This is a genomic window from Ruegeria sp. AF5, assembly GCF_056541905.1.
Genome location: NZ_JBQFYZ010000010.1, coordinates 54,270 through 109,689 on the forward strand (window position 1 = coordinate 54,270; position 55,420 = coordinate 109,689).

The 55,420-nt window shown below is 58.6% G+C and carries 60 protein-coding genes (2 of these 60 only partly in view); 37 read left to right on the plus strand and 23 right to left on the minus strand.

All coding sequences use genetic code 11. The features are described from left to right. Positions 1–156: the 3' end of a DsbA family protein gene (locus ACR0DS_RS14455; RefSeq protein ID WP_480560001.1), read on the plus strand. The gene continues 507 nt to the left of window position 1, outside the view; 156 of the gene's 663 nt are visible here — the last part of the coding sequence; its start codon lies off the left edge, out of view; it ends in the stop codon at positions 154–156. A 36-nt stretch (positions 157–192) separates the two neighbouring features. Here the strand turns inward: ACR0DS_RS14455 and lpxK are convergent, their stop codons facing one another. From lpxK to ACR0DS_RS14480, 5 genes are all read right to left on the minus strand, one after another. Next, positions 193–1,194: a tetraacyldisaccharide 4'-kinase gene (lpxK, locus tag ACR0DS_RS14460; protein WP_480560003.1), complete on the minus strand. Its 1,002-nt coding sequence runs from the start codon at positions 1,192–1,194 to the stop codon at positions 193–195. Continuing rightward, a complete protein-coding gene (locus ACR0DS_RS14465) occupies positions 1,181–2,419 on the minus strand; it encodes a 3-deoxy-D-manno-octulosonic acid transferase (protein WP_480484123.1) in 1,239 nt (412 codons plus the stop codon). Before ACR0DS_RS14465 ends, lpxK begins: the two co-directional genes overlap by 14 nt. Further along, positions 2,416–3,216 carry an inositol monophosphatase family protein gene (locus ACR0DS_RS14470; RefSeq protein WP_480560005.1) on the minus strand — a complete coding sequence of 267 codons (801 nt, stop codon included), beginning with the start codon at positions 3,214–3,216 and terminating at the stop codon, positions 2,416–2,418. Before ACR0DS_RS14470 ends, ACR0DS_RS14465 begins: the two co-directional genes overlap by 4 nt. Continuing rightward, positions 3,203–4,549: a TldD/PmbA family protein gene (locus ACR0DS_RS14475; protein WP_480560007.1), complete on the minus strand. Its 1,347-nt coding sequence runs from the start codon at positions 4,547–4,549 to the stop codon at positions 3,203–3,205. The genes ACR0DS_RS14470 and ACR0DS_RS14475 overlap by 14 nt, the downstream gene beginning before the upstream one ends. Positions 4,550–4,717: 168 nt before the next feature. Further along, positions 4,718–6,232, minus strand: a complete 1,515-nt coding sequence (locus ACR0DS_RS14480) for a DUF2125 domain-containing protein (protein WP_480616771.1) — start codon at positions 6,230–6,232, stop codon at positions 4,718–4,720. 140 nt (positions 6,233–6,372) lie between these two features. Between ACR0DS_RS14480 and ACR0DS_RS14485 the strand changes: the two genes are divergently transcribed. Genes ACR0DS_RS14485 through ACR0DS_RS14495 form a run of 3 tightly spaced genes read left to right on the plus strand, consistent with a single transcriptional unit; the run spans position 6,373 to position 8,455 of the window. Beyond that, entirely contained in the window at positions 6,373–7,116 is a 744-nt protein-coding gene (locus ACR0DS_RS14485; protein ID WP_480560011.1) for an SDR family oxidoreductase, read from the plus strand. After that, positions 7,113–7,721 carry an enoyl-CoA hydratase/isomerase family protein gene (locus ACR0DS_RS14490; RefSeq protein WP_480560013.1) on the plus strand — a complete coding sequence of 203 codons (609 nt, stop codon included), beginning with the start codon at positions 7,113–7,115 and terminating at the stop codon, positions 7,719–7,721. The genes ACR0DS_RS14485 and ACR0DS_RS14490 overlap by 4 nt, the downstream gene beginning before the upstream one ends. Then, entirely contained in the window at positions 7,718–8,455 is a 738-nt protein-coding gene (locus ACR0DS_RS14495; RefSeq protein ID WP_480560015.1) for a VOC family protein, read from the plus strand. Before ACR0DS_RS14490 ends, ACR0DS_RS14495 begins: the two co-directional genes overlap by 4 nt. Here the strand turns inward: ACR0DS_RS14495 and ACR0DS_RS14500 are convergent, their stop codons facing one another. Beyond that, positions 8,456–8,752 carry an HNH endonuclease gene (locus ACR0DS_RS14500; protein ID WP_480560016.1) on the minus strand — a complete coding sequence of 99 codons (297 nt, stop codon included), beginning with the start codon at positions 8,750–8,752 and terminating at the stop codon, positions 8,456–8,458. It abuts the gene before it with no gap. Between the two features lie 48 nt (positions 8,753–8,800). Here ACR0DS_RS14500 and ACR0DS_RS14505 point away from each other — a divergent pair, with 48 nt between their 5' ends. After that, a complete protein-coding gene (locus ACR0DS_RS14505) occupies positions 8,801–9,985 on the plus strand; it encodes a TIGR03862 family flavoprotein (protein WP_480560018.1) in 1,185 nt (394 codons plus the stop codon). A 1-nt stretch (position 9,986) separates the two neighbouring features. On the opposite strand, the gene holA is transcribed toward ACR0DS_RS14505, so the two are convergent. From holA to ACR0DS_RS14525, 4 genes are all read right to left on the minus strand, one after another. Further along, positions 9,987–11,015, minus strand: coding sequence for a DNA polymerase III subunit delta (gene holA / locus ACR0DS_RS14510; protein ID WP_480560020.1), 1,029 nt, complete (start codon positions 11,013–11,015; stop codon positions 9,987–9,989). Beyond that, the gene (lptE, locus tag ACR0DS_RS14515) at positions 11,012–11,503 is read right to left on the minus strand and encodes an LPS assembly lipoprotein LptE (RefSeq protein WP_267364334.1); all 492 of its coding nucleotides are present in this window, start codon (positions 11,501–11,503) and stop codon (positions 11,012–11,014) included. The genes holA and lptE overlap by 4 nt, the downstream gene beginning before the upstream one ends. Continuing rightward, a complete protein-coding gene (gene leuS, locus ACR0DS_RS14520) occupies positions 11,490–14,027 on the minus strand; it encodes a leucine--tRNA ligase (RefSeq protein ID WP_480539621.1) in 2,538 nt (845 codons plus the stop codon). Before leuS ends, lptE begins: the two co-directional genes overlap by 14 nt. Before the next feature lie 72 nt (positions 14,028–14,099). Continuing rightward, on the minus strand, positions 14,100–14,585 hold the full coding sequence (locus tag ACR0DS_RS14525) for a DUF3576 domain-containing protein (protein ID WP_480484184.1): 486 nt from the start codon (positions 14,583–14,585) through the stop codon (positions 14,100–14,102). A 281-nt stretch (positions 14,586–14,866) separates the two neighbouring features. On the opposite strand from ACR0DS_RS14525, the gene ACR0DS_RS14530 reads away from it, so the two are divergent. Together ACR0DS_RS14530 and ACR0DS_RS14535 are read left to right on the plus strand one after the other, a co-directional pair. Next, positions 14,867–15,886 (plus strand): porin, encoded by a 1,020-nt coding sequence (locus tag ACR0DS_RS14530; protein WP_480484112.1) that lies wholly within the window; start codon positions 14,867–14,869, stop codon positions 15,884–15,886. A 99-nt stretch (positions 15,887–15,985) separates the two neighbouring features. Continuing rightward, positions 15,986–16,645: a YggS family pyridoxal phosphate-dependent enzyme gene (locus ACR0DS_RS14535; protein WP_480488603.1), complete on the plus strand. Its 660-nt coding sequence runs from the start codon at positions 15,986–15,988 to the stop codon at positions 16,643–16,645. Here ACR0DS_RS14535 and ACR0DS_RS14540 read toward each other — a convergent pair. Both ACR0DS_RS14540 and ribA read right to left on the minus strand, forming a co-directional pair. After that, the gene (locus ACR0DS_RS14540; protein WP_480488605.1) at positions 16,629–17,129 is read right to left on the minus strand and encodes a L,D-transpeptidase family protein; all 501 of its coding nucleotides are present in this window, start codon (positions 17,127–17,129) and stop codon (positions 16,629–16,631) included. The genes ACR0DS_RS14535 and ACR0DS_RS14540 overlap by 17 nt on opposite strands. After that, positions 17,126–18,217: a GTP cyclohydrolase II gene (ribA, locus tag ACR0DS_RS14545; protein ID WP_480539617.1), complete on the minus strand. Its 1,092-nt coding sequence runs from the start codon at positions 18,215–18,217 to the stop codon at positions 17,126–17,128. Before ribA ends, ACR0DS_RS14540 begins: the two co-directional genes overlap by 4 nt. Before the next feature lie 162 nt (positions 18,218–18,379). Between ribA and ACR0DS_RS14550 the strand changes: the two genes are divergently transcribed. From ACR0DS_RS14550 to ACR0DS_RS14575, 6 genes are all read left to right on the plus strand, one after another. Beyond that, complete coding sequence (locus ACR0DS_RS14550) at positions 18,380–19,066, plus strand: response regulator transcription factor (protein WP_171724917.1); 687 nt, start codon at positions 18,380–18,382, stop codon at positions 19,064–19,066. Positions 19,067–19,304: 238 nt separating this feature from the next. Then, positions 19,305–19,697 (plus strand): GFA family protein, encoded by a 393-nt coding sequence (locus ACR0DS_RS14555; RefSeq protein ID WP_267364337.1) that lies wholly within the window; start codon positions 19,305–19,307, stop codon positions 19,695–19,697. Between the two features lie 74 nt (positions 19,698–19,771). Beyond that, a complete protein-coding gene (locus tag ACR0DS_RS14560; RefSeq protein WP_480546589.1) occupies positions 19,772–20,560 on the plus strand; it encodes an exodeoxyribonuclease III in 789 nt (262 codons plus the stop codon). 75 nt (positions 20,561–20,635) lie between these two features. Next, on the plus strand, positions 20,636–21,550 hold the full coding sequence (gene trxA / locus ACR0DS_RS14565) for a thioredoxin (RefSeq protein ID WP_480539615.1): 915 nt from the start codon (positions 20,636–20,638) through the stop codon (positions 21,548–21,550). 26 nt (positions 21,551–21,576) lie between these two features. Beyond that, positions 21,577–22,218 carry an LON peptidase substrate-binding domain-containing protein gene (locus ACR0DS_RS14570; protein WP_480506416.1) on the plus strand — a complete coding sequence of 214 codons (642 nt, stop codon included), beginning with the start codon at positions 21,577–21,579 and terminating at the stop codon, positions 22,216–22,218. Further along, the gene (locus tag ACR0DS_RS14575; RefSeq protein WP_209504973.1) at positions 22,215–22,400 is read left to right on the plus strand and encodes a Trm112 family protein; all 186 of its coding nucleotides are present in this window, start codon (positions 22,215–22,217) and stop codon (positions 22,398–22,400) included. Before ACR0DS_RS14570 ends, ACR0DS_RS14575 begins: the two co-directional genes overlap by 4 nt. Here the strand turns inward: ACR0DS_RS14575 and ACR0DS_RS14580 are convergent. Further along, a complete protein-coding gene (locus ACR0DS_RS14580; protein ID WP_480616773.1) occupies positions 22,397–23,659 on the minus strand; it encodes an FAD-dependent monooxygenase in 1,263 nt (420 codons plus the stop codon). The two genes, ACR0DS_RS14575 and ACR0DS_RS14580, sit on opposite strands and share 4 nt — an antisense overlap. A gap of 52 nt (positions 23,660–23,711) precedes the next feature. Here ACR0DS_RS14580 and ACR0DS_RS14585 point away from each other — a divergent pair, with 52 nt between their 5' ends. From ACR0DS_RS14585 to ACR0DS_RS14600, 4 genes are all read left to right on the plus strand, one after another. Then, entirely contained in the window at positions 23,712–25,040 is a 1,329-nt protein-coding gene (locus tag ACR0DS_RS14585) for an amidase (RefSeq protein ID WP_480560024.1), read from the plus strand. A 108-nt stretch (positions 25,041–25,148) separates the two neighbouring features. Next, positions 25,149–26,330 carry an aminotransferase class I/II-fold pyridoxal phosphate-dependent enzyme gene (locus ACR0DS_RS14590; protein WP_480560026.1) on the plus strand — a complete coding sequence of 394 codons (1,182 nt, stop codon included), beginning with the start codon at positions 25,149–25,151 and terminating at the stop codon, positions 26,328–26,330. A 14-nt stretch (positions 26,331–26,344) separates the two neighbouring features. Continuing rightward, positions 26,345–29,269 (plus strand): DNA translocase FtsK, encoded by a 2,925-nt coding sequence (locus tag ACR0DS_RS14595; RefSeq protein WP_480560028.1) that lies wholly within the window; start codon positions 26,345–26,347, stop codon positions 29,267–29,269. Between the two features lie 39 nt (positions 29,270–29,308). Continuing rightward, on the plus strand, positions 29,309–29,905 hold the full coding sequence (locus ACR0DS_RS14600) for a LolA family protein (protein ID WP_209504969.1): 597 nt from the start codon (positions 29,309–29,311) through the stop codon (positions 29,903–29,905). A gap of 15 nt (positions 29,906–29,920) precedes the next feature. Here the strand turns inward: ACR0DS_RS14600 and ACR0DS_RS14605 are convergent, their stop codons facing one another. Both ACR0DS_RS14605 and ACR0DS_RS14610 read right to left on the minus strand, forming a co-directional pair. Further along, a complete protein-coding gene (locus ACR0DS_RS14605) occupies positions 29,921–30,502 on the minus strand; it encodes a transglycosylase SLT domain-containing protein (RefSeq protein WP_209504968.1) in 582 nt (193 codons plus the stop codon). Between the two features lie 60 nt (positions 30,503–30,562). Further along, a complete protein-coding gene (locus ACR0DS_RS14610) occupies positions 30,563–31,444 on the minus strand; it encodes an AEC family transporter (RefSeq protein ID WP_480493874.1) in 882 nt (293 codons plus the stop codon). Positions 31,445–31,524: 80 nt separating this feature from the next. Here ACR0DS_RS14610 and hspQ point away from each other — a divergent pair, with 80 nt between their 5' ends. Next, entirely contained in the window at positions 31,525–31,851 is a 327-nt protein-coding gene (gene hspQ / locus ACR0DS_RS14615; RefSeq protein WP_209504966.1) for a heat shock protein HspQ, read from the plus strand. 35 nt (positions 31,852–31,886) lie between these two features. On the opposite strand, the gene ACR0DS_RS14620 is transcribed toward hspQ, so the two are convergent. The 3 genes from ACR0DS_RS14620 to ACR0DS_RS14630 form a co-directional block, all read right to left on the minus strand. Next, positions 31,887–33,464 (minus strand): gamma-glutamyltransferase family protein, encoded by a 1,578-nt coding sequence (locus ACR0DS_RS14620; protein ID WP_480560063.1) that lies wholly within the window; start codon positions 33,462–33,464, stop codon positions 31,887–31,889. A gap of 219 nt (positions 33,465–33,683) precedes the next feature. Then, positions 33,684–34,133 (minus strand): ATP-binding protein, encoded by a 450-nt coding sequence (locus tag ACR0DS_RS14625; RefSeq protein ID WP_267365664.1) that lies wholly within the window; start codon positions 34,131–34,133, stop codon positions 33,684–33,686. A gap of 21 nt (positions 34,134–34,154) precedes the next feature. Then, a complete protein-coding gene (locus ACR0DS_RS14630; RefSeq protein ID WP_480560030.1) occupies positions 34,155–34,493 on the minus strand; it encodes an STAS domain-containing protein in 339 nt (112 codons plus the stop codon). A 101-nt stretch (positions 34,494–34,594) separates the two neighbouring features. Between ACR0DS_RS14630 and ACR0DS_RS14635 the strand changes: the two genes are divergently transcribed. Together ACR0DS_RS14635 and ACR0DS_RS14640 are read left to right on the plus strand one after the other, a co-directional pair. Then, on the plus strand, positions 34,595–35,767 hold the full coding sequence (locus ACR0DS_RS14635) for a thiolase family protein (RefSeq protein ID WP_480560032.1): 1,173 nt from the start codon (positions 34,595–34,597) through the stop codon (positions 35,765–35,767). Between the two features lie 73 nt (positions 35,768–35,840). Next, entirely contained in the window at positions 35,841–36,296 is a 456-nt protein-coding gene (locus tag ACR0DS_RS14640) for a GAF domain-containing protein (RefSeq protein WP_480488625.1), read from the plus strand. Between the two features lie 94 nt (positions 36,297–36,390). Here ACR0DS_RS14640 and ACR0DS_RS14645 read toward each other — a convergent pair whose 3' ends face one another. Beyond that, entirely contained in the window at positions 36,391–36,528 is a 138-nt protein-coding gene (locus ACR0DS_RS14645; protein ID WP_480492740.1) for a hypothetical protein, read from the minus strand. A 12-nt stretch (positions 36,529–36,540) separates the two neighbouring features. On the opposite strand from ACR0DS_RS14645, the gene ACR0DS_RS14650 reads away from it, so the two are divergent. The 10 genes from ACR0DS_RS14650 (at position 36,541) to rarD (ending at position 47,735) form a co-directional block, all read left to right on the plus strand. After that, complete coding sequence (locus tag ACR0DS_RS14650; protein WP_480492739.1) at positions 36,541–36,915, plus strand: GNAT family N-acetyltransferase; 375 nt, start codon at positions 36,541–36,543, stop codon at positions 36,913–36,915. A 126-nt stretch (positions 36,916–37,041) separates the two neighbouring features. Next, positions 37,042–37,611, plus strand: a complete 570-nt coding sequence (locus tag ACR0DS_RS14655; protein WP_267365885.1) for a helix-turn-helix domain-containing protein — start codon at positions 37,042–37,044, stop codon at positions 37,609–37,611. Continuing rightward, positions 37,611–38,234, plus strand: coding sequence for a LysE family translocator (locus ACR0DS_RS14660; RefSeq protein WP_480560034.1), 624 nt, complete (start codon positions 37,611–37,613; stop codon positions 38,232–38,234). The genes ACR0DS_RS14655 and ACR0DS_RS14660 overlap by 1 nt, the downstream gene beginning before the upstream one ends. 4 nt (positions 38,235–38,238) lie before the next feature. After that, positions 38,239–38,619, plus strand: coding sequence for a GFA family protein (locus ACR0DS_RS14665; protein WP_480560036.1), 381 nt, complete (start codon positions 38,239–38,241; stop codon positions 38,617–38,619). Between the two features lie 15 nt (positions 38,620–38,634). After that, complete coding sequence (locus ACR0DS_RS14670) at positions 38,635–41,088, plus strand: GcvT family protein (RefSeq protein WP_480560038.1); 2,454 nt, start codon at positions 38,635–38,637, stop codon at positions 41,086–41,088. 14 nt (positions 41,089–41,102) lie between these two features. Further along, positions 41,103–42,137 carry an alcohol dehydrogenase family protein gene (locus ACR0DS_RS14675; protein ID WP_480560065.1) on the plus strand — a complete coding sequence of 345 codons (1,035 nt, stop codon included), beginning with the start codon at positions 41,103–41,105 and terminating at the stop codon, positions 42,135–42,137. 11 nt (positions 42,138–42,148) lie between these two features. Beyond that, on the plus strand, positions 42,149–43,042 hold the full coding sequence (locus tag ACR0DS_RS14680; protein ID WP_480560040.1) for a homocysteine S-methyltransferase family protein: 894 nt from the start codon (positions 42,149–42,151) through the stop codon (positions 43,040–43,042). 10 nt (positions 43,043–43,052) lie between these two features. After that, positions 43,053–44,027, plus strand: a complete 975-nt coding sequence (locus tag ACR0DS_RS14685) for a GlxA family transcriptional regulator (RefSeq protein WP_480539603.1) — start codon at positions 43,053–43,055, stop codon at positions 44,025–44,027. An 89-nt stretch (positions 44,028–44,116) separates the two neighbouring features. Next, positions 44,117–46,570 carry a GcvT family protein gene (locus ACR0DS_RS14690; protein ID WP_480560042.1) on the plus strand — a complete coding sequence of 818 codons (2,454 nt, stop codon included), beginning with the start codon at positions 44,117–44,119 and terminating at the stop codon, positions 46,568–46,570. A 259-nt stretch (positions 46,571–46,829) separates the two neighbouring features. After that, positions 46,830–47,735 (plus strand): EamA family transporter RarD, encoded by a 906-nt coding sequence (rarD, locus tag ACR0DS_RS14695; protein ID WP_480560044.1) that lies wholly within the window; start codon positions 46,830–46,832, stop codon positions 47,733–47,735. Here rarD and ACR0DS_RS14700 read toward each other — a convergent pair. Then, positions 47,726–48,439 (minus strand): SGNH/GDSL hydrolase family protein, encoded by a 714-nt coding sequence (locus ACR0DS_RS14700; protein ID WP_480560046.1) that lies wholly within the window; start codon positions 48,437–48,439, stop codon positions 47,726–47,728. The two genes, rarD and ACR0DS_RS14700, sit on opposite strands and share 10 nt — an antisense overlap. A 4-nt stretch (positions 48,440–48,443) precedes the next feature. Continuing rightward, complete coding sequence (locus tag ACR0DS_RS14705) at positions 48,444–48,854, minus strand: nuclear transport factor 2 family protein (RefSeq protein ID WP_480560048.1); 411 nt, start codon at positions 48,852–48,854, stop codon at positions 48,444–48,446. 92 nt (positions 48,855–48,946) lie between these two features. On the opposite strand from ACR0DS_RS14705, the gene ACR0DS_RS14710 reads away from it, so the two are divergent. After that, positions 48,947–49,594: an RluA family pseudouridine synthase gene (locus ACR0DS_RS14710; protein ID WP_480560050.1), complete on the plus strand. Its 648-nt coding sequence runs from the start codon at positions 48,947–48,949 to the stop codon at positions 49,592–49,594. Positions 49,595–49,596: 2 nt separating this feature from the next. On the opposite strand, the gene ACR0DS_RS14715 is transcribed toward ACR0DS_RS14710, so the two are convergent. Next, positions 49,597–49,788 carry a hypothetical protein gene (locus tag ACR0DS_RS14715; protein ID WP_209598325.1) on the minus strand — a complete coding sequence of 64 codons (192 nt, stop codon included), beginning with the start codon at positions 49,786–49,788 and terminating at the stop codon, positions 49,597–49,599. A gap of 104 nt (positions 49,789–49,892) precedes the next feature. On the opposite strand from ACR0DS_RS14715, the gene ACR0DS_RS14720 reads away from it, so the two are divergent. The 4 genes from ACR0DS_RS14720 (at position 49,893) to ACR0DS_RS14735 (ending at position 52,854) form a co-directional block, all read left to right on the plus strand. After that, on the plus strand, positions 49,893–50,585 hold the full coding sequence (locus ACR0DS_RS14720) for a helix-turn-helix transcriptional regulator (RefSeq protein ID WP_209598324.1): 693 nt from the start codon (positions 49,893–49,895) through the stop codon (positions 50,583–50,585). Positions 50,586–50,710: 125 nt separating this feature from the next. After that, a complete protein-coding gene (locus ACR0DS_RS14725; RefSeq protein WP_480560067.1) occupies positions 50,711–51,382 on the plus strand; it encodes a YiaD family glycine zipper/OmpA-like lipoprotein in 672 nt (223 codons plus the stop codon). A 122-nt stretch (positions 51,383–51,504) separates the two neighbouring features. Then, the gene (locus tag ACR0DS_RS14730) at positions 51,505–52,047 is read left to right on the plus strand and encodes an NADPH-dependent FMN reductase (RefSeq protein ID WP_480488644.1); all 543 of its coding nucleotides are present in this window, start codon (positions 51,505–51,507) and stop codon (positions 52,045–52,047) included. 15 nt (positions 52,048–52,062) lie between these two features. Further along, entirely contained in the window at positions 52,063–52,854 is a 792-nt protein-coding gene (locus tag ACR0DS_RS14735; protein WP_480560053.1) for an HTD2 family dehydratase, read from the plus strand. Here ACR0DS_RS14735 and ACR0DS_RS14740 read toward each other — a convergent pair. Beyond that, positions 52,846–53,880, minus strand: a complete 1,035-nt coding sequence (locus ACR0DS_RS14740) for an NAD(P)/FAD-dependent oxidoreductase (protein WP_480484084.1) — start codon at positions 53,878–53,880, stop codon at positions 52,846–52,848. The genes ACR0DS_RS14735 and ACR0DS_RS14740 overlap by 9 nt on opposite strands. 55 nt (positions 53,881–53,935) lie before the next feature. On the opposite strand from ACR0DS_RS14740, the gene mnmC2 reads away from it, so the two are divergent. Together mnmC2 and ACR0DS_RS14750 are read left to right on the plus strand one after the other, a co-directional pair. Next, on the plus strand, positions 53,936–54,601 hold the full coding sequence (mnmC2, locus tag ACR0DS_RS14745) for a tRNA (5-methylaminomethyl-2-thiouridine)(34)-methyltransferase MnmC2 (protein WP_480560055.1): 666 nt from the start codon (positions 53,936–53,938) through the stop codon (positions 54,599–54,601). After that, a protein-coding gene (locus ACR0DS_RS14750; RefSeq protein ID WP_480484082.1) for a DMT family transporter crosses the window boundary here: on the plus strand, positions 54,598–55,420 show its 5' portion. It continues 47 nt past the right edge of the window; 823 of the gene's 870 nt are visible here — the first part of the coding sequence; its start codon is at positions 54,598–54,600; its stop codon lies off the right edge, out of view. The genes mnmC2 and ACR0DS_RS14750 overlap by 4 nt, the downstream gene beginning before the upstream one ends.

Sequence of the window (55,420 nt, forward strand, 5' to 3'; positions counted from 1 at the left end):
GGCACCAAAGCACGGACATTGGCCGCGTGGTATCAGGAAAACGCTGAACGCGATGGAATTCAGGCAACCCCGTCCTTCATCGTGAACGGCAAGAAAGTTGACAATCAGTCCTACGCGGACTTCAAAAAGCTGATCGAAGCAGAGCTCGGCAGCTGACCCGACCCCGGCTGGCCTCGCTGGGGCCAGCCTGGTTTACTTTGGTGAAGGGGCGGCTTTCAAAAGCATGTCCCTGACCCTGTCGGCGTCTGAAATCTGAAGCCGAACCGGCAAAGTGATCACCTTGCTTCGGAAAGCGGGCGGCAGGCGAACGGCGTCTTTTTCGGTGGTGACCATCTGAGCGCCCAACAAACGCGCCTCGTTTTCCAGTCGGGTCATTAGGGCCTGTGTCAACGGTTGGTGATCGTCCAACGCCTCGGCGCGTACCAGATCCACACCCAGCCGCCGCAGGGTTTGGAAGAACTTTTCGGGATAGCCGATGCCTGCAAACGCCAACGCACGTGTTTCTGACCAATCCATACCGGTTTGCAGGGGTTCGACCGCCCCGGTGACGTGGGGAACGGACAACCGGCGTTTCCAGTTGTCGGCAAATACCTTTTGTGCCGCCTCTTCCCCCAAGGACAGTACAAGATCGGCCCGTTTCAGGCCGATATCGACGGGCTCTCGCAACGGACCGGCTGGCAGGCATAAACCGTTTCCAAATCCGCGCTGGGCGTCCACAACGATAATCGAGAAATCCTTGGCGACCGAAGGGTTCTGAAAGCCATCATCCAAAACGATCACCGTTGCCCCCGCTGCGGCCGCTGCACGCCCGCCCGCCGCCCGATCCTTGGCGACCCAGACCTCGGCAAACATCGCCAGCAACAGCGGCTCGTCCCCCACCTCGGCGGCGGTGTGCCTGCCCGGATCGACCTGCACCGGGCCTTCCAGTGACCCGCCATGTCCTCGCGTCACGACATGCGGTTTGTGCCAGGCATTACCCAATTGTTCGAGGGTCCAGATCACGGTGGGCGTTTTCCCGGTTCCACCTGCATTGAGATTGCCGATGCAGATCACGGGCACACCGGGATTTTCCCCTGATTTCGAGGCAATCCTGCGGGCCGTCGCCGCGGCATAAAGGCGGCCCAGCGGGGCCAGCAGCCGCGCCCTCAGACCCGGCTGGTCCGGAGGAGTGTTCCAGAAATCAGGTGCCCGCATGATCTGCGCTCCGCTGGTCCAGAATATCCTGCACCATTTCGATAAGGGTGTCTGCCTGCGGCGCACCTTCGGTGATTATCTGCCATCCAGCCAAAGCCATGTCAGCGGCGCGGTCTGGTGCCAGAAGCTGTACGACTGCATCGCCCAACTCGGTTGCTGACTTGACCTCATTGGCTGCCCCTGCCTGTTGAAGGTGGGCGTAAAGCTCGTGATGGCGATGCACGAATGGTCCAGAAATTATGGCGGACCCCAGCGCGATTGCGTCGGACGGGTCCTGACCACCTGCGCCGCGTTCCATTGAACTGGCCATGAACGTCACTGCCGACACGCGGTGCCACAACCCCAGATTTTCGGGGTCTGCAGTCAGAACGACCTGCGTGCTGTCTTCGATCAAGTCACCATCGTCCCAGTTGACACAGCGTAAATCCATCGTCTCCAGCCGCCGTTTTAGGGGGGCAGCCTCGTGAACGTCGGCGACGTGAAGTACCAGAACCAGCCGGTGCAACAGGCGCAATGCCTGACGATGTGCTGTCAGAACCGAAATGAACTCTTTGTCCTGCACCCAGGCAGCCAGCCAAACGGGTCGCCCTGCCAGCGTGTGGTTGGTTTCGATCAGCTCGTCTTCTGGCCAAGGTCTTGGATTTGGGCTGATGCGCAAAGGTGGCGATTCTTCGACTGTTGAAAACGGGATGCCAAGTCTCCGGATGTGTCGGGCGGTTTCAGAATTTGCAGTCAGTATCTTGCGAAAGCAGCTAAAGGTCACTCTGGTTATGTCTGGCAGCCAGCGCGCGTTCCGGGACAGTGCAACGGTAAATTGGGCGTCGAACAACACCAAGGGTACGGCCTGTTCATCGGCTCGGGTTATGATGTTGGGCATCAGATCACCACCGACCCAAATCCCGATACCTGGGCGCCAGTATTCGATAAAGTCACGCGCGGCCCCGCTTTGCTCCTGAGGCAGGTTGATCAGGGGAAAACTGCATTCCGGCCAGGCTGACAGATCCGCGTCCGGCGGGGCGGTCAATAGAAAGTGCAGCTCGGATCGGGACTGAAGCAACCGGCGGCAAAAATCACTCACCGCCCGCAGGCGGTCTGGCGTGGCGACGTGCATCCACACGACCTCGCCTTCGGGGCGTGGCAGGTCGGTTTTTACACCAACGCCGTTCCGCATTCTCCAGGACAGCACCCGATAAGCGGCAAGGCTTAATGAGCGCGGTTTGCTCATGCGCCGATTCCGGGCCCGATCGGGTCCAGCTGAGCCCACAGTTGCCCGTGGATCGCGGTGCTGGCGGCGATTACGCCATTCAGCCTGGGGTGGGCATTGTTGAAGATCAGCGGTTGACCCAAACGGTCTGAACAGACGCCGCCTGCCTCTCGGATGATCAGATCGCCAGCGGCAATATCCCATTCCCAGCTGGGGCGAAGGGTCAGCATAGCATCGAACCGCCCCTGTGCGACCAGCGCCATGCGATAGGCAAGCGAGGGTCGATATGCGCGGTGGAAGGCTGGAACATTCTGATTGCGCCAGTGCTGTGTGTCCAGATTTGGTTTGGCGGCCAGAACCTGAGATTGCAATAGCTCAGGCGTTTTTGATGTCGTGATCATTTGCCCGTTGAGAGTGGCGCCCTGACCCTGCGCCGCAGCATAAAGCAAGTCGCGCATCGGCAGGTAGATTACAGCGGCAGTCACAATGCCATCCACGGCAACAGCCAGCGAATGCGCCCAGGTGCGCGCGCCTTCGGTAAAGCTGCGGGTGCCGTCAATCGGATCGACGATAAAGGCGTTGCTGCGGTTCAACCGCTCGGGCGAATCCTCGGATTCCTCGCTGAGCCAGCCATAGCCCGGTCGCGCAGCGCACAGCTTTTCTTCCAGCATCGCGTTGACGGCCAGATCGGCCTCGGTCACCGGACCGGCGCCACCGGGTTTGTCCCAACGCTGTGCCTGCGTCCCGGAATAGCGTGTAGCGATCTTGCCGGCCTCAATCGCGGCCTCAATCAGAAGGGGCAGATCAGTTGCCGGCAAGTGTCATTCCTTCAATCAACAGCGACGGGACCACGCGCGACAAATATGGGCGGGCGTCATTGGCGGGAATGATCCGCCGCAGCATATCACGCAGATTGCCTGCGATTGTGCATTCGTTGACAGGATGCGTGATCACACCGTTTTCGACCCAAAAACCTGATGCACCACGGGAATAGTCGCCCGTATTGGGGTTGATCGTCGATCCGATCATGGACGTGACCAGCAAACCGGTGCCCATATCGCGCAACAGATCGTTGCGACTGCGGGTTCCCTGCGTAAGGCTCAGGTTCCAGTTGCTGGGTGAGGGTGGGCCGGACACACCGCGCGCAGCGTTGCCTGTTGAGTCCATTCCCAGCTTGCGGCCACTCGACAGATCCAGTGTCCAGCCCGTCAGGACACCGTTTTCCACGATCACCCGGCGCTGCGTGGGCAGACCTTCGGCATCAAATGGGCGCGAGCCTGAGATGCGCGGGCGGTACGGATCTTCGATCAGTGACAGATGCGCAGGCAGCACGTCTTGCCCCAGGCAATCCTTCAGCCAAGACGCGCCGCGCGCAATCGCGGCCCCATTGCTGGCGGCTAGAAGATGCCCGATCAGCGAAGACGAGATACGTTCATCAAACAACACCGGGAAACTGCCGGTCGCCGGTTTGCGCGCGCCAACCTGTTGCACAGCGCGTTCCCCTGCTTTGCGCCCAATCTCAGCCGCGTCGCGCAAGTCGGATTGAAACGTCCGGCTGTCACCGTCATAGTCGCGCTCCATCCCGGTGCCTTCACCAGAGATCGCAACGCATGAGATGGATCGGCTGCTGCGCTCATACCCACCGGAAAACCCGTTTGTAGCCGCCAGATGCACCCGGTGCGTTCCGTAGCTTGCAGCCGCATCCGACACCTGCGTGACGCCTTTTACTGTCAGTGCTGCGGCCTCGGCGGCCAGCGCATCCTGCATCAGGCTTTCTGCGGACGGGGCCGGGGCAGTGTCCAGCAATTCCAGTGACTGAATATCCCAGTCACAGGCCAGTTGGCTTTTGTCCGCCAGCCCGGAATAGGGATCTTCGGGCGCTTCTTTTGCCATGGCCACGGCGCGTTCGGCCATCGCCGCAAGGGTTTCCGGGCGGCTGTCAGAGCTGGACACAATGGCTGAGCGTTTACCCAGAAACACGCGCAAACCCAGATCAGCGCCTTCCGAGCGTTCCGCATGTTCCAGTGCGCCGCCCCGCACATCGACCGAGACCGAGGACCCTTCGAGAACGATGGCATCTGCCGCTTCTGCGCCTGCCCGGCGAGCAACATCGAGCAATTGTTGGCTGATTTCTTCTGGTGTGCGGGTCATGAGGTCTCCGGGTTGATTGCCAAGGACCTAGCCTTGCACCGCCCGCCCCGCAAGACCTGTGACCGGATTGTGCTGTGTGGATCGGGATAAATCCATGCCGCTACCGGGTTTGGCACAAGGTTCCCAGGAATGGAAAGGGCCGCACTGCGCGGCCCTTTCAGTTGGGTATCACTTGATACGCTGGCCATTCGCCAAAATCTGACCGTCTTCCGTGAATTCGATGGTCGAGTTCAGGGTGTCAGGCTCATCGCCGGGGACAGCCATCAGACCCATCATCATCCGCGCGCCCAGCGCATCGTCGTCCGAAATGAGGCCCATGCCGATCAGCGTATCGATCAGCTGATTGGCGCCAACAAGTTCCAGGTTTGCCACGCCGCTTGGGCTGGGCATTCCGCCAAACTCTTCTGTGTTCGAATTGTCGAAGGCGAAATCGCCATCACCGGTCAGTTTGGCACCAACCAACGAAACCAGAAGCTGGCTGATTTTCAGCGAATGTAACTCACCCGGAGCCTCATCCGACTCAACGTCGATTTCTGGATCGAAGATGTTCATCAGAACTTTTGCCGTGCCGGTCGTTTCCAGTGCGATTGTCGCCGGATCGCGGGGCAGCGCGCCTGCCGGGTCAAAAATGCCCCACAGGACATCAGACATGGTGAAATCGGTCATGTTGAGGCCAAAGGCGAAGGGCTGTATTTCGTCCGATTGCTGGATCGGGAATTCGAAGTTCAACCCTGCACTGGCCATGGACAACTCGATCGGGAACGGCAGATCCGCTGTTGTCACCGCCAGTTTGGTGCTGTTCTGCGCGATGTCATAGGCGATGCGCTCGGCGTCGATGCTGGCGGCAAAGTGCCCACCCTCCGAGGTGCTGTTCATCGAGAACGCCTGGCCTTCGCTGGTCCCGCTCAGATCGGTGCTGCCGGATGCATAGGTAAACGTGCCATCAAAGGCGAAACCCGCTTGGTAAAACGCCTGCGGATCAGACATGTCAAAATCCAGTGGGATCACGTTTTCGCCTTCAAAGGCCAGTTGGCCCAGTTGGCCATTGATCAGCCCGCTTTCACCACTTTCCGGATCCTGAAAGTTCAGGTTATAGGTCAGTGTATCGCTGTTGAATGTCTGGGTGATGTTTCGGTGTTCGCCGATTTGCATCCGCGACCGACCGGCCAGATCACCTGCCTCGATCGCGATGCTGAAAACCTCGTTCGGCAGCGGTTCGCCATCGACTTCGATCGAATCCAGTGCAATGCCCAGTTTGTCAGCGGTGTAGTCATAAGTCATGTCTTCGGGTGTACCCGAAACGACCATGTTCAGCCGGCTGTGCGAATAAATCACTTTGGCTGCAAACTCTTCATCGTCGGCTGTTCCCGTGACCTCCATGGGAAAGCTCTCGGGCAATCCGATGGTAACGGTTCCGTCACCATTTTCGGTCAGCGTCATTTCCGGCATGACCATCTGGAACTGCCCGTCTTCTTCCGGAAAGGTCAAAGAAAGTGTCATGTTCGAAATAGTGGTGACGTCACCGGCGATGCTTTCGTCTCCTGTAACGGTGTAGCCCATTGATGTGAAATAGCTTTGCCAGTCGGACCAGACATCATTTGCAGTAAGGTCGGCGAACGCGCCCTGGGTCGCGACGGCATAAGCCAGAACAGCACCGCAGCTGCGGTGGAGGAAAACGGACATAAGGTAACCCTTCTTGATCAATTTGCGGCGCATGGTCGGGGTTGTGGCACCTATCGTCAAGGGGGCAAGGGCTGGACCATTTCCCCGTTTCCGCGTTACGGCTGTTGCCGGGATCAATAACAATGCGTGAGGAGAGGCGAATGCAGGGGAAAACAGTTCTGATAACCGGGGCCAGCCGTGGTATCGGGGCCGAAGCGGGGCGCGTTTTTGCCGCAGCCGGAGCCAATGTCGCATTGGTGGCCCGCAGCCGAAATCAGATAGACGCCTTGGCCGCTGAACTGGGTGATCAGGCCATCGCGCTGGCCTGCGATGTCAGCTATTTCGCGCAGGTCGAGCAGGCTGTGGCCACATGTGTGGATCGGTTCGGCGGGCTGGATGTTCTGATTGGCAATGCCGGTGTGATCGATCCGATCTTTCATCTTTCCAACGCCGATCCTGAGGCCTGGAGCAAAGCCATCGACATCAACCTCAAAGGCGTTTTCTACGGGATGCGTGCGGCATTGCCGGTGATGCGGGCCGCCGGGGGCGGAAGCATTCTGACCGTCTCGTCCGGCGCGGCGTCCAACCCGGTTGAGGCGTGGAGCCATTATTGCGCGTCAAAGGCCGGGGCAAAAATGCTGACGGAATGCCTGCATCTGGAAGAAGCCCAGCACGGCATTCGCGCAATGGGGCTGTCGCCGGGGACGGTTGCCACGGATATGCAGCGGTCCATCAAGGCAAGCGGCATCAATCTGGTCAGTCAACTGGATTGGGACGCGCATATTCCCGCAGACTGGCCAGCGCGTGCCCTGTTGTGGATGTGTTCCAAGGACGCGGATGAATACTTGGGAACGGAAATCTCGCTGCGCCTGGAAGACATCCGAAAAAGGGTCGGGCTGATATGATCGACCTGGCGAAAGAGGATGGCCTGTGGGTCGTTACGATCAACAATCCCGAAAAGGCAAACGCCCTGACTGGAGCGATGCTGAATGAACTGGCCGGGATTGCCGAGGCTGCAACCAGCGCGCGGGCGCTGATCCTGACGGGCGCGGGCAAAGTGTTCAGCGCCGGGGCCGATCTGGACGAGGCGCGCGCCGGTCTGGCCACCTCTGACGTCTGGGAAAGACTGTCCGGTGCCATCGCCGCATTGCCCTGCCTGACCATTGCCGCGTTGAACGGAACTTTGGCTGGTGGGGCCAATGGCATGGCTTTGGCCTGTGACCTTCGCATTGCGGTGCCGACAGCCAAGTTTTTCTATCCGGTGATGAAGCTGGGGTTTCTGCCGCAACCGTCCGATCCGAAACGGTTGGCGGCATTGGTGGGTCCGGCCAGAACCAAGTTGATCCTGATGGCAGGTCAGAAGATCACCGCGCAAGAGGCGTATGACTTTGGTCTGGTTGATCGGATCGTCGAACCCGATCACCTGATGCAAACCGCGCGTGAGCTTGTGACAGACAGCGTGAACGCTGACCCCGTTATCGCCGCGGACATCGCAAGGATGTGTTCATGAGGATTTCGGCCATTCGGTTGCGGGTCACTGACCCGAAAAGACTGGCCGTATTCTATCGCGACGTTCTGGGTATGCGGGTTGACCCGCAGGTGTCAGGTTGCCGCGTCGGCTACAACTCGGAAGATGCGGACCTTCTGCTGCTGCCGGGTGGCGGCGGATACACCCATGACCGGGGCCAAAGATATTGGAAGATCGGAATTACCGTTCCTGATGTCGATCTTGCGGCAGCGCATCTGCGCGCATTGGGTACTGCGGTAAGCACGCCGAGCCAGTTTCTGGATATCGGGTATATGTGCCATCTGGCTGATCCCGAAGGGTTTGTCATCGAATTGCTGCAACATGATTTCGAAGGTAACAAACCGGCGCAGGTGGCATATCCAGATGCTCCGTTTGCGCAGGCCCGGATCGGTCAGATAACCCTTCGGACCGGTGATATTGCGGGTGAGGGCGCGTTTTGGCGCGCGCAAGGCATGTCCTTGCTGTCAATGCAGGAGGTGGCCCCCCATGGCTTTGATCTGCATTTCTACGCCTTTACCGACGAAACCCCTCCAAACCCCGATTTGTGGGCCGTCGAGAATCGCGAATGGTTGTGGAAGCGACCGTATACGACATTGGAATTCCAGCATCTTGCGGGTGCGCAGTTTGCGCCCGTACCGGATTACCAGGGAATAGAAGTCGAAGGGTTGGCCGCACCTTTGAAAGACGCCTTTGGCGATCCGGTCCTGCCGGGCTGATCACCTGTTGCGTCGCTTGCCCGGAACTTTCGACCGAAATCCGGGTGGGCGTTTACGCACCCAGATCAGGAATTTCTCAAGCCTGGGATGCGCGCGCAAGGCTGCGACCGTGTTGTAACTGCGCGCCAGTTCGGCCTCGGTCAGGGTGGCATGGACCTCTTTGTGGCAAATCTGGTGCAGAAGAACGGTGGGTCCGCCCTTGCCTCCTTTGAGTTTTGGGATCAGATGATGCAGGCTGCCACCCCTGCTGGGGATTGGGCGGTCGCAGAGCGGGCAGATCGGATCGGTGTTCGTCATAATGGTTTGAAACTTGCGCCGATGGATGGCGAAGGCAAGAGGGTGCGAATGGCGCAGGCAGTGGTGATCGGAGCAGGTCCCGCAGGGTTGATGGCGGCCGAGCAACTGGCCGAGGCCGGGCATTCCGTGCTGGTTGCCGAAGCCAAGCCCTCGGTTGCGCGCAAATTTCTGATGGCTGGTAAATCGGGGCTGAACCTGACAAAGGACGAACCGCCTGAGACACTGATGCGGTCTTATGCCGATGCGGCGGACTGGTTGCGCCCGATGATCACCGCCTTTGACGCGCAAGCCGTGCAGCACTGGGCGCGTAGACTGGGACAGATATTATTCACAGGTTCTACCGGGCGGGTTTTTCCCGAGGCCATGAAGGCGTCGCCTTTGCTGCGCGCATGGCTTGCGCGACTGGGCGCAGCCGGGGTTGAGATCAAAACCCGTTGGCGATGGAAAGGTTGGGAAGCTGATGCGCTGGTATTCGACACACCGGACGGGCCGCAAAACCTGACTGCTGCTGTAACCGTGCTTGCGCTGGGCGGGGCCAGCTGGGCCCGCCTTGGGTCGGATGGTCATTGGGCGCAAATCCTGTCCGACAGGAGCGTGGATCTGGCACCGTTTGAACCTGCGAACTCAGCCCTGTCTGTGGACTGGAGCCCTCATATGCAGCCACATTTCGGGGCAGCGCTAAAATCGGTTCGGTGGATGGCCGGTGGCCTGGAAAGCCGCGGCGAGGCTGCGATCTCGGCAACCGGGCTGGAGGGAGGGGGGCTTTACACTCTCACCCCTGCCTTGCGCAAAGGGCAGCCACTTTATGTCGATCTGGTGCCTGATCTGGACCAGCAGTCCTTGCAGGCGCGATGGTCTTCCAAAAAGTCGAAAACCACGTTTTCGCAATGGTTGAGAAAGTCGTTGAATCTGTCACCGCAGAAGATTGCCGTGTTTCACGAGATGGCAAAACGCAGTCACTTGCCGCTGCCGGGCAACGTGGCGGTCCTCAAGAAACTGCCAATCCTGCACGCGGGGCTGCGACCGATGGATGAGGCTATATCGACGGCAGGCGGCGTGAAACGATCCGCGTTGGATGACGGGCTGATGCTGAGGTCTATGCCGGGCGTGTTCTGCGCGGGTGAGATGATGGACTGGGAAGCGCCAACCGGGGGGTATCTTTTGACGGCTTGTCTTGCCACGGGTCGCTGGGCCGGTCGGGCTGCTGCCGATTGGCTGGATCAGCGCAGATAACTCAGCGCGACCGCGCAAGCATCGCCAGACGAATCATAGCACGCTCAACCAGAGCCATTGAGGGGGCTGTCTGTCCGGCGGATCGCAGGGACAGGTCGGTGTCTGTCAGAACGGTCAGCGCTGTTTGCAACTTGGGCGCCCCCCAGCCCTGTGCCTGACGCAGAATACGGTCACGGCGTTTGCCGTAAACCGGCGGGCGCAACTTACCGATACCCTGCGCAGCACCACCCGGATCCGAGGCGCAGGCATAAAGTGTGCGGAAATGCCGGGTCGCCCCAATGCACAGAGTTACCCCGTTGGTGCCTTGTGCCTGCAACCGCCGGATCAGCGGCCCGATCTCACCGGCGCGGCCTTCGGCAACCACGTTCAGCACGTCGTCAAGCGCCGCCTCGGTCGAACGCGGAGCGCAGGCTTCGATGTCTTCCATTGTCAGCTCAGAGTTGTCACCGCGCTTGTAAAGCGACAGTTTTTCAACGGTTTGGGTGAAGTCACCGGGGCTGAGACTGTTGGCCAGTTCGCTGATGGCAGACATGACATCGCGGGGGATGTTTTTCAGATGTGCTTCGGCCAGAACCCGTTCGACCTCTGCGCGCGATGGCGGGTCGTCATAAATGCCTATCGCATAGGCGGCGGGATGCCCCTCGAATGCTTTGCGGATTTTCGAGTTTGGTTTCAGCTGACCAGCCGTCACGATGATCTGAGCGTCGCCGGGGGTCCAATCTTCAAGCGCGGCCAGAATCGAAGGCGCGGCGGTTTCGGTGGCGTCTTCCACAAACACCGCGCGCGGGCCGGGGAAAAACCCAACCGCCTTGACCGCGTCCAGCAGAGACGCCGGATCGCCGCGCAAATCACCGCCCGGCAGGCGGGTCAGGCGCATTTCCTCTTCCGCACCGGGACCAAGCAGTGCGGCCAGAACCTGTTGCCGCTTAAGCGCCACCCGCATTGCATCCGCACCATAGATCAGCAGCCCGGTCTTGTCCGCATCCGGCTTGGCGAAATACCCGTCAGCCTCGCGCGGGCTCAACTTCATTTGGACAAGCCCGGCGTAGAATACAGGCGGTTCACGATATGCCCGGACAGGATTACCATCAGGCGTTCTTTCGCATCGCGTTCGTCAGCCAGCGTCGACACGGTAGAGCCCGAAGCAGAATAGCCCACAAAATCGGTTACGGTGCCGGACGCCGCGACTTGCCCGGTTTCGTTGGATTTCAACGCGTATTGCGCCCGTCCATCAATCGTGTACCGCGTTGTCTCGTTCGTCGTGGTTATGGCCGCGCCGCGGGTTTCGGTCGAGACCTGAACATCCAGAGTGTAATCGCTGACAGATCCCGCGCTGCGGCCCAGTTGGTGTTCAAGGTTTTGAACCAGAAGATAGCTTTCGACGGTATTTGGCGCAGATACCGCCACCCGACCGAACAAGGCTGAGCCTGACCCGCCCGGAGCATAAACCGGTTGGAAGCCGCAGGCAGCCAGTACCAGCGGCATCACAAGCAATGTTCTGCGATCAAACAACGACATTCACAATCCGGCCCGGAACAACGATCACTTTTTTCGGCGCGTTGCCATCCAGCGCCTTTTGGACAGCTTCGGTGCTGAGCGCGATATTTTCAACCTCGGCTTTGTCCATATCTTTCGGAACGCTGATTTCCGCGCGACGCTTGCCGTTGATCTGGATCGGCAGGGTGACGGTGTCATCAACCAGCATCGCCTCATCCGCGACGGGCCACGGGGCGACGGCCACAAGGCCCTCACCACCCTGATGCGCCCAGATATCTTCCGCCAGATGTGGTGTCATCGGTGACATCAACTGGGCCAGTGTTTTGATCGCTTGTTTCTGAGCCGCCGCACCGGCCTTGGATTTTGCCAGCGTATTAGTGAAAGCATAAAGCTTGGCTATGGCGGCGTTGAAACCAAAGCTTTCGACACCCAATGTCACGTCGCGGATGGTTTTGTGCATCTCGCGCAACAGGTCCTCATCGCCTTCGCCCGCTGCATTGGCCTCCATGGTACCGATCCTGTCACACAGATTCCAAACGCGATTCAGATGCTTATAGGCGGCTTCGGCTCCTGCCGCCGTCCATTCCACGTCTCTCTCGGGTGGCGAATCGGACAACACGAACCAGCGGGCCGTGTCGGCGCCAAAGGCCGAAATGATGCTGACTGGATCGACCACGTTTTTCTTGGATTTCGACATCTTGGCCGAAGGGATGATTTCGACCTCAGTACCATCGGCCAGTTTGCCGTCGGTCACATCCTCGGGCAGGTGATAGACCGGGCGGCCGTTGGCGTCGCGCGTCTGGTAGATCTCATGCGTCACCATGCCTTGTGTGAACAGCGCGTCGAACGGCTCGATGGCCTTTTGGGGCAAGTGACCGGTGAGGTTCATCGCCCGCGCGAAGAAGCGTGAATACAGCAGGTGCAGAATCGCGTGTTCAATGCCGCCGATATACTGGTCGACATTCATCCAGTATTCGGCCTCGTCCAGATCGGTGGGTGTTTCCGCACGCGGAGCGGTGAAACGGGCGAAATACCACGACGAATCGACGAAGGTATCCATCGTGTCGGTCTCGCGCTTGGCCGGTGCGCCACAAGACGGGCAGGCGCAATCGCGCCAGGTCGGGTGTCGATCCAGCGGGTTGCCGGGCTTGTCGAATGTCACATCGTCGGGCAGGCGGACCGGCAGGTTTTCTTTCTTCTCGGGCACCACACCGCAGCTTTCGCAATGCACGACGGGAATCGGACACCCCCAATAGCGCTGACGGCTGAGGCCCCAGTCGCGCAGACGGTATTTGGTGACACCCTCGCCCCAACCCGCTTTTTCAGCAAAATCGACGGTGGCGTTGATCGCCTCGTCACCTGTCGCCTCGGTCAAACCTGCAAAATGGTTCACCCAGCGAACTTTCTCGGTTTTCGGCGGGACGAATGCAATTTTGTCGACCGGCGTGTCGTCATCCAGCGCAAAGAAGGTATCGACCACGGGCAGGCCGTACTTACGGCAGAAGTCGAGGTCGCGCTGGTCATGTGCAGGGCAGGCAAAGATTGCGCCAGTGCCGTAATCCATCAGGATGAAATTGGCGATCCAGACCGGCAGTTCCCAGCTCGGGTCCAGCGGGTGCTTGACCTTGATGCCTGTATCAAAGCCCAGCTTTTCGCCAGTTTCGATGGCTTCTTCCGTGGTGCCACCTTTGCGACATTCGGCCACAAATTCAGCCACTTCGGGGTTTTCGGCCTCAAGCTGTTTTGCGATCGGGTGATCGGGCGAGATGCCAACGAAAGATGCGCCCAGCAGCGTGTCGGGGCGGGTTGTATAAACGGTGATCGGCTCTCCGCCATCAGTGCGTTCAAAGCCGAATTGCAGACCGCGCGACTTGCCGATCCAGTTCTCCTGCATCAGGCGCACCTTGGCGGGCCAGTTGTCCAAAGTGTCCAGCGCGTCCAGCAATTCTTCGGAATAGTCCGAGATCTTGAAGAACCACTGGGTCAGTTCGCGCCGCTCTACCAATGCGCCCGAACGCCAGCCACGACCATTTTCAACCTGCTCGTTGGCCAGAACGGTCATATCGACCGGGTCCCAGTTCACCACAGCGTTTTTGCGATAGACCAGCCCGGCATCAAGCATATCGAGGAACAGCGCCTGTTGTTGGCCGTAATACTCGGGGTCGCAGGTCGCGAACTCACGTGACCAGTCGATGGACAGGCCAAGTGGTTTCATCTGATCGCGCATGTCTGCGATGTTGCTGTAGGTCCAGTCCTTCGGATGACCCCCGATAGCCATCGCGGCATTTTCCGCAGGCATCCCGAATGCATCCCAGCCCATCGGGTGCAGCACGTTGTGACCCGTCGCCAATTTGTGCCGCGCGATGACGTCACCCATCGTGTAGTTGCGCACATGCCCCATATGGATTCGGCCAGACGGGTAGGGAAACATCTCAAGCACATAGTATTTCGGCTTGTCCGCCTTGTGGTTGGCGGTGAAGATCCCGGCCTTGTCCCAGGCCTCTTGCCATTTTGCTTCGATTTCGGTGGCCGAGTAGCGCGACATTTTGCGGTCCTTCGTGAATGAAAACGCCGGGTAGGAACCCGGCGTGGTAATATTGTGATTTTCGGCGGGTTGCTAGAACTTGTTGTCCGCTATGCGTAGCTGTCGGGCGCGCGACAGAATCGCATCCTCGACTGCGCGGGATGTTGCCGCACTCACCGGGGCCCCTCCGCTCGATTGAAGCGCTACCGACAACGAGCGCGCGGCAAGCGCCGGATCGCTGATATGAACAGTAGCCCGGTAGGATCGGCCGCCGCCCGGAGGTGTGCCGTAACCCGTTACGATTACACCGGTAAACGGATCAACCTCCTGCACGGGCAGGAAGCTCAGTACATCCAGTGAAGCCGCCCACAGATACCGGTTTACGTTTGTGGTCTGCTCGGCGGTGCTGCGGTCAAAGATATCCCAGATAGTTGCCCGATCGGGGTCATTCAGCTCTTGTTCGTCCGAATTGCCGCCAGCGATGTTCGGGGAGTATGTTGTCGAAGCGTTTCGATTCTGCCCACATGCCGAAAGAGCAGCGGTCAGCAGGATCATTCCCAAAATCGTCGGCAGGCGCATTGCAAACAGGTCCTGTTTCACTTGTTCTACAGTATTCAGGGGATACTCCTAGCCAAGGACCCCCGCTGCAACAAGCCCATTCTTCTGAAATGTAAGTGTATCAGCTGCATCGGGGCGAAAACTGACTGTGGCATCCTTGCACCAATTTGACCTCAATGACGCCGACGTCTTTATGCCAAGCTTGCGCAAAGGGGGCAAAAAGAGCGAAACGGTGTCCGTGCTGAGACATGTGCCGAGGCATATGTCGAGTAGATAACTCTTTTGAAACCGAGGGAAACAAGATGAAAAAAGTTCTCTTCGCATCGACGGCGCTGATTGCGACCGCAGGCGTTGCAGCAGCTGAAGTTAACTTCAGCGGTTATGGCCGCTTTGGTATTGGTTACGTTGAAGATCGTAGCGGTACCGTTGTAAACGTCCAGACAACCGGTACCGCGCCAGGCGTTGGTACGGCTGTTGTTCAAACTGACGACGCGATCCTGGTTTCGCGCTTCCGTCTGAACATCGACGGTTCTGCAGAAACCGACGGTGGCGTTCGTTTCGAAGGCCGCGTTCGTCTGCAAGCTGACGAAAACAGCGGCAACGGCGAAGCAAACCGCGCTGGTCTGAACGGTGCACGCTTCTCGGTCATCTACGGTGGCCTGCGTGTTGACGCCGGTAACGTTGCAGGTGCCTTCGACAACCTGGCAAACTACTACGGCAACGAAGTTGGTCTTGAGCTGTTCGCTGGTCAGTACTCGGGTGTTAACTACAACTTCCTGGGCTACACTTCGACCGGTTCGGGTTCGAACGCCGTGTTCTTCCAGTACTCGGTTGGTGACTTCTCGTTTGGTGCATCGTACGACCAAGCGACTGTAGCTCTGAACGGCGTGCCTATGGACGCAGACCGTTGGGACATCAGCGCAACCTACACCTTCAACAACATCACAGCTGCTTTGGCCTACGGCCAGACCGACGCTGGTGTTGCTGGTGTAAGCGATCCGAGCCTGACCGTTCTGACCCTGGGTGGTGAATGGGGTGACTTCGGCGGTACTCTGTTTGTTGCAGACGACGCAACTCAGGTTGCAGCAACTGACGGCACCGCATGGGGTCTGTCGGCAACCTACAACGTTGGCGCTGCAACAACCCTGATCTTCGCTTACGGCGACGGTAACGCATCTGCTGATACTCAGCAGGTTGCTCTTGGCGCGATCTACGACCTGGGCGGCGGTGCATCGCTGCGCGGTGGTATCGGTGTCAACGACTGTGACAGCTGCACAGACTCGACCTTCGTTGCTGACTTCGGTGCTCAGTTCAACTTCTAAGCTGATCTGAACCGCAAGGTTTAAGGGCGGGTCTTCGGACTCGCCCTTTTCTTTTGTGCCGACTTGGTGTTTTTCTGCGCAAAACAGGATGAGGGTCCCATGTCGTTGCAAGACGTCACCGCACGTATCGCCAAAGCCGAAGCCAAGTCGAACCGACCGGCAGGTTCCGTCAAACTGATTGCTGTGTCCAAAGTGCAGCCGAATGACAGGGTGCAGGCAGTTCTAGAGCAAGGGCACAGATGTTTTGGCGAGAATCGCGTGCAGGAGGCGGCAAGCAAGTGGCCCGCTTTCAAAGAACAGTTCGAGGGTATTGATCTGCACCTCATTGGCCCGTTGCAGACCAACAAGGCCCGTCACGCAATGGAACTGTGCGACGCGATCCATTCGGTAGATCGACCCAAACTGGCCAAGACACTGGCGCGTTTGGCACAGGAAATGGGAAACTGCCCGAACCTGTTCATTCAGGTCAACACCGGCGAGGAAGACCAAAAGGCCGGTATCCTTCCTGTGGACGCGGACAGTTTCATTGCCGAGTGCAGGTCGTTGGATCTGCCCGTGCGTGGATTGATGTGCATTCCTCCGGTCGATGAGGAGCCTACTTTGCACTTTGCGCTATTGGCCAAAATCGCTGCACGTAACGGGCTTGATGGATTGTCTATGGGGATGAGTCACGATTTCGAACAGGCCATCGCTTTGGGCGCAACCCACGTCCGTGTTGGCTCGGCCATCTTTGGCGAACGGGTTAAACCTCAGGAATGATCAGCCATGATCCGGGGGCAATGCGCTGTGATATCCAGTGCAGATGGTCCCGGCGAAAGGCAACGCAGCCTTCGGTTGGATAGCCGGGTCTGCGCCATTGGTGCAGAAAAATTGCCGATCCCCTGCCCGGAACGGCGTTTGGCCAGTTCCAGTCGGTTAACAGAATCAGGTCGTATAAGGGGTCGGCGCGGCGCAACTTTTCATGGCTGAATGCATAGGGTGCGCTGACCATGTGGTTGTATCTGCTTTCAGACACGTCGTCAGACCACAAGTCCCGCGGGCCAATGGCGCGGGCCCATTTGCTGGGGGCGGCCATTCGGTCGGCCCGGTATAGCATGCCGACGATTCGATGATGTCCAGTTGGGGTCGCGCCATCGCCTTCGCGTTTTGCGTTGCTCAACCCGCCTTTGCCCACGGAACAGGGGAACACCCTGCCAAGAAACCGGATGCCTCGTGGAGTTAGAACAAGATCGTTTGGGGTCAAAGCAGATGCCCTGACTTCTTGGCCTTGGTCGCCAGGTATCCCCGGTTGTGAGAGGTTTCGCCAACCTTCAGAGGGACACGCTCGGTTACTGCGATACCTGTCCGTTCCATCATGGCGATTTTGGCCGGGTTGTTGGTCAGCAAGCGGACAGAGTTGAAACCCAGCGATTTCAATATGTCCGACCCAAGCCGAAAATCACGCTCATCATCCTCAAAACCCAGCCTGTGGTTCGCCTCAACGGTGTCAAAACCCTGATCCTGAAGGAAATAAGCGCGCATCTTGTTCGCCAGACCGATACCGCGCCCTTCCTGATTCAGATACAGAAGAACGCCTGCACCTTCTGCCCCCATCTGTGCCAGGGCACCGCGGAGTTGCGGGCCGCAGTCACATTTCAGGCTTCCCATCAGATCGCCGGTGAAACAGGCAGAATGCAATCGGGCCAGCACAGGCTTGTCGCGGTCCGGGCGACCGATCTCGACGGCATAGTGCTCTTCACCACCGTCTTCAGGTCGGAAGACGTGTAACCGACCGGCTTCGGACACCTCCATCGGAAGGCGGGCCGCGACGACTTCGTGCAAAGTACTGCGATCCGCCAGATGAGGCGTGGCGCGCGTGTGATCAATGCAGGTCAAACCGTGCAAAGCGGCAAATGCCCTGCCGTCCTCGACAGGTACCACGACCACAGCGGGAAGGATGCGCGCGGATTTGGCCAATGCTATTGCGATACGGTGCAGATTGGCATTGCCGTGCCGCTCGGTCATCAACGGGCCCTTCATGGGCGCGTTCAGATCGTCGGAAGGATCAGCAACCGCCTGTACCCACGCGATATCTGCATCCGCCGGGATCGAAACCCGCGCCAGATCCCCGTCGTACGCCCGCGCTTTCAGGGTTTCAGCGCGTCGCCCAGTTATGGCCACCACCGGATTCCCTAGTTTTTTCAGGTCGGCCAGACGCTGCGGGCTGAGCGTTTCGGCAGAAACCGCAAGCACGCTGAAGCCACTGTCATCGGTCAGCGCAACGGGAACGCCCATGCGCAGATCGGCCCGGGCCCGGGCGAGAAGTTCCGTGATATCGGGGATGAGACTCATCAATGTTACCCTATAACGCTCAATCTTTCTCCTAGCCCTTTCGAAAGGAAATGTGAAACATTTCCGCGAACTCTGACACGAAGGCGTGAAACGGTTGCAGCAAATCTTGTTGATTGCATATTCCACGCGCAAGTGATGGAAAAGCGTTTGGAGGACCGGGAAATGGCTCAACTCAAGAAAATCCTGCTGGTGGACGATGACGAGGACCTGCGCGAGGCGCTCAGCGAGCAACTTGTCATGACCGAAGACTTTGACGTGTTTGAGGCGTCAGACGGTCACTCTGCCATGGAGCGCGCGCGCGAAGCGATCTATGACCTGGTCATTCTTGATGTGGGTCTGCCGGATACCGACGGGCGCGAACTGTGCCGCCTCATGCGCAAACAGGGTGTCAAAAGCCCGATCCTGATGCTGACCGGTCATGACAGCGATGCCGATACGATCCTGGGCCTGGATGCCGGCGCGAATGACTATGTTTCGAAACCATTCAAGTTCCCGGTGCTTCTGGCACGTATCCGTGCGCAGCTTCGCCAGCATGAACAATCCGAGGACGCAGTATTTGTACTTGGCCCCTATACGTTCAAACCGGCGATGAAGATGCTGATCACGGAAGAGGACAGAAAAATCCGCCTGACCGAGAAGGAAACCAACATCCTCAAATTCCTGTACCGCTCGACCGACGGCGTGGTGGCGCGGGATGTGCTGCTTCACGAAGTTTGGGGATATAATGCTGGTGTTACAACGCATACGCTGGAAACCCACATCTACCGCCTGCGTCAGAAGATTGAGCCCGATCCGTCAAATGCGCGCCTTTTGGTCACAGAATCCGGTGGATATAGGCTAGTGTCTTAACTGGGTGTGGATTGACTTGGATCAAAGTGATACCCTGTACTCATAATTAGGTTACTCCCAACCCGCGCATGTCCGGGTTATGACATGCACCTCCCTGTTGGACTGCCGGGCCGAATGGCCCGGCTTTTTTCTTTTCCGAAGGACGAAATCATGTGCCGCCTGTACCGTCACAGGCGTTGCGAAACCCTGAATGTTCCTGTAATGTTCTATTTCTCGCGAAAGGTTGGAGGAGCGCGTGATGATTGAAGGAAGCTGTTTGTGCGGGGCGGTGAAGTTTAACCTGAAGTCTCAACCATCCGTGATGGGAACCTGCCACTGCTCAAGATGCAGAAAAGCCGGGGCCAGCACAGTCGTATTTGTCAACAAAGAAGACTTGGTGTGGGTTCGGGGCAGGGAAAACGTAACGCTGCACCAGCCCGATCCGCCCTACAAATACGGCAGGTGTTTCTGCACGAAATGCGGGACATCTTTGGGCGAAATCATTTCAGAAGCAGATAGTTTTCCAATCGCAGCAAATGCACTGGATACCGGGTTAGAGCAGAAAGTTCAGTTTCACGAATTTGTTTCGGAAAAACCGGACTGGTACGAGATTTGCGATGATGCCCCCCAAAATGAAAGCCACCCGTCCTAGATTTTCTTTTCTGATGGTACCCCATCCCCCACCGCGTTAACCTCCGCCCAACCGCGACAGAGGATTCCCTGACCATGCCCTTCACCCTTGCCACCTGGAACATCAACTCGGTCCGACTGCGCGAACCAATCGTGCTGAAACTGTTGGAAGAAGAGGCGCCGGATGTTCTGTGTTTGCAGGAATGCAAGTCTCCGGTTGAAAAGATTCCGACCGAAGGGTTCGCGGCGCTGGGCTATACCCACATGATTGCCCGTGGCCAGAAAGGATATAATGGCGTCGCCATCCTGTCCCGCCTGCCGATAGAAGAGGTGGGCGACAAGGATTTCGCTGATCTCGGCCACGCGCGCCACATAGCCGGGCGGCTGGAGAATGGTGTCACGATCCACAACTTCTATGTCCCCGCGGGCGGTGATGTGCCGGATCGTGAAGTGAATGAGAAATTTGGCCAAAAGCTCGACTATCTGACGGACATGCGCGATTGGTTCCACGCGGAAAAGCCGGAAAAATCCATCCTCGTCGGCGATCTGAACATTGCCCCGCGTGAGGATGACGTCTGGTCGCACAAACAATTGCTCAAGGTCGTCTCGCACACTCCGATCGAAGTGGAACATCTGGCCGAGACCCAGGACGCAGGTGGTTGGGTAGATATCACCCGGCAGGATATTCCCGAAGGGCAGCTTTTCAGCTGGTGGTCCTACCGGGCCCGCGACTGGGATGCGGCAGACAAGGGGCGGCGGCTGGATCATGTCTGGGCCACGCCCGATATTTCAAACGCGGGCCATTCCAGCCGCATTCTGCGCGGCGCGCGTGGGTGGGAAAAGCCCAGTGATCATGCGCCGGTCTTTGCGACTTTCGACATTTGAACTGAAACTCTGCCCTTGGTTTCTGCGACAAGCGATTGCATATAGAGCGCAAGTTCGAACGAAAGAGTGATTGCCATGGACATCCTGAACGGCGCAGCCGCCCCAGCCACCGATTTGATCAAGGACGGGACCGAGGCCACTTTCATGGTCGATGTGATCGAAGCCTCGCAGGAAACGCCTGTTATCGTTGACTTCTGGGCACCCTGGTGCGGCCCGTGCAAGACGCTGGGCCCGATGCTGGAAGACGCGGTTACCGCCGCCAAAGGCGCGGTGAAGATGGTCAAGATCAACGTGGACGAGGCACAGATGATCGCCTCGCAGATGCGCATCCAGTCGATTCCAACGGTCTACGCGTTTTTTAAAGGGCAACCCGTCGACGGTTTTCAGGGCGCGCTGCCGGGGTCCGAGATCAAGGCTTTCGTGGATCGCGTGATCGAGGCGTCAGGTGGGGAAAGCCCGGGCGGCCAATTGGATGACGCCGTAATAGCCGCCGAAGAAATGCTGAGCGACGGCGCAGCGGCAGATGCTGCGCAGACTTTTGCCGCCATTCTTGGCGAAGACCCGAACCACGCGGCAGCATATGGCGGGCTGGTGCGGGCACATATCGCCACTGGCGATCTGGAACATGCCGAGGCCATCCTGAACGGTGCACCCGCCGAAATATCCAACTCGGCCGAGGTCGAGGCTGCGCATGCGCAATTGCAGCTGGCCAAGCAGGCGGCTGATGCAGGTCCGGTGGCGGATCTGACAGCGGTCGTTGAAGCAGACCCCGAAAATCTTCAGGCCCGGTTTGATCTGGCACAGGCCTTGCACGCGAACGGCGAAGTGGAAGAAGCCGTGGCGCAATTGCTGGAATTGTTCCGTCGGGATCGTGAGTGGGATGACGGGGCCGCCAAGACCCAGCTTTTCACGATCTTTGACGCGCTCAAGCCCAATGACCCGATCGTTCTGAATGGTCGCCGCAAACTCAGCTCGATGATATTTGCCTAATTTCTGATCAGAGCTAGAATTGGGACATGATGCATCCCGCCGACTTGCCGGACACCGTATCCGTTTTCCCCTTGCCCGGGGCGCTGTTGTTGCCCCGCTCGCGCTTGCCGCTTCACATCTTCGAGCCCCGCTATTTGCAGATGCTGGACGATGCCCTCAAGACCAAGGAACGGCTGATCGCGATGGTCCAGCCAAATCCTTCGGCCCATGATGAGAACAAACTGCACCGCATCGGGTGTGTCGGGCGCGTGACCCAGTTTTCCGAAACGGAAGATGGTCGGTATCTGATCACGCTGACCGGTGTGTCCCGGTTCCGGGTGGTGTCAGAGCTGGACGCTTTCACGCCATATCGGCGATGCGAAGTCTCGTGGGACGGCTTTGACAGGGATCTTGGCAAGGCCGAACACGACGACAGGTTCAATCGCACCAAGTTCCTGGCTTTGCTGGAACGTTTCTTTTCGTCACGGCAATTGTCCACTGACTGGGATTCGCTGAAAGATGCCGAGGATGAATTGCTGGTAAACTCACTGTCCATGCTGTTGGACTTTGACCCGGAAGATAAACAGGCCCTCTTAGAGGCCCCTTGCCTGCGCACACGGCGCGAGACGCTGATGACATTGATAGAATTCGCAATGCGAGGCGGATCGAATGAGGAAAAACTGCAATGACTGACCCTGAACACGCCTTTGATCGCCGTATGCTCGAAGCTCTGGTCTGCCCGCAGACGCAAACGACCCTGCGCTATGACGCCGAAAGGCAGGAGCTTGTGTCACAGGCCGCTGGGCTGGCTTTTCCCATCCGCAACGGCATTCCGGTCATGCTGGTCGACGAGGCACGGCAGCTGGACTAAATTGGCTGCCCTTGCAACAGCTTGGGCAAATCCCCGGTCAAACCCGCTGCTTCGCGGACGAAACCGCGCCGCAACCCCGGCAGTGCGCCGACAATTCCCATACCAACGTCGCGCCCAATGCGCAGCAACGGGTTGTCGTTTGAGAACAGTTTGTTGAAGACATCCGTTGCCATCGCAAGAGCAGCGGTGTCGAACCTGCGCCATTCCTGGTAGCGTTCCAGCACCATAAGCGATCCGATGTCTTCGCCGCGCCGTCCTGCCAAGGTCAGAACCTCTGCCAACGCGCCGACGTCACGCAAACCGGCGTTCAGGCCCTGACCGGCAATCGGGTGCATCCCGTGGGCAGCATCCCCGACCAGTGCCAGACGATCAGCGATAAAGGAATTGGCGATGGTCAGGTTCAAAGGATAGGTGAAACGATCACCAGCCAGGTGGATGTCACCGAGGAAATCGCCAAACCGCGGGCGTAGCACTTGCAGATACTCATCCTCAGGCAGGGCGTTGATCTGCTGCGCGGCCTCGGTGCGTTCGCTCCATACAATGGAACTGCGATTGCCGGTCAGCGGCAGAATCGCCAAGGGGCCCGGTGGCATAAAGAACTGATGGGCAATGCCGTGATGCGGCAACTCGTGTTCAATGGCGCAGACCAGTGCGGTCTGGCCATAATCCCAACCGGTGCGCTTGATACCTGCGCGGTCCGCAGTGCCGCTGCGGCGACCGTCGCACCCGATCAGCAGTCTGCTGTTCATCGTCGAACCATCGTCCAGCGTCACGGTCACTCCAGTGGTGCCGGCTTGTTGCGACACAACAGTCTTGCCACTCAGCTGAGTGATGCGGGGCTCTTCGGCCATAGCGTCCAGAAAGGCGCGGCGCAGGTGACGGTCTTCGACCATAAACCCCATCGGACCTTCTTCTATTTCGGCATGGTCGAAATGCATGAAAAACGGTGACGGGCCTGTACCTGCGTGGCCGTCCGTGACCTTGATTTCCAGCATCGGTTGGGCGTGTTCCGCAACACGGCCCCACACGCCGATGGCAGCCAGCAAGCGCTGTGATGCCAAGGCCAGCGCATAGGCTCGCCCGTCGAACGCCGCATTCTTGCGGACCTTCACATCAAGCGCATCAATCACTGTGACCGAATGTCCGGTTTGTGCCAGAGCCAATGCCAAAGCCGGGCCGTTCAACCCGCCGCCCACGATCAGAATGTCAGATGCCTGTGTCATGCCCTGCAATATGCGCGCCCTTTCGGGATTGTCCATGTGCAGTCCTGTCGCTACCGTTCTTTCAAGCCAAAAAGCAGGAGGGGGCGGGATGCAGGATTGGTTGACCATGACGGCGTGTGATTTGGGCCGTGGCATTGGGATGGGCCAGATCGATCCGGTTGAATTGACGGAAACCTACCTGTCCGCAATAGACGCCCATCCGCACCGCGACCGCATCTATGCCCGCGTCACCCATGACCGCGCCCGCGCCGAGGCCGAAGCCGCGCAGCAACGTGCGAAAATGGGATTGCGGCGATCGTTGCTGGATGGGGTTCCGATCAGCTGGAAAGACCTGTTCGACACTGCCGGCACCGCGACCGAGGCCGGGTCGGCGCTTCTGAAAGACCGCGCGCCGGATGCGGATGCACTTGTGGTGCGCAACGCAACGCAGATGGGGACGGTCTGTCTGGGTAAGACGCATATGAGCGAACTGGCCTTTTCCGGCCTTGGATTGAACCCGATCACCGAAACGCCCCCTTGTATCCATGATGAAACGGCGGTGCCGGGCGGGTCTTCCTCTGGTGCGGGCGCGTCGGTTGCCTGGGGGCTGGCGGCTTGCGGGATCGGTTCCGATACCGGCGGTTCGGTGCGAATTCCAGCGGCATGGAATGATCTGGTAGGGTTGAAAACCACGGCCGGGCGGCTGAGCCTTGAAGGCGTGGTACCGCTCTGCCTGCGGTTTGACACTGTCGGGCCACTGGCGCGATCTGTTGAAGATGCAGCACATATGCTGGCCCTGTTGGAAGGCGGGGCACCTGCGGACCTGAGGGGCGCTTCGGTGAAAGGCCGTCGTTTTGCCGATTTGCAGAACATTGCCAAGGACGACCTGCGCGATGCCCCGCGAACAGCCTATGACGAGGCCATTGCGAAACTTACGGATGCAGGCGCTGAGATTGTTCCATTGGACGTGCCCGAGTTGAACGAGGCGATGACCCTGTCCAGCATCGTCTACACGACCGAGGCCTACGGGTTGTGGCGCGATGTGATCGAGGCCAACCCAGAGGCAATGTATCCCGAAATCCTGGAACGGTTCCGCATTGGTATGGGATATTCCGGCCCCGATTATGTCGCGGCCTGGGCCAAGCTCAAGGCGTGCCGCAGTGCCTGGGATGCGGCAACTGCCGGGTTCGATGCGGTTCTGGCACCCACAGCACCGATTTTGCCGCCCAATCTGGACCGGTTGATGACCGATCACGACTATTACGTGACAGAAAACCTGCTGGCCCTTCGCAATACGCGGATCGGCAACCTGATGGGGCTTGCGGCGCTGACCCTGCCCACCGGAACGCCCTGTTGCGGGCTGATGATGATGGGGTATCCGAACTCGGAAGAGGCCCTGTTGCGGTTGGGGTCAGCGGCAGAATCGGCATTGGCCTGAATGCCACAATCCACTGATTCGGAACCTCTTTGTCTGGACGAAGAGGTATGCGGGCTGTAATCTGCCAAAAAAACGGGGCGCAAATGACCCCGATATTGAGGCAGTAATATGGATTTCCCCGAGCGGTTTTCGAACCTACCGGAATATGCATTCCCGCGTTTGCGCGCCCTGTTGGATCACCATCAACCGGGCGGTGACGTCGTTCATATGACGATTGGCGCACCCACGCATGACTTTCCGGCCTGGGTGACGGATGTCATCATGGAAAACGCGGCCGGGTTTCAGGGCTATCCGCCGAACGAAGGCTCGGAAGACCTGCGCGGTGCAATCACGGGCTGGATCAAGCGGCGCTATGGGGTCGAAATGGACCCTGACACCAACGTCATGGCGCTGAACGGCACACGTGAGGGGCTGTATAATGCGGCCATGGCGCTGTGCCCGGAACAGAAGAATGGCAAACAACCGATCATCCTGTGCCCGAACCCATTTTATCAGGTCTACATGGTCGCGTCGATTTCGGTGGGTGCGCAACCTTATTTTGTCCCTGCAACCGCTGCGACAGGTCATCTGCCGGATTATTCCAGCCTGTCCGAAGATGTGCTGAACCGAACAGCGGTGGCTTATATCTGTTCCCCGGCCAACCCGCAGGGCGCGGTTGCGTCGCGCGACTATTGGGCTGACCTGATCCGTCTGGCCGAGGCATATGATTTCCGCATCTTCGCCGACGAATGCTATTCCGAGATTTACCGTAACCAAGCCCCGACGGGGGCTCTGACCGTCGCGCAGGAACTGGGGGCTGATCCCGAACGGATCACGCTGTTTAATTCCCTGTCCAAACGCTCGAATCTGGCCGGTTTGCGCTCGGGCCTGATTGCAGGTGGACCAAAGTCCATCAGCCAGGTGAAAAAGCTGCGCACCTATGCCGGATCCCCACTGCCTTTGCCCTTGCAAGCCGCCGCCGCGCGCGTCTGGGCGGATGAGACACATGTCGAGCAAAACCGCGCGCTCTATCAGGAGAAATACGCCATTGCCGATAAGGTGTTTGCGGGCGTGCAAGGTTACATGTCGCCAGTGGCCGGGTTCTTTCTGTGGTTGCCGGTCGAGAACGGCGAGGACGCAGCATTGAAGGTTTGGAAGGATACCGGGGTTCGGGTTCTTCCGGGCGCATATCTTTCACAAGGTGATCCGGGAAATAACCCGGGCGAAAGCTTTATCCGGGTTGCATTGGTAGCCCCAAAAACAGAGTTGCAGCGTGGTTTGATCACACTCCGCGACTGCATCTATACGTGAGGTACGAGGGCAAAATGGCATCATATAACGCGCGAAACCGCGACCCATTGCTGGACAGCACAACACAGGCAGCCCTGGAGCGACGCAGTAAGGAACTGATCGGTATCGCGCTGATCCTGTTGGGCTTGGCCGCGGCTGCGATGATCTGGTCCTATACGCCCGATGATCCTAATTGGATGGTTTCGACCGACGCGCCGGTGCAAAACTGGATGGGACGGGTCGGCGCGTCTATTGCAGCCCCCTTGTTCATGATCGTGGGCTGGGGAAGCTGGGGCATCGCGCTTGTTCTGGTCGGATGGGGTCTGCGTTTCGCGGGCCATTTCGGTGAAGACCGGGCCATTGCCCGCCTGATCTTTGCCCCGATCTGGATCGCTGTAGCCTCGGTCTATGCCGCAACCCTTGTTCCCGGTGCCGAGTGGCGTGCAACGCATAGCTACGGTTTGGGCGGTTTGTTCGGCGACACGGTCATGGGCGCGTTGCTGACGCTGGTGCCGATCTCTTCGCATTTTCTGGTCAAAATGATGTCGCTGGCCATGGCCGTCGGCATGACCACGCTGGGTGTTTTTGTGCTGGGCTTCACCAAGGCCGACGTGAAACGCGGCTTCCGCGCCTTCCTACTGGGTCTTGTTATGTCTTATGACATGCTGATGACGCTGATGGGGCGTGGTGCGGCCTCGGCCGCGCAAGCGGCGCGGGATCGCCGGGCGCAGTGGGAAGAACGCAAGCTTGCCCGCGCTGAAGCGGCTGAGGCGATGTTTGACGACGAACTGGTGTATGCCGATCCTGTTTTTGAAGAACCTGAATTGGGGCGCCCTGAACCTCCGGTCAAATCAGGCCTGTTGGCGCGAATGCCGTCACTTATCCGGCGCCCCGATCCAATGCCCGAGCCTGAGTTGGTGGATCCTGAACCGATCGCGGGCTTTGACGACATGCCCGGCGAAGATCGCATCCGCTCCAAAATCTCGGCTGCCGTGCGAAATCGCAAGGTAGCCGTAGGCGAAATGACACCCGAGCCGGATCCCAACCTACCGTTGACCAAGGGTCGTGGACGCGGTCCCGATCCGCTGATCCTGAACCAGCATACCTCGTCCGAACTGCCACCCGAACCGCCGATGACGGCGTATGGTCTGCGCCCCGAGCCGCAGGTGTCCGCTGGTGACACGCCAGAGGCGCAAGAACCCGCTGTGTTCGGTTATGAGGCCGGGACAGAACAATACGATTACGCATCCGAGTTGGATATCGATGATGAGTCGGTTTTCGAGGATGTCACCGACGCCGCGCCGCAGCAGCGCCCCGCGATGAAAATCCCGGTAGCTGAACCGCGCAAGCCTGTGGTGGCGCAGCCCGTGCGTCGGACACCGTTGCCGTCTCGTCGTGCGCAGGCCGAAGCGCAACCGGCATTGTCCTTCGAGGAACGGCACTCTGACTTCGAACTGCCGCCTCTGGGCTTGTTGTCCAACCCCGCCAGTATCCAACGCCATCACCTGAGCGATGAGGCCTTGGAAGAAAATGCACGGATGCTGGAAAACGTTCTGGACGATTACGGCGTCAAGGGTGAGATCGTCAGCGTGCGCCCCGGCCCGGTCGTGACCATGTACGAGCTGGAGCCCGCTCCGGGCCTCAAGGCGAGCCGTGTGATCGGTTTGGCAGACGATATTGCGCGTTCGATGTCGGCGCTGTCGGCGCGGGTTTCGACCCTGCCGGGGCGTTCGGTGATCGGTATCGAATTGCCCAACGAAAACCGCGAGATGGTCGTGCTGCGGGAAATCCTGGCCAGCCGCGATTTTGGCGATGGCAATCAGGCGCTGCCGCTGGCGCTGGGCAAAGATATCGGCGGTGAATCCGTTGTGGCGAACTTGGCCAAGATGCCTCACCTGCTTATCGCCGGGACCACGGGTTCGGGTAAATCGGTGGCGATCAACACGATGATCCTGTCGCTGCTTTACAAGCTTACGCCGGATGAATGCCGTCTGATCATGATCGACCCCAAGATGCTGGAACTTTCGGTTTACGATGGCATCCCGCATCTGCTGTCACCCGTTGTGACCGATCCAAAGAAGGCGGTCGTCGCCCTGAAATGGGTCGTGGGCGAAATGGAAGACCGCTATCGCAAGATGTCCAAGATGGGCGTGCGCAACATTGCGGGCTACAACGGCCGGGTGAAGGACGCGCTGGCCAAGGGCGAGTTGTTCAGCCGCACGGTGCAGACCGGGTTTGACGATGAAACCGGTGAACCAACGTTCGAGACGGAACAATTCGCGCCCGAAGCGATGCCCTATATCGTCGTCATCGTCGATGAGATGGCCGATCTGATGATGGTCGCGGGCAAGGAAATCGAAGCCTGTATCCAGCGTCTGGCGCAAATGGCACGGGCCTCGGGCATTCACCTGATCATGGCCACACAGCGCCCCTCGGTTGACGTGATTACCGGCACAATCAAGGCCAACTTCCCTACGCGGATTTCGTTCCAAGTGACGTCGAAAGTCGACAGCCGCACCATTCTGGGCGAGATGGGCGCCGAACAACTGCTGGGGCAGGGCGACATGCTTTACATGGCCGGTGGCGCCAAAATCACCCGTTGCCACGGACCGTTTGTGTCGGATGAAGAGGTAGAGGAGATCGTCAACCACCTCAAACAATACGGTCCGCCCGATTACGTGGGCAGCGTTCTGGATGGCCCGGCCGAGGACAAGGTCGACAACATTGACGCCGTTCTGGGGCTGAATACTGGCGGCAACACGAACGGAGAGGACGCGCTGTACGATCAGGCGGTGGCAATTGTGATCAAGGATCGCAAATGCTCGACCTCTTACATTCAGCGGAAACTCGCCATCGGGTACAACAAGGCGGCGCGGCTTGTTGAGCAGATGGAAGAGGAAGGTGTTGTTTCGTCAGCAAATCATGTCGGGAAACGCGAAATCCTCGTCCCCGAGCAATAGGATATTTAATAACAAGGGCAGACAGCCTATCTGTACGGCATGAAACAGATTGCTTTTGCCCTTGCTTTGACACTGGCCGCACCCGCCGCATGGGCGGCGGAAAAACTGCCGCTTTCGCAGATTTCCAATTACCTGAACGGATTGAAAACGGTTCAGACAACGTTCACGCAGGTGAACGATGATGGCTCGTTGAGCACCGGACAGCTGTGGATGCAGCGCCCGGGCAAGATGCGGTTCGAATATGACCCGCCCAACAGCGCTGTGGTGCTGGCGCGATCAGGCAGTGTTCAGATCTTCGATCCGAAATCGAACCAGCCACCCGAGCAATACCCGCTGAAGCGCACGCCTCTATCCATTGTGCTGGCACGCAACGTGAATCTTGATCAGGCCAATATGGTTGTCGGCCACAGCTTTGACGGCACGGCCACAGTGGTCACCGCGCAAGACCCCAAGAACCCTGAAGCAGGCCGGATTGAACTGATGTTCACCGATAATCCGGTTGAGCTGCGCAAATGGGTGATCCATGACAACGCGGGCAGTCAGACCACAGTTCTTCTGGGCGCGTTGACCGAAAGCAATGGTCTTGATCAGGGTCTTTTCTCGAACAAGGAAAGACGCGGGTCAGTCAATCGCTGACCCGCTTTTTGCTGGTCAATACCGGCAGTTCGCCAACTGTGCCTGATACAGTTGCGCGCGCGCGTCCACGTCATTGGCCACGCTCAACAACCACGACTTGCTGTTGTGGGTGCCGCGAGCGTACCCCGTGTGACCTTCGTGATAGGCCAGGTATTGATTGCGTGTGTCGCCGGGGTGGATGCCGTTGCGCTCATAGCTTTTGTTCATATACCAGCCGATGAAGTCCGAGGCATCGCGGATGCGATCCCGCTTGGCCCGGCGCTTGCCGGTTTCGCGCTGATATTGATCCCAGGTGCCGTCCAGTGCCTGGCTGAACCCATAGGCGCTGCTTTGCCGCCCCATCGGGATCACGCCCAGCACGTAACGGTGCGGGGTACGTGCATCGTGGCGATATCGGCTTTCCTGATAAATCGTGGCCATCTGAACGTGAACCGGAACACCCCATTTCTGCTCGGTGCTTTTGAAAGCCTTGATAAAATCCGGTCGCTCGTGCGCAATACTGCACGCGTCGTTCAGTTTGCTGGGCGGTTGTTTTGACCCGCCGCCACAGGATGCCAAAAGCAGCACCCCGAAGAGTACGATAAGAATTCTGCTCATGTGCCTCATGCCTTTTTTGTTTATTCTAGCGTAGATTGAGCTCTGAGGAAATCACAATCGCTACAAAACAATGGCAAGAATTACGGGTAACGCCGCCACGGAAAGCACAGTGGACACCATGACCATGCCGGCAACGGCATCGGAATCGGCCTCAAATCGTTCTGCCAGCAAATATGAGGTCACAGCGACCGGCGTACAAATTTGCAGGACCAGAACGCCAAAGGCGACAGTGTCCAGATCAAACAACACTCCAATCCCCCAGCCCAACGCAAAGCAGACGATAAGTTTCAGGACTGACAACCAGAGTGCTTGCCCCAGACTGCGCGAGGTCAGGCGGGCGATTGCCACACCGACCGTGACCAACATCAGCGGAACAGCCATTTGCCCCAAAAGCTCTAACGTGTTGGTTAGAAATGTCGGAGTTTGCCACCCTTGCCACAAAAACACTGCACCCAGAATGGTCGCCCACGCCATCGGCTGGCGCAAGACTTGTCCCCATGCGCCTTTTCCGGCGACTAGGTATATTCCATAAGTGAAAGAAAACAGCGCAGTTACAGACAGAAAGATGACTGCGTAACCCAAGCCAATCTGTCCGAACGCAAAGATACATAGCGGCAAGCCAAGATTGCCGGTATTGCCGAAAATCAGAGGTGACAGGTACGTGCGCTGATCCAGTTTCAAGACGCGAACCAGCAACCAGAACACCCCTGCCAGCAGAAGATTTGCGACCAGGGTCGCGGATGTGAAACGCGACAAATCTCCGCCCGGGATGTCGGTTTGCATGAGCGCAACAAAGATCAGACTGGGCATTGCCAGCGTCGTTGCAAAGCGTGTCACAAATTGCAGCCGGTATTCGAACCCCAGTTTGACCCAGGTAAAGCCAATGGCTGCCAAGAGAAAAACCGGGGCCACGATTTCGAACACTGTCAGTATTAGGTTCACAGACTGTTTCCCTGAATTTCACATCAATGATTGGCATTTCGGGCCAAAAACCGTTAGTAAATGCGGTGGGGGCTGAAACAATGTTAAAGACACGCGCGAAATACGGATTGGGCCAGGTGGTCCGTCACAAGAAACACCCTTTTCGAGGGGTGATTTTTGACGTGGACCCAGAGTTTTCGAACACAGAAGAATGGTATCAGGCCATTCCGGAAGACAGCCGTCCAAGGAAAGAACAGCCGTTCTACCACCTGTTGGCAGAGAACGACCAATCCTTCTATGTTGCTTATGTTTCAGAACAAAATCTGGTTGCAGACTATTCCGGCGAGCCGGTTGAACACCCGGATATCTCCAACATGTTCGGCCCATTCGAAGACGGTGCCTACCCTCTGCATTTCCACCTGAACTAGGTCTGGCGAACCGGTCGGCATTGTACTGCCGCTGATCAGTATCCAAGGGCACACCCATCCTTGCGCGGGTCGCTGGCACCTTCCAAAACACCGTCTTTTCGGATTCGGATCGCTTGCGCTCCACCAAGCGGAGTTTCCGGAATTTCAATATTGTGGCCGATTTCAGACAATTGTTTCGCCACTTCTTCAGAATAGCCCCGCTCCAGTTTCAGGACACTTCCATCAAAAAAGGCACGCGGCGCGTTGATGCTTTCCTGTAGCTCCAGCCCAAAGTCCCTAAGGTTCGAAACGAAACGCGCGTGCCCGGTCGGTTGATAAGCACCGCCCATGACGCCGAATGGCATCGTGACACGGTCATTCTCGGTCAACATCCCCGGTATGATCGTGTGCATCGGGCGCTTGCCACCAGCCAGTTCATTGGGGTGACCCGGCTGAAGCGTGAACCCCGCGCCCCTGTTCTGAAGCAAGATGCCGTATCTCTCGGACGCGATCCCTGACCCAAAGCCATGAAAGATCGAGTAGATCAGCGACACAGCCATAAGGTCGCGGTCGACCACTGTGATATAGACCGTGTCTTTGTGTATGGCTTCCGTCAAAGGTGCTGCTGCGGGCATTGCGCGTTTTGGGTCAATCAATGCCGCCAGCCTGACTGCTACATCCATATCAAGAAACCGCTCGGCCCGCGCGACATGATCGGGATCAGCAATAAACCGGTTGCGCGCGTCATAAGCCAGCTTGGTGGCTTCAGCCTCGATATGAACCCGTTCTGCTCCAAATGGATCCATACTGGCCAGATCGAACTGTTTTAGAATGTTCAGCAGCAGGATCGCGGTTGCACCTTGGCCGTTCGGCGGGTGTTCGACCAGATCAACACCCTTGTAGGCCCCGCGCATGGGCTGCGTTTCAGTGCACTTGGTGCGGTGGAAGTCCTCGGCGGTGTGGACACCTCCGAGTGCGGACAGAGCCCGGATCATATCCTCGGCAATGTCTCCTGAATAAAAAGCGTCGCGTCCCTGACTGGCGATCCTGCGCAAGACCTCAGCCTGACCGGGGGCGCGAAAGATCTGCCCGATTGCGGGTATTTGCCCATTGATCAGATAATGATCACGCGCAGCGCCCTGTAATGTGGCCGCCCCTGTTTTCCAGTCAAATGCAACCCGAGGGGCCACCGGAACGCCAGCGTCGGCATAGTGGATTGCGGGTTCCAGAATCGCGCCCAGCCCCAAACGTCCTTCGGTTTCTGCAAGGTGACAGAAGGCGTCCACGGCACCGGGAACAGTCACCGCGTCCGGGCCGTTCAACAGTACAGATGACAGACCCATGTCTCGCAAGGGCTGCGCCCGCGCGGCGGCCGGCGCGCGACCCGATCCGTTCAATGCGCGTATCCGGTTTTCGCCCGCACGGCTGAACAAAACGAAACAATCGCCCCCCAACCCGGTCATCTGCGGTTCGCAGATGCCAAGCAGAACCGCACCTGCTATCGCGGCGTCCATGGCGTTGCCGCCGCGCTCAAGAATATCGATTGCCACTTTGGCGGCTAGCGGGTGCGACGTTGCGCACATCCCCCGCGTTGCAAAAACTTCCGACCGGCCAGGTTTGTGCAGATCACGCATGGTGGGTTCTTTCTCCTTCAAACAGGGGAAAGCTATTCTCTGATTGCCGGTTGTCCAGTCAATTCAAGTTTGGGGGGAGATCCTCGGCGCCGTTCACTGGGTGGGGGCTGTGATAATTGGCGCCGAGGGAAGCTATCTGAGCTACGAGTCACTGTATGGCGGCGATTTGCGGCGCGACAATGTTTCGAAAATGGCGTTATTGTGGCCAATTGCGGCTGATTACCCGTTCTTGTCAAAGTTAAATCGCAGGGATAGCCGATTGCACCCGTCGCGACGCTCATAACAGATATCGCTGGTCAGTTGATGAATCAGGAACCAGCCGAACCCGCCTTCGGGCAAATCCTGAATGCGGGTTCCCAGTGGTGCCGGCGTTCCGTCTGGTGGTTCGTAGCCGGGCAATGGATGGCCCGTGTCCGAAATCAGAATGTCCAGCCGGTTTCTGTCCAATCGGCATGTCACCTGAACCCCGGCCGGGGCCACGTCCATATAGGCATGTTCCACAACGTTGTTGATTGCTTCTGCCAGTGCGATCTTGACATCGTCCGCCTTGTGCGGCGGCAACCCTCGTTTCGCCAGTCCGGCGCTGAGTTTCGCAATCCCCGCACTGGCTTCTGTTTCCGTTGCGGGAAAGCTCAATTCCAGGCAGGTCGCGTTACAAATGGGCTCCACGTTGTCGCACTCCTGCTGTTGTCACCTGTCTGGTTCCGACAGGGCGTCATCCAGTGTTGCAAACAACCTGAACACGGTATCCATGCGCGTCAGGCGAAAGACCTTTTCCACCACGGGCTGCGGGCCTGCCAGATCAAGCCTTCGGTTCAGCCCCAGTTGTTTCATGGACGCTACGATTGCGCCCAGTCCGCTTGAATCGATGAACTCGACGCCTGAAAGGTCCAGGACAACCCGATCGGCGCAGACCTCGGTCTCTGCGCGCATGTCTTCTTTGAACTGAATGGCCATCGCAGCGTCGATCCGGTCAGAGTGAACCGTGATAATCTGTGTCGTTCCGTCTGATGTGCTGGTCAGCCCCATGGTCCGGCTGCCTCCAATCTGAAAATGAGTCGTAGAAATACGCTAGACGCGAATTCTTACCATTCGGTATTCAAGGGCCGGACGACAGGAGGATTATCCGGATGAGAGATGTTGTTATTGCAGGTGCTGCCAGAACACCAATGGGTGGTTTTCAGGGCATGTTCGACGGTGTCGCAGCATCCGAGCTTGGCGGCGCAGCGATTCGTGCCGCGTTAAAGCAGGCAGGGGCGCAGACGGTTGACGAGGTGTTGATGGGATGTGTCCTGCCCGCAGGTCAGGGGCAGGCTCCGGCGCGCCAGGCGGGTTTCGCGGCGGGCTTGGGTGAGGAGGTTCCCGCCACCACGCTGAACAAGATGTGTGGTTCCGGGATGAAGGCGGCGATGATGGCCTTCGACCAGATCGCATTGGGTCATGCGGATACAATGGTCGCCGGAGGTATGGAGAGTATGACCAACGCGCCCTACCTGCTGCCGAAAATGCGGGGTGGCGCGCGCATCGGTCATGGTCAGGTGATCGACCACATGTTCCTTGACGGGCTGGAAGACGCCTATGACAAGGGCCGCCTGATGGGAACCTTTGCCGAAGATTGCGCCGAGGCGTATCAGTTCACCCGCGAAGCGCAGGATGAATATGCCTTGAAATCCTTGTCCAACGCACTTTCCGCGCAAGAAAGCAGTGCTTTCGAGGGCGAGATCGTCCCCGTCACAGTGCGCACGCGTAAGGGTGAGGTCGTACAGGTCGCTGATGAGCAACCCAAATCCGCCCGTCCCGAGAAAATTCCGACACTGAAACCGGCTTTCCGCAAGGACGGGACAGTGACCGCCGCCAATTCCTCGTCAATATCCGACGGCGCGGCGGCGCTTGTTCTGGCATCGGCTGAGGCGGCAGAAGCGCAAGGACTGACAGTTCGGGCCCGGATTTTGGGACATGCCAGCCATGCTCAAGCGCCCGGACTTTTCACGACTGCACCGGTTCCGGCGGCGCAAAAGCTTCTGTCCCGCATCGGTTGGAACAAGGATGATGTCGACCTGTGGGAGGTCAACGAAGCCTTCGCAGTTGTGCCGATGGCTTTCATGCACGAAATGGGATTGCCGCGCGACAGGGTAAACGTAAATGGCGGGGCCTGCGCCTTGGGCCATCCTATTGGCGCATCTGGCGCCCGTATTCTGGTCACTTTGTTGAACGCGCTCGAGAAACGAAATCTCAAGCGGGGGGTTGCTGCAATCTGTATCGGCGGCGGTGAAGGAACAGCTATCGCGATCGAACGCATTTGACCCTTCATCTTTTTCGAAATACTCCGGGGGTTCGGGGGCGGCGCCCCCGAGTTTTCCAAGGGGTTTGGAACCTATGACCGTCGATTACAGCGCGCTGGCCAGTACAATTGCAGCATTGACCGAAGGCGAAAACGATCAGGTTGCCCTGATGGCTACCGTTGCTTGCGAGGTCCACCATTCCGACGATCGTTTCGACTGGACCGGGTTTTACCGGGTGACAGAACCGGGCTTGCTTAAAATTGGCCCGTATCAAGGTGGCCATGGCTGCCTCGTCATCCCGTTCGAACGCGGCGTCTGCGGGGCGGCAGCGCGCACCGGCGAAGTGCAACTGGTGCCCGACGTGGACGCGTTTCCGGGTCACATCGCCTGCGCCTCGTCCACCCGATCCGAACTGGTTCTGCCGGTCCGGAACGCATCGGGCGAGCTGATTGCAGTTTTCGACATCGACAGCAATCAACCCGACGCGTTCTCAACCGAAGACGCGGATAACCTGTCCGCGATCCTGTCAAAGACCTTCGCGCAAGCCTGATTGATTTTCGGTCTGTACAAGGTGCGTCTACCGGTTTCCTCTTTTCGATTTCGCTCGGGGTTTGATAAAACAGGAAAGCCCGAACCGTATTGGATTAACCATGGTCCCAGGCCATTTCCGAACTCCGCGCCTCTCGGTTCGCAACTGGAAGGTTGAACTCGCCGATCCGCGATTGCGGGTTCGGCTTGAAGATGATCTTGTCACGCTTCTGACCCCTGAGGTCCTGAAACACCTGCCGCCCCCGATGCAGTTGCAGGGCCGGGAGATTTCGAACTGGATTGATGAAAGACGTGCTGAAAGCGATATTCTGCTTGCGCGCCAAAGCCGCGGTAACCACCTGATCGGCCTCATGGTGTTGGCCATGAGTTCTGACACCGAGGCAATTCCAAGCCTTCACATCGGCTATTTGATTGCTCAAACCGCTTGGGGGAATGGTTACGCCCCCGAGTTGCTGCAAGGCTTGCAGGACGCATTGACGCCTGGGCCTGCCGTGCGTCTCATTGCCGGGGTCGGGCGTGACAATCCAGGTTCAGCCCGCGTTCTGGAAAAAACAGGCTTTACGCTTTGGCCGGAGCGCGCCTCGGACACCGCCGATATTTATGTTTACCATATTAGCTGAGTGACCGAGCCGTCAGGGCATAGCCAATCCGGAATATGGATCCACGTGAAAAAATGCTTGGAAATTTCATGGAATCGAGTCATCGTGAAAAAAGAGGTGAAATTTTCACGAGCGTTGGAGCTATCCTTGAACAGTCAGGCCCCGCAAAGTGCGACACTCGGTGCTGATATCCGCGCGCTGCGCAAGGCGCGAGGATTGACGCTGAGTGATATCGCGATCCGGTTGGACAGGTCTGTGGGCTGGCTCAGCCAGGTTGAGCGTGACATGTCCGAGCCGTCGATCTCGGACCTGAGGCAGATCGCCGAATGCCTTGGCGTCCCCATGTCGATGTTGTTTGCGCATTCGGCGGCACCGGCGGACGAGCAGGGATATGTCGTGCGTGCCGGCTCGCGCCGCCCCATGGGGTCGGGCGAGGAAGGGTTGATCGAAGAGCTGCTCTCGCCGGATCTGACCGATGATTTTGAAATGGTGCATTCCACCTTCAAACCCAACTCGCAGATGCAGACACCGGCCAATCGCCCGACACAGGAAGTCGGATACATGATCTCGGGCAAGCTGGACCTGACAATCGGGGGACGCGCGTTCACGGTTGGGCCGGGTGACAGCTTTCGATTCCGACATGAACCCTATCAATGGGCCAACCCTTATGATGAGCCCGCTGTGGCCATCTGGGTCATCGCCCCGCCGGTTTACTGATGTCGTTCGAAGCCTGGGCCATATTCGCGTTGTTCTGGGTGGTATTCGTGACCACCCCGGGCCCGAACGCGGTTAATTGCATCTCGAACGGGATGAGTTTGCCGTTTCCAAAGGCAATGCTCGGCGTGTTGGCTATTCTCACGCAGGCCAGCGCCTTTCTGATCCTGTCTGCGCTGGGTGTGACGGCGCTGATCGCCGCATCGCCGATCGGGTTCTTTGTCGCCAAGCTGATTGGTGCGGGGTTTTTGATCTGGTTGGGCATTCGCGGCTGGATGAATGCGACAAAACCTGCACCAGCCTCCGAGCGTCCTGCGCGACATGTCTATCTGCACGCGCTTGCAGTGGCCACGATCAATCCCAAAAGCGTCGCCGGATACCTGGCCGCGTTTTCGCAGTTCGTTCAGCCCGAGGTTCCGATCTGGCAGCAGATGGGGGTTATCATGCCGACCGCGCTGGTCATCACCACACTCAGCTACACCGGCTTTACGGCGCTGGGTGCCCTGATGGGCAAGGCAGCGCTGGGCGCGGTGTTCAATATCTGGGTGCGCCGGATCATGGCGGCCTGTTTTGTCATCTACGGTGTGTTGTTGGGAACCAGCACCACACCCGCAATAAGGGGGTAGTCAGATGCACAAGGGATCCTGCCTTTGCGGCTCGGTCGCGTTCACGATCGACGGAGACCTGTCGCCGCCTTCGGTCTGCCATTGCGGACAATGCCGCAAACAGTCGGGCCATGTCTGGGCTTCGGCTTCGACCCGTCAGGACAACCTGAGTTTCTCGGCCAGCGACACGCTTAGCTGGTATCGCGCGTCTGACATCGCCCGGCGCGGATTTTGCAGCAGCTGTGGCTCGTTCCTCTTCTGGCAACACAACCAAGAGGACACGATTTCGATTTCCATGGGCGCGCTGGACGCACCCACAGGTTTAAAGCTCTCAAAGCACATCTTCGTGGCTGACAAGGGCGACTACTACGACATCACGGACGATCTGCCTCAAGAGGCGCAGTAACAAGGATCAAAACGCATGAGTGATTTTCCAACAAAAGCCCGCGTGGTCATTATCGGAGGCGGTGTGGTGGGGGCTTCCTCGCTGTATCACCTTGCCAAGAAAGGCTGGACCGATTGTGTTCTGCTGGAAAAGAACGAACTGACTGCCGGGTCGACCTGGCATGCTGCAGGGAACGTTCCGACCTTCTCGACCTCATGGGCGATCATGAACATGCAGCGCTACTCGACCGAGCTGTATGCGCGTCTGGGCGGGGAAGTCGATTATCCGATGAACTACCACCAGACCGGTTCGATCCGACTGGCGCATTCGAAAGAACGTGTGCAGGAATTCGAGCGCGCCATGGCGATGGGCCGCTATCAGGGGATTCCGATGGAAATGTGGACCCCGGAAGAAGCGAAAGAGCGCTATCCCTTCCTGGAAACGCATGACCTTGAAGGTGTTCTCTACGACCCGACGGATGGTGATATCGATCCGGCGCAGCTGACCCAGGCGCTGGCCAAAGGCGCGCGCGATATGGGGCAGAAGATCATCCGTTTCTGCCCGGCGACTGGCGTGACGCAGCATGATGACGGCACCTGGACCGTGCACACGGACAAAGGCGATATAGCCTGTGACTATGTTGTGAACGCAGCCGGGTACTATGCGCAGCGCGTGGGCGAATGGTTCAAGCCCTTCGGTGGCCGCACCGTTCCGGCAATGGTCATGAGCCACCAGTACCTGCTGACCGATGAAATCCCCGAGATCGAAGCATGGACCAAGCAAAGCGGTGCCAAGCTGCCGCTGCTGCGTGATGTGGATGTCTCGTACTACCTGCGGCAGGAAAAGAACGGCTTCAACCTTGGTCCTTACGAGCCGAACTGCAAGGGCCACTGGATGACCGAAGACGATCCGATGCCGGATGATTTCAGCTTTCAGCTGTGGAATGACGATCTGGACCGCATCGAAGATATCGTCACCGATGCGATGGAGCGGGTGCCGCTGATGGCAACCTCGGGCGTTGGACGGGTCATCAACGGGCCGATCCCCTATGCGCCTGACGGGCTGCCGCTGATCGGCCCGATGCCCGGTGTGAAAAACGCGTTCGAGGCGCATACTTTCACCTTCGGCATCGCGCAGGGCGGTGGCGCAGGCAAGGTTCTGGCCGAGTGGGTCGTTGATGGCGCGACCGAATGGGATATGTGGGCCGTCGATCCGCGCCGCTATACCGATTACACCGATCAGGATTATTGCAACCAGAAAGGCATGGAAGTTTATGGCAACGAATATGCCATGCACTTCCCGCACCATGAATGGCCTGCCGCACGAAACAAGAAGCTGTCGCCCGTGCATGACAAGGTGATCGCGCAAGGCGGTGTCATGGGGGCCTATAACGGCTGGGAACGCGCCAACTGGTTTGCACAGCCCGGTGATGACACCTCGCTCGACGCGACCCACACCTGGGGACGGTCCGGTCCGTGGGAACAGCGGATCAAGGAAGAATGTGAGGCCGTGCGCGATCATTGTGGCGTGTTGGACTTGCCGGGCTTCTCGCGGTTCAAAATACAGGGGCCGGGTGCTGATGAATGGCTGCGCGGTCTGGTTGCAGGGGCATTGCCCAAGATTGGTCGGGTTGGGCTGGTTTACTTCGCAGATGAACGCGGGCGTATCCTGACCGAAATGTCGGTCACGCGCGAGGCCGAAGACCTGTTCGTTCTGGTCACTGCAGCGACCGCGCAATGGCATGACCGTGAATGGCTTGAGCGTCACATACCTGCCGATGCCGAGTTCACGCTGGAAGACTGGACAACGCGGATGAGCACGCTGATCGTTACCGGGCCTCGATCTCGGGACATTCTCAGCAAAGTTACCGAGGCCGATCTGACCTTGCCGTGGCTCAGCTTTCAGGAAAGCGAAATCAAAGGCGGATGGGTCGCTCTGCTGCGTGTCTCATTCGCTGGTGAGCTGGGCTGGGAAGTTCACGCTGAAAATGCGGATATGCCTGCGATCTACGACGCGATCATCGATGCCGGTGCCAAGCCGTTCGGGATGTATTCGCTGAACTCGCTGCGGATCGAAAAGGGGTACCGCGCCTGGAAGGGCGATCTGTCGACCGACTATTCCCTGCTTGAAGGCGGGTTGGAGCGTTTCGTCAAGCTGGACAAACCGCAGGACTTCCCGGGCAAGGCCGCAATCCTGAACGAAAAGCAGCAAGGCGTGAAAAAGTCCTTCGTCACCCTGACTGTTGATGCGGGCGATTGCGACGCGCCGTATATGTCCTGCATCTGGCATGGCGATGAGATCGTGGGCGAAACCACATCCGGCGCATGGGGCTACCGTGTTGGTAAATCCATCGCGCTGGGCATGATCCGGGCCGAGCTTGCCAATCCGGGAACTGAGCTTGAGGTCGAAATCTACGGCCAGAAATGCCGCGCCGTGGTAGAGCTGGACCAGCCGCTCTGGGACCCCGAGAACGAGCGGTTGCGCGCGTGACGCTTCCGGCGACCATGTCTGGCGTCTATCTGACCGGCCATGGCGGGCCAGAGGCGCTGGAATGGCGCGACGATATCCCTGTCCCGGCCCCTGGGCCGGGGCAGGTGCTTGTTCGGGTCGCGGCGGCAGGTGTCAATAACACGGACATCAACACGCGGATCGGCTGGTATTCATCGGATGTCACCGGTGGGACGGATGCCGTCGATCAGGATATTGAAGCCGGAGGGTGGGGCGGCGCACTGAGCTTTCCCCGCATTCAGGGGGGCGATCTGTGCGGGATCGTTGAAAAGGTTGGGCCAAACTCGGGGTTCAAAAAGGGCCAGCGCGTGACTTGCCCGATCAACCTGCCGCGTCCGCGCCCCGGCAGCCCTCAGGGCTTTATTGCGCTCGGGTCTGAGATTGATGGCGCTTTTGCCCAATACTGTCTGGTTGAAGCAAATGACCTTTATGACGTAAGTGCATCGCCCCTGTCAGACGTGGAAATTGCGGCCATTCCATGTGCCTTTGGTACTGCCGAAAACCTGCTGACGCGCGCGGGCGTGACGGCAGGGCAAAAGGTTCTGATCACCGGCGCGTCAGGCGGCGTTGGTCTGGCGGCGGTGCAGCTTGCTGCGCTGCGCGGAGCGTCGGTTTGGGGTGTGACGGCGGCAGCGAAGGCAGAGGTCGTCAAATCCCAAGGCGCGTTGGGCACATTTGGCCGGGATGAGCTGCCGCCGCAGGATATGTTCGACGCGGTTATAGATGTGGTGGGCGGGCCCGCATGGGCATCGCTGATCCTTGCCCTGAAGCCCGGCGGGCACTACGCCGTTTCTGGGGCAATTGCCGGCCCGATTGTCGAGGCTGATCTGCGGGACATCTATTTGCGCGACATCACCATTCACGGCTGCACGCATCAGGCACCCGAAGTCTTTGGCCGCCTAGTGGAGTTGATGAATACCGGACGGATCAAGCCACTGGTTTCCCGAACCTACCCGTTGAAGGATATCGTCCGCGCACAGGCTGATTTTCAGGCAAAGACCCTTCCGGGTAAACTCGTGCTGCTGCCTTAAGGAGCAAGGACATGACAAAGATCACTCTGTTGGACGGTTCAATCGGACAGGAACTGGTCAAACGCAGCGGAGATCGGGCGACGCCGCTATGGTCCACGCGTGTGATGATCGACCACCCTGATCTGGTCAGCGCGGTGCATGGCGACTATTTCCGTTGTGGTGCCACGGTTGCGACCACCAATACCTACGCCGTCCACCGCTCACGCCTGGTGCGGGTGGGGATGGAGGACCAGATGCCCGCCCTTGTCGACACTGCCCTGACGCAGGCCGAACGTGCCCGTACTGAAACCGGGGGGCGGATCGCCGGGTCTCTGGGGCCGCTTCTGGCATCTTACCGACCCGACCTGAATCCCGACCCGGCAGATGCGGCGGAAAAGTTCGCTGAACTTGTGGCTTTGATGGCTGCGCGCGTCGATCTGTTTCTGATCGAGACAGTGTCCTCGGTGCAGGAGGCCGAGGGCGCGCTGCGTGGAACGACCGGATGTGGCAAACCAATCTGGCTGTCATTCACGGTCAATGACGACGATGGCCGTCGCCTCAGGTCCGGCGAACCACTCAGGGATGTCGCGCCTTTGGTAGAAGAGTTTTCGCCTGACGCGCTGCTGATCAATTGTTCGCGCCCCGAAGCGATCCCGGCTGCTCTGGAAATCCTGTCCACTATGAACAAGCCCTATGGTGCTTACGCCAACGGCTTTACACATATTTCAGATGAGTTTCTAAAGGACGCGCCGACAGTGGATGCATTGGATCAACGCCATGATCTTGATCCCGATGCCTATGCGGATCACGTCATGCGTTGGGTCGATCACGGGGCCACGATTGTCGGCGGGTGCTGCGAAATTGGCCCGGACCACATCGAAGCGCTGGCCAAGCGGTTGCGTGCTGCCGGGCACGAGATCGTCTAAGGTGACAGCGATGAGGAAAGTTGCTTCTGATTCACCGCAGGCGATACAGCAACATTTCGATATTCTGGTCGCACCCGGATTTGTGCTGCTTGAACTGGCCTCATTGGTCGAGGTTCTCAGGCTGGCAAATCGTGTGTGTCCGAAGCCGCCGTTCACTTTTGCCTATCGGTCGCTCAAAGGTGGCCCGATCTCCAGCAGCAGCGACGCGGTGGTGCAAACGGAACGCGTGCAGCCGCAACCCAAGGCGAATTATCTTTTTGTGATCGGCAATTCTGACCCGGATCACCCGGACTTGTCTTTGGGGCGGGTGGTGTCGGACTATACTTTCCGCGATGCCAAGGTGTTTCTGCTGGCGGAAGCGGCCAGCCGGTATATCGACGAACAGGGTTCAGATGATTTGGCAACTCACTGGGAAAACGCCTCGTTCCTGCGGGAACGCGGGGCCCGGTTTGAAGCCAAACTGTCGATTGCAACCGAACAGGGCGCCGTTGTGACCTGTGCCGGAATGGAGGCGACAACAGATGTCGCGCTGGCAGTAATCGGTCGCCATATCTCGGGGCCTGCGAAGATGACCGTGGCGGACATCATGCTGCATGAAAACATCCGGGATTTCGCCTCGATGCAGCCTTTCTCGGGGGTAAAGTTGACGGCGACCGGAGATGTGAAGCTGGATCAGTGCATCAAGCTCATGCAGGCCAATATCGAAGACCCTCTGCCGATCAATCAGATCGTCGATTCGCTGCAACTGTCGAACCGTTCGCTTGAGCGTAAGTTCAAAACCTTCTTTGGCACCACGCCCAACGGATTCTATCGCGAAATGCGGCTCGCCAAGGCCAATAACCTGCTTCTGAACACCACTATGAGCGTTCGCGAAATCGGGTTGGCCTGCGGTTTTCCGAACGGGTTTTCCTCTGTTTACAAAAGCTTCTTCGGAGTCACTCCCTTTGTCGTTCGGCGGGAAAAGCGGGCCGCGACACATCGGTGAAAAATGCGGATCTTGTGACGTTTTTGGTGCATTTATTGTCGATCTTCCGTGGCAGTTTACGCCAAACCTGACACAGCGGAGATTTCAGGATGGTTGATCTTCCCAGCAAGGCCCGAGTGGTCATCATCGGTGGCGGCGTCATCGGATGTTCGGTCGCCTATCATCTGACCAAGAAGGGCTGGACCGATGTTGTTCTGCTAGAACGCAAGCAACTGACCAGCGGCACCACCTGGCACGCGGCGGGCCTGATCGGGCAACTGCGCGCGTCTTCCAACATGACCAAACTGGCGCGCTATTCCGCAGAGCTCTATCTGGGCCTTGAGGAAGAGACCGGTGTCGCCACCGGCCTGCGTCAGGTCGGGTCCGTTTCGGTCGCCCTGACCAGTGAGCGGTTGGAGGAGCTTCACCGAAATGCGGCAATGGCCCGCGCCTTTGGCGTGCCGGTCGAAGAGCTTTCTCCGACCGAAGTCAAAGAGCGATATGAGCATATCAACCTCGACGGCGTGGCAGGTGGCGTTTGGTTGCCAACCGATGGCCAGGCGGATCCTGCTAATATTGCCTTGGCGTTGGCCAAGGGTGCGCGCCAACGCGGTGGGGTGATCAAGGAACGGGTGAAGGTGACCGGGATTTCCCGGCACGGACGGCGCGCGACCGGTGTCGACTGGGTCAGTGATGACGGGCAATCCCAAGGGCATATCGCCTGTGATATGGTTGTCAATTGCGCGGGAATGTGGGGGCGCGAGGTAGGCAAGATGGCCGGCGTGAATGTGCCGCTGCACGCCTGCGAACATTTCTATATCGTCTCTGAACCCATTGAAGGGTTGAGCCAAATGCCGGTTCTGCGGGTGCCAGATGAATGCGCCTACTACAAGGAAGACGCGGGCAAAATGATGTTGGGCGCATTCGAGCCCAATGCCAAACCCTGGGCCATGAACGGTATTCCCGACAACTTCGAGTTCGACCAACTGCCCGAGGATTTCGATCACTTCGAACCGATCCTCGAAGCGGCGTGCAACCGGATGCCAATGCTGTCCGAGGCGGGTATTCACACCTTCTTCAACGGCCCCGAATCCTTTACTCCCGACGACGCCTATCACCTGGGTCTGGCGCCCGAGATGGACAATTTTTGGGTCGCGGCCGGGTTCAACTCGATCGGTATCCAGTCCGCCGGTGGCGCGGGCATGTCGCTGGCCGAGTGGATGGATACCGGTGAAAAGCCCTTTGATCTGGGCGACGTGGATATCGGTCGGATGCAGCCGTTTCAGGGTAATAAGAAGTACCTATTTGAACGCTCAAAAGAAACGTTGGGATTGCTCTACGCCGACCACTACCCCTATCGCCAGAAAGCCACTGCACGCGGTGTGCGCCGAACCCCGTTCCACCATCACCTGAAAGAACAGGGCGCCGTTTTTGGTGAAATCGCTGGTTGGGAACGGGCCAATTGGTACGCGAATGAAGGGCAGGAGCGCGAATACCAGTACAGCTGGAAGCGCCAGAACTGGTTCGAGAATTCCGCTGCCGAGCACCGAGCCGTGCGCGAGAATGTGGGCATGTATGACATGTCTTCCTTCGGCAAGATTCGTGTGGAAGGCCCTGATGCCGAAAAGTTCATGAACTATATTGGCGGGGGTGACTACTCGGTCCCTGTCGGCAAGATCGTCTATACGCAGTTTTTGAACCGCACGGGCGGGATCGAAGCGGATGTCACCGCAACCCGCCTGACCGAAACCGCCTATCTGGTCGTAACCCCCGCAGCCACGCGCTTGGCGGATCAGACATGGATGATGCGCCATGTCGGGGATTTCAACGTGGTCATTACAGATGTCACAGCGGGTGAAGGCGTTCTCGCTGTCATGGGGCCAAACGCCCGGGCTCTGCTGGAAAAGGTCTCGCCCAACGATTTCACAAACGCGACCAACCCCTTTGGTACTGCCCAGCAGATCGAGATCGGAATGGGCCTGGCCCGTGCACATCGCGTGACCTATGTGGGTGAGCTTGGGTGGGAAATCTATGTTTCCTCAGACATGGCGGGCCACGTCTTTGAGACCCTGCATGAGGCTGGTCAGGACATGGGGCTGAAGCTGTGTGGTATGCACATGATGGACAGCTGCCGGATCGAAAAGGGTTTCCGGCACTTCGGCCACGATATCACCTGTGAGGATCACGTGGTTGATGCTGGTCTTGGCTTTGCCGTCAAGGTGGACAAGGGTTGTGATTTTATCGGGCGTGAGGCGGTGATTGCACGAAAAGAAAGCGGCCCCAAAAGCCGTCTGGTACAGTTCCGTCTGACCGACCCTGAACCGTTGTTGTTCCACAACGAGCCGATCGTGCGTGATGGCGAATATGTCGGCTACCTGAGTTCCGGCAACTACGGTCACAGCCTCGGCGGTGCCATCGGAATGGGCTATGTACCGTGCGAAGGTGAAAAGGCCGCAGACGTTCTGGGTTCAACCTATGAGATCGATGTTTGCGGCGTGAAGGTCAAAGCCGAAGCATCGCTTAAACCGATGTATGACCCGAAATCCGAACGGGTGAAGGTCTGACAGACAGGGCTGGGGGCTCTGCCCCCGCCGCCCGTGCCGGGCGACTCCCCCGGGATATTTTGGGCCAGATGAAGTGCGGATCCCTTGCTTCACCTGGCTCTAAATATCCTGGAGCGCGAGGCAGAGCCTCGCATTTTGGCGGCAACAGCTGCGGTCAGCTAACTTATCACAAATCGTTATGTGACAGTTCACTGTTTTCAGAGTTTTCAATCCGTTCAGTTCTGCCGTAAACGAAACCGGTATCAACCGGAGAACCTTCGTGACAGACACGCCTTTACCACCTCAGAATGCGGACACGCCCAAAGGTCTGGCTTTAGCTGTCACGGCGTATGTCCTGTGGGGATTTCTGCCGCTTTATATGAAGGCGATGGATCACATTGGACCGGTTGAGGTGGTGGCGCATCGGGTTATCTGGTCTGTTCCGATTGCAGGTTTGCTTCTGGTCGCGCTGGGGCGCACCCGGGATTTGAAGGCGGCACTTGGCAATCCCCGGATGCTGGCCATGGCGGCTTTGACGGCGGCGCTGATTTCCGTGAACTGGGCGATCTATGTTTGGGCGATCTCGACGGGGCACGCGCTGGACGCGGCGTTGGGGTATTACATCAATCCGCTGTTCAGTATCGCGTTAGGCGCGATTTTGCTGCGTGAGCCCCTGACGCGGACCCAATTGTTTGCGGTGGGGCTTGCCGCGCTGGGCGTTCTTGTGCTTGTGCTTGAGGCTGGGCGACTTCCCTGGGCGGCGCTGGGTTTGATGGTCAGTTGGGGTTTCTATGCATTCTTTAAGAGATCCCTTCCAATTGGTCCCAACCAGGGTTTTCTGCTTGAGGTCCTGATCCTTTTGATCCCGGCCCTGGCCTATGTCACCTGGCTGGGTGTGCAAGGCGCAGGTCATTTTGGCGTAGCGATGTCTGATACCCTGCTGTTGTCCTGCGCCGGTATCGTCACGGCGGTGCCATTGCTGGTCTATGCGAACGGAGCCAAGCTGGTGCGCCTGTCGACCATGGGCATCCTGCAATACATTGCGCCGACTATGATTTTCACTACAGCCATCACTCTGTTTGGTGAGAAGATCGACACCGGACGCATGATCGCATTCCCCCTGATCTGGGTGGCTTTGGTCATTTACTCGATCCCATTGATCCGGCAGGCGCGGGCTCAGGCCTGAAGCAACAGGCGTGATGCAGCATCTGCCCACAGCGCATAGGCCCGGGGGCTTGGGTGATAGCCGTCCGGTGCCGCCAGGGCCGGGTCGTCGGGCAGATCAAGCTTCAGGTGCTCCACATGGGAATGGACGGACACAACCTGTTGCAACGCATTATCCAGCCGTGCAGCCTGACGGCCAAGCACCCAGGCCAATGGATGTGGCAGGGCCGGAAACCTGTTCATTTGCGGAACGCCGGTGATGATTATACGCCGCGCGCCCAGTTCGTTTGACAGGATGTTGATAAGCTGCGCCTGGCGATCCGCAAATGTGCGGCAAGAGACGGCGCGGGTGACGTCATTCACCCCCAAAGCCGTGACCACCGCATCGAATTCGCCCTTTATGCCCCTCAGGTGGTCGATCGTATCCAGCGTCGTGTACCCTGTGGTGGCCGCAAGTTGCCACTCGACCGTGTGATGTCTGGCCAGCCGGTCCACAAGCTGCCCCGACAAGGCCTGCGCCTGAGTTCCCGCGCCCACTCCGGCCGCCGAGCTATCGCCGGTGATCAGCAGACGCAGGCGGGGGCCACGCCCTGATCGGCCCTCTCGCGGGCCAGTGGGCTCCGGCAAAAGCCGGGCGTTACGGCGCACCAAAATGGCTTGCGTGGCCAGAACGGGCAACAAGGGCACACGTAGAACCTGGTCGGGTGCTATCAGGGTGCGCATCATCAGGTCACGTCAGGGCGTTTTTGAATTCCAGAAAACGAGCGTCATTCATCACGCGCGCCATCATCGCCTCGCGCAAAGCGCCGACTGTTTTGTAAGGGCGCATGGCGACTTCGAAGATTTTGATCAAACCGTCCTCGTTCAGCGTAATGAGGTCAACGCCAATGCCGTCCAGATCTCCAATCTTGCATTGAAACTCCAGCGCCCAATCGTTGCCAGCGCCCATAATCCGGCGATACCGGAAGTCGGAAAAGACCTGCCCGACATGGCCAAGAACGGCAGCCACAGGTGCGCGCCCGGTCCAGGTGCTGAAATAGGTTGGTGGCAGGAACTGCACATCTTCGGCCAGCAGATCGTGGATCAGCGCCTCATCGCCCTTGGCGACAACCTCTTGCAGTCGTTCAATTGTCGGGTGCATGTCCTGTCCTCCTGCGCAGAAGTTCACCGAACATGGCCGGGCGCGCAAGGACGACGTTGCGGGAAGGTGCGCGCTGAGATAGGCAGGCCCGCATGAGCGAAACCTATGCCCCCCCGCAAACCGCGCTGGACGTGCTGCACGAAGATGCGCAGCTGATTGTGGTGAACAAACCGCCGGGTCTGCTTTCCGTGCCGGGGCGGGGTGAGCATCTGGCTGATTGCCTTCTGACACGCGTGCAGGCGGCTTTCCCTCAGGCGCTGCTTGTGCATCGACTGGACCGGGACACATCAGGTGTCATGGTATTTGCCCAAACGCCCCATGCACAACGGCATCTGAGTATGCAGTTCGAGAAGCGGCAGACCCGGAAAACCTATATTGCCCGTGTCTGGGGGCGGATGGAGCCAAAGACCGGCACCGTTGACCTGCCGTTGATCGTGGACTGGCCCAACCGACCCAGACAAATGGTGTGTCATGATACGGGTAAACCTGCGGTCACCGATTGGCGCGTTGCGAAACATGAGGGTGAAACCTCTCGCCTACGTTTGTTTCCCAAAACCGGGCGGTCTCATCAGTTGCGCGTTCATATGCAGGCATTGGGTCACCCGATTCTGGGCGATCCGTTCTATGCAACGGGTGCGGCAAGGGAATTTCCCAGATTGATGCTGCATTCCGAAGAACTGCGCCTGAAGCATCCCGAGGGCGGGCACTCGATGAAGTTTCGCGCCCAGCCCGATTTCTGACCTCAGACAATTCCGGCCCACAACATCTTCAGGTTGCCCAGCGAAATACGTCTTGTTCGTTTCGTCGAAACCGGCTGGCGGCAATGGCGCTCCTGCGCGAGCTCACGTTCAATCTCGAAGGCACGCAGTGTGTGATCCTGTGACCATTGGCCAAGTTTCAATGTCATCATTATGTGGTTGTCGAGGTGCGGCATTTCTTGGCTCCTTGTGTGATATCCACCCATTGTCGCCCTTCACTGCTGACAGCATGGTGTCAGTGGGGTGTGCTAGGGTGTCAGCAGAGTGTCAGGAGAATGCGATGCGCCGTTCGACCCGTTTGTTCGAAATCATCCAGATTCTGCGGGCCGCAAGTGCGCCGGTCACGGCAGAAGCACTGGCCACCCGGCTGGAGGTGTCCATCCGTACTGTCTATCGTGACATTGCCGAATTGCAGGCCCAGCGAACACCCATCGAAGGTGAGGCCGGTGTCGGTTACATGATGCGGCGCGGTTACGATTTGCCGCCGCTGAATTTCGACGCGGAAGAGGTTGAAGCCCTGTGGGTTGGCCTTTCTCTTCTGGCGCGCACCGGCGACAGCCACCTGCAGCGGGCCGCCAGTCGGATCTGTCAGAAGATCGATGCTCTGCATAGCCCGACCGATTGGTTGCAGGTTTCACCCTGGGGGGCTCCGGCGGATGATCCCGACAAGGGGTGTGTTTCTGTTTCGCATTATCGCGAAGCTATTCGGGCAGAACGGAAAATCCGTATCACCTATATAGACGGCGAAGGCGAACAAACCATCCGCGTGGTGCGCCCGCTGGCGCTGATCTATCATGTCGAATGCACGTTGCTGGCAGGGTGGTGCGAGATGCGAAACGGCTTTCGCCATTTCAGAACCGATCGCATCTGGTCCAGTGAATACACTGACGAAGGATTTCTGGGGCAGGGTAAATCTTTGCGCGATCTCTGGCAGGAGCAACAGCACGCGGGCACCTTTGCGGAACCGGTATGAGCGGCCTTTGGCGGGTATTCGCCTATTTCACCGCATTGTTGCTTGAGCCTGTGAGCAAGCGCAGTGATATACTGGGTGAAATGGATCAAGCCCGAAGAACGGGTACCGGAGCAGAAGGTGATATCATGACGATTTCAAAGTTTTTCCTGGCGACAGGCTTGTGTTCAATCATGGCCGTGATGGCCTGTACCGATCCGGGCACCCTGACCGTGCAGAACGACCCCAATAAAAATACCAAGCAGGGTGCGGTTCTGGGGGGGCTTATCGGTGCGGGTGTCGGCGCGATCGCCAATAATTCGAACCCGGGTCTTGGGGCGCTGGCCGGTGCGGCCATTGGTGCCGCAGGTGGCGGTCTGATCGGCAACCAGTTGGACAAGCAGGCTGCGGAATTGCGCCAACAACTGGCGAATGACGGGATTACAATCGTCAATGCGGGTGACCGGCTGATCGTGACTGTTCCGAATGACATTACGTTTGACACGGACAGCTCGACCGTGCGTCCGGCGCTGCGGGCGGATCTGGTGAAAGTGGGCCAGAACCTTGTCAACTATCCCAACTCGAACGTGCAGATTATCGGTCATACCGACAGCGATGGTGACGCGTCTTATAATCAGGGTTTGTCCGAGCGTCGCGCAAACGCGGTCGCGGATATCCTGCAAGCCAATGGTGTCAGCTACAGCCGTATCAGAACCTACGGTCAGGGTGAAAACAACCCGGTCGCGTCCAACCTGACGCCGCAAGGAAAAGCGCAAAACCGTCGAGTTGAGATTGTTGTGGTCCCCAGCGGAAACGCGTGATCCTGAAACGCAGGCCCGTTCGGGCCCGGCCCCTGTTGCGCAATGACTGTGCGTCAATGGGGGTTTGGTCAGGGCCAATCTCGGTCTAACTATTGGGAAACACTGAAACGGAGTTGTCCCTGATGTCTCAACCGACCCTGCTTGGCCTGTCCGGCTCCCTGCGCAAGGGCGCGACGAACCGCAAACTGCTGCGCGAAGCGGCCCGGTTGTTCGACCCTGTCAGCTATACCGAAGCAGACCTGAACCTGCCGCTTTATGATGGCGATCTGGAGGATGCCGAAGGGATACCGGCACCTGTTCAGATGCTGGCCGACCAGATCGGGCAGGCGGATGCGGTGATCATCTCGACGCCCGAGTACAACAAAGGGCCTTCGGGAGTTCTGAAAAACGCACTGGACTGGGTCAGCCGGACGAAAGGCAATCCATGGGCGAGCAAGCCGGTTGCTGTAATGTCGGCTGCGGGTGGCCGCGCGGGTGGGGAAAGGGCACAGATGATCCTGCGCGCCTGCATGGTGCCCTTTCAGCCCCGCATCTTGCAGGGTCCGGAAATCCACCTCGCCGACAGTTCGAATGAGTTCGACGATCAGGGAAGGTTGTTGTCCGAGCGATATGAAAACTCGCTGCACATGCTGATGCAGAAACTCAGGGCCGAGGCCGGTTTCTGAGCTTGGACTGCCCATATGTTGGAACAGCGTCAAAGCGATATCCTTGACCCGGCCCGTGCAGCGTCGTTTCAGGTTGCGTTGGGCTCTGAGCCAACAATTGCCAAAGGCTCAGCTCTGCCGCCATTCTTCCATCAGCTCTATTTCTGGGCGCCGCAACCGCCTGCCGAGCTGGGGCGGGATGGGCATCCCAAGGTGGGTGGCCTGATCCCGGATATGGGATTGCCCCGCAGAATGTGGGCCGGTGGGCAATTGGAATTTCATGCACCGCTGATCGCGGGTGTCCCTGCTGACAGGACATCGGTTCTTGAAAACCAAAGCGCAAAAGCGGGGCGGTCCGGCCCGTTGGGTTTTGTCACGTTGCGGCACGAGATACGGCAAGGCGGCCAACTTTGTCTGACAGAATGGCAGGATCTTGTTTATCGTGAAGACCCCGCACCGGGTGTGATGGCTCCGGCGCCGCCCCAATCGCGCACGGATGAAACGGATATCCGCGCGGTCGAGTTTAATTCCACCCTGCTGTTTCGCTATTCGGCGCTGACCTTCAACGGCCATCGCATTCACTACGATCTGGACTATGCGCGTGATGTGGAAGGATATGCAGGGCTGGTTGTGCACGGGCCACTTCTGGCGCAGCTTCTGATGCTGTTTGCAGTTGATCTTGGCGGACCACTCAAGTCGTTTTCTTTCCGTGCGACCTCACCGTTGATGCATTTCGAGACTGCCCAGCTGTGCCGGAACGGTCAGGACATGTGGGTGCGCGGCCCGGACGGGCGGCAATGCATGAAGGCTGTGGCCCTATTACAGTGAGACTTCGGGGCGGAAGTCATCGGGGATCGAATCCCGGTCCTCCAGCATCAGATCGGCCATAACCTCGGCAACTTTCGGAGCCATGCCAAAGCCGATCTTGAAGCCGCCATTGGCGATGAACTGGCCCTGGTGCAATGGATGCAGGCCCAACATCGGGGCGCGGCTTTTGCTGCGGGGACGCACCCCGGCCCAACGTTCGATCACCTCGGCCCCGTGCAAAAGCGGCAGCGCGCGCGTGGCGCGGTCTATGACATCGTCCAAAGCACTGTCTGTGCTGGTCGGGTCGTCATAATCCCGTTCAGACGTTGATCCGATTGCAAGCGTTCCGTCCGCATGTGGCACGATATGGACCGCATCTGCGAATAGCTGTGGCATCTCTCCTGCATCAAAGCGCAACAGGGCGGCCTGGCCTTTGACACCGTTTCCGACGGTTTTTCCGTAGGCGTCGTTCAGTTCCAGTAATCCTGCTAGGCCCGTGGCGTGGACAACCTGTCCTTTATCATCAGCGTTACTGACAACGTGAACGCCCATCACCTCAAGGGCTGCAACCAGAGCGGCGCAGGCCCGCCGGGGATGCATGCGCGCTGTCAGTGTATCGCGGATGACAAAGCCGGTGGGGCTGGGCGGGCACCACGATCCGGCCTGCGATGTGCTGATCACCCGCCACTCTGCCAGCCCCTGCCAAAGTTGATCGGCTGAACCTTCGCGTTGCCGGGCCAGATCAAGGCTGCGGGTGTCAGGAATGGGTTGAAGACGGCCCAGACGGCCATAGCCGGGGGAAACGCCGCCGGTACCCTCGACCTGCTGCCAAAAGGGTTCGGCCATGATCAGGCTGTCGAATTGAAAAGCTTTCTTGGCATTCCAGTTTTCGGGCACATGCGGGGCCAAGGCCCCCACCAGACCGCCACTGGACCCGGAGCCCGGCCCAAAAGGGTCGACAACCTGTACCTTCGCGCCCCGCCGGGCGCAGGTCCAGGCGATGGACAGGCCGAAAATTCCTGCCCCGCGAACCGTCACATCGACCATTGCCAATTCCCTTTTCCTTGTTCAGTGTCGCGCCGCTTAGCTACAGGATTCCCCGATGGCAGACCAGCATGCCGAATTGACGTGGACCGAGGATCATATACCGGTCTCGCACCGTTTCGACGATCCCTATTACTCGTTGCAGAACGGGCTGGAAGAGACGCGCCATGTGTTTCTGGCAGGCAATGATCTGCCAGAACGCTTTGCGCCGGGGTTTCATATTGCCGAGTTGGGCTTTGGCACCGGTCTGAACCTGCTGACGGTTTGGTCTGAATGGGAGAAATCCGGCCAAACAGGCCCGCTTCGGTTCACCAGTTTCGAAGCCTTTCCCATGGCCAAGGATGATATGCGTCGCGCGCTTGAGGCCTTCCCCGAGTTACACCCGTGGAGCAACCGGTTTCTGGCCCATTGGACAGGTCACGCGTGCAATCTTGAAACCCTTCAATGCGACGTGATCATCGGCGATGCGCGCAACAGCCTGCCGCAATGGGCAGGCATGGCCAACGCCTGGTTCCTAGACGGGTTCTCTCCTGCCAAGAACCCTGAATTGTGGGGGGCAGAGCTGATGCAGCAAGTGGCGGCGCACACCGCCACCGATGGCACGGCAGCCACATATTCGGCCGCCGGGTTTGTTCGACGCGGGCTTCAGGATGCCGGTTTCACCGTCACCCGTACATCCGGCTATGGCCGCAAGCGGCACATGACGCGGGCGCTCAAGGCATGACGCAGAAAAACAATGCAGGTGCGGGTATCGCGCTGATGGTGGGCGCGACGATTGTCTTTGCCTTGCAGGACGGTATCTCACGCCATTTGGCCGGAACCTATAACACCTACATGGTGGTGATGATCCGCTATTGGTTCTTTGCGGCCTTTGTCATTGCACTGGCGGCGCGATCTTCCGGCGGGTTAAGGGCGGCCATGCAGACGAACCAGATGGGGCTTCAAATCCTGCGGGGCCTGCTGCTGGCCACCGAGATCTGCGTCGCCGTGTTCGGTTTCACAGTGCTCGGTCTGATCGACAGTATGGCCGTTTTCATAAGCTATCCCCTGCTTGTCGCCGCGCTGAGCGGGCCGGTTCTGGGTGAAAAGGTTGGATGGCGGCGCTGGGTTGCGATCGGTGTCGGTTGCATTGGTGTTCTGATCATTCTGCAGCCGGGCGTTGGTGTTTTTGATCCTTGGGCCGTCATACCGCTGATCTCGGCGTTTCTGTTTGCGATTTACGGCCTGCTGACACGCTATGTCGCACGTCAGGACAGCACGGCCACCAGCTTTTTCTGGACCGGCGTTGTTGGTGCCATCGCCATGACCCTTTTTGGAATGTGGTTCTGGGAGCCAATGGCCCGCAGCGACTGGCTGTGGATGGCGTTGCTGTGCGTCAGCGGGGCAACGGGGCACTGGCTGCTGATCAAATGTTATGAGATGGCCGAAGCCAGCGCCGTCCAACCCTTCGCCTATTTCCACCTTGTCTGGAGCGCGATTCTGGGGATTTCGATCTTTGGTGAAAAACTGCGCCCCGAAGTTGTCACGGGCGCAGCGATTGTTG

Bases quoted from the DNA above. Each gene is read 5' to 3' on its own strand.
- trxA (WP_480539615.1), top strand. From the start codon at position 20,636: ATGGACATCCTGAACGGCGCAGCCGCCCCAGCCACCGATTTGATCAAG.
- ACR0DS_RS14730 (WP_480488644.1), top strand. From the start codon at position 51,505: ATGTCTCAACCGACCCTGCTTGGCCTGTCCGGCTCCCTGCGCAAGGGC.
- ACR0DS_RS14595 (WP_480560028.1), top strand. From the start codon at position 26,345: ATGGCATCATATAACGCGCGAAACCGCGACCCATTGCTGGACAGCACA.
- ACR0DS_RS14580 (WP_480616773.1), bottom strand. From the start codon at position 23,659: ATGGACAATCCCGAAAGGGCGCGCATATTGCAGGGCATGACACAGGCA.
- ACR0DS_RS14665 (WP_480560036.1), top strand. From the start codon at position 38,239: ATGCACAAGGGATCCTGCCTTTGCGGCTCGGTCGCGTTCACGATCGAC.
- ACR0DS_RS14485 (WP_480560011.1), top strand. From the start codon at position 6,373: ATGCAGGGGAAAACAGTTCTGATAACCGGGGCCAGCCGTGGTATCGGG.
- ACR0DS_RS14620 (WP_480560063.1), bottom strand. From the start codon at position 33,464: ATGCGTGATCTGCACAAACCTGGCCGGTCGGAAGTTTTTGCAACGCGG.
- ACR0DS_RS14560 (WP_480546589.1), top strand. From the start codon at position 19,772: ATGCCCTTCACCCTTGCCACCTGGAACATCAACTCGGTCCGACTGCGC.
- leuS (WP_480539621.1), bottom strand. From the start codon at position 14,027: ATGTCGCGCTACTCGGCCACCGAAATCGAAGCAAAATGGCAAGAGGCC.
- ACR0DS_RS14680 (WP_480560040.1), top strand. From the start codon at position 42,149: ATGACAAAGATCACTCTGTTGGACGGTTCAATCGGACAGGAACTGGTC.
- ACR0DS_RS14490 (WP_480560013.1), top strand. From the start codon at position 7,113: ATGATCGACCTGGCGAAAGAGGATGGCCTGTGGGTCGTTACGATCAAC.
- lptE (WP_267364334.1), bottom strand. From the start codon at position 11,503: ATGTCGTTGTTTGATCGCAGAACATTGCTTGTGATGCCGCTGGTACTG.
- ACR0DS_RS14480 (WP_480616771.1), bottom strand. From the start codon at position 6,232: ATGTCCGTTTTCCTCCACCGCAGCTGCGGTGCTGTTCTGGCTTATGCC.
- ACR0DS_RS14650 (WP_480492739.1), top strand. From the start codon at position 36,541: ATGCAGTTGCAGGGCCGGGAGATTTCGAACTGGATTGATGAAAGACGT.
- lpxK (WP_480560003.1), bottom strand. From the start codon at position 1,194: ATGCGGGCACCTGATTTCTGGAACACTCCTCCGGACCAGCCGGGTCTG.
- ACR0DS_RS14605 (WP_209504968.1), bottom strand. From the start codon at position 30,502: ATGAGCAGAATTCTTATCGTACTCTTCGGGGTGCTGCTTTTGGCATCC.
- ACR0DS_RS14675 (WP_480560065.1), top strand. From the start codon at position 41,103: ATGTCTGGCGTCTATCTGACCGGCCATGGCGGGCCAGAGGCGCTGGAA.
- ACR0DS_RS14535 (WP_480488603.1), top strand. From the start codon at position 15,986: ATGTCGTTGCAAGACGTCACCGCACGTATCGCCAAAGCCGAAGCCAAG.
- ACR0DS_RS14635 (WP_480560032.1), top strand. From the start codon at position 34,595: ATGAGAGATGTTGTTATTGCAGGTGCTGCCAGAACACCAATGGGTGGT.
- ACR0DS_RS14700 (WP_480560046.1), bottom strand. From the start codon at position 48,439: ATGATGCGCACCCTGATAGCACCCGACCAGGTTCTACGTGTGCCCTTG.
- ACR0DS_RS14585 (WP_480560024.1), top strand. From the start codon at position 23,712: ATGCAGGATTGGTTGACCATGACGGCGTGTGATTTGGGCCGTGGCATT.
- ACR0DS_RS14740 (WP_480484084.1), bottom strand. From the start codon at position 53,880: ATGGTCGATGTGACGGTTCGCGGGGCAGGAATTTTCGGCCTGTCCATC.
- ACR0DS_RS14725 (WP_480560067.1), top strand. From the start codon at position 50,711: ATGACGATTTCAAAGTTTTTCCTGGCGACAGGCTTGTGTTCAATCATG.
- ACR0DS_RS14555 (WP_267364337.1), top strand. From the start codon at position 19,305: ATGATTGAAGGAAGCTGTTTGTGCGGGGCGGTGAAGTTTAACCTGAAG.
- ACR0DS_RS14685 (WP_480539603.1), top strand. From the start codon at position 43,053: ATGAGGAAAGTTGCTTCTGATTCACCGCAGGCGATACAGCAACATTTC.
- hspQ (WP_209504966.1), top strand. From the start codon at position 31,525: ATGTTAAAGACACGCGCGAAATACGGATTGGGCCAGGTGGTCCGTCAC.
- ACR0DS_RS14705 (WP_480560048.1), bottom strand. From the start codon at position 48,854: ATGCACCCGACAATTGAACGACTGCAAGAGGTTGTCGCCAAGGGCGAT.
- ACR0DS_RS14575 (WP_209504973.1), top strand. From the start codon at position 22,215: ATGACTGACCCTGAACACGCCTTTGATCGCCGTATGCTCGAAGCTCTG.
- ACR0DS_RS14475 (WP_480560007.1), bottom strand. From the start codon at position 4,549: ATGACCCGCACACCAGAAGAAATCAGCCAACAATTGCTCGATGTTGCT.
- ACR0DS_RS14735 (WP_480560053.1), top strand. From the start codon at position 52,063: ATGTTGGAACAGCGTCAAAGCGATATCCTTGACCCGGCCCGTGCAGCG.
- ACR0DS_RS14570 (WP_480506416.1), top strand. From the start codon at position 21,577: ATGATGCATCCCGCCGACTTGCCGGACACCGTATCCGTTTTCCCCTTG.
- ACR0DS_RS14670 (WP_480560038.1), top strand. From the start codon at position 38,635: ATGAGTGATTTTCCAACAAAAGCCCGCGTGGTCATTATCGGAGGCGGT.
- ACR0DS_RS14495 (WP_480560015.1), top strand. From the start codon at position 7,718: ATGAGGATTTCGGCCATTCGGTTGCGGGTCACTGACCCGAAAAGACTG.
- ACR0DS_RS14530 (WP_480484112.1), top strand. From the start codon at position 14,867: ATGAAAAAAGTTCTCTTCGCATCGACGGCGCTGATTGCGACCGCAGGC.
- ACR0DS_RS14690 (WP_480560042.1), top strand. From the start codon at position 44,117: ATGGTTGATCTTCCCAGCAAGGCCCGAGTGGTCATCATCGGTGGCGGC.
- ACR0DS_RS14715 (WP_209598325.1), bottom strand. From the start codon at position 49,788: ATGCCGCACCTCGACAACCACATAATGATGACATTGAAACTTGGCCAA.
- ACR0DS_RS14465 (WP_480484123.1), bottom strand. From the start codon at position 2,419: ATGAGCAAACCGCGCTCATTAAGCCTTGCCGCTTATCGGGTGCTGTCC.
- ACR0DS_RS14505 (WP_480560018.1), top strand. From the start codon at position 8,801: ATGGCGCAGGCAGTGGTGATCGGAGCAGGTCCCGCAGGGTTGATGGCG.
- ACR0DS_RS14630 (WP_480560030.1), bottom strand. From the start codon at position 34,493: ATGGGGCTGACCAGCACATCAGACGGAACGACACAGATTATCACGGTT.
- ACR0DS_RS14600 (WP_209504969.1), top strand. From the start codon at position 29,309: ATGAAACAGATTGCTTTTGCCCTTGCTTTGACACTGGCCGCACCCGCC.
- holA (WP_480560020.1), bottom strand. From the start codon at position 11,015: ATGAAGTTGAGCCCGCGCGAGGCTGACGGGTATTTCGCCAAGCCGGAT.
- ribA (WP_480539617.1), bottom strand. From the start codon at position 18,217: ATGAGTCTCATCCCCGATATCACGGAACTTCTCGCCCGGGCCCGGGCC.
- ACR0DS_RS14720 (WP_209598324.1), top strand. From the start codon at position 49,893: ATGCGCCGTTCGACCCGTTTGTTCGAAATCATCCAGATTCTGCGGGCC.
- ACR0DS_RS14550 (WP_171724917.1), top strand. From the start codon at position 18,380: ATGGCTCAACTCAAGAAAATCCTGCTGGTGGACGATGACGAGGACCTG.
- ACR0DS_RS14710 (WP_480560050.1), top strand. From the start codon at position 48,947: ATGAGCGAAACCTATGCCCCCCCGCAAACCGCGCTGGACGTGCTGCAC.
- ACR0DS_RS14660 (WP_480560034.1), top strand. From the start codon at position 37,611: ATGTCGTTCGAAGCCTGGGCCATATTCGCGTTGTTCTGGGTGGTATTC.
- ACR0DS_RS14525 (WP_480484184.1), bottom strand. From the start codon at position 14,585: ATGCGCCTGCCGACGATTTTGGGAATGATCCTGCTGACCGCTGCTCTT.
- ACR0DS_RS14640 (WP_480488625.1), top strand. From the start codon at position 35,841: ATGACCGTCGATTACAGCGCGCTGGCCAGTACAATTGCAGCATTGACC.
- ACR0DS_RS14590 (WP_480560026.1), top strand. From the start codon at position 25,149: ATGGATTTCCCCGAGCGGTTTTCGAACCTACCGGAATATGCATTCCCG.
- ACR0DS_RS14500 (WP_480560016.1), bottom strand. From the start codon at position 8,752: ATGACGAACACCGATCCGATCTGCCCGCTCTGCGACCGCCCAATCCCC.
- mnmC2 (WP_480560055.1), top strand. From the start codon at position 53,936: ATGGCAGACCAGCATGCCGAATTGACGTGGACCGAGGATCATATACCG.